Here is a 55,279-nt window from a genome sequence, read left to right on the forward strand (position 1 = left end):
GTTGTCACCGACCTTGATGATGCCGCGCTCGATACGCCCGGTCACCACGGTGCCGCGGCCGGAAATCGAAAACACGTCTTCCACCGGCATCAGGAAGTCCTTGTCGATGTCGCGCTCGGGCTCCGGAATCCAGGTGTCCAGCGCCTCCACCAGCTTCAGGATCGCCGGCACGCCGATCTCGGACTGGTCACCTTCCAGCGCCTTGAGCGCCGAACCGGTGATGATCGGGGTGTCGTCGCCCGGGAACTCGTACTTGTCCAGCAGCTCGCGGACTTCCATCTCCACCAGCTCCAGCAGCTCGGCGTCGTCCACCATGTCGGCCTTGTTCAGGAACACGACGATGTAGGGAACGCCCACCTGGCGGGCCAGCAGGATGTGCTCGCGAGTCTGCGGCATCGGGCCGTCAGCGGCCGAGCACACCAGGATCGCGCCGTCCATCTGCGCAGCACCGGTGATCATGTTCTTCACATAGTCCGCGTGACCCGGGCAGTCCACGTGGGCGTAGTGACGGGTCTCCGACTCGTACTCCACGTGCGAGGTCGAGATCGTGATGCCACGGGCCTTTTCTTCCGGAGCGCGGTCAATCGCGTCGTACGCGCTGAAATCACCGCCGAAACGTTCCGCGCCCACCTTCGTCAGCGCCGCCGTCAGCGTCGTCTTGCCGTGGTCAACGTGACCGATCGTGCCCACGTTCACGTGGGGCTTGGTGCGCTCGAACTTGTCCTTAGCCATGGTTGCGTATCTCGTCGGAACTGGAATGGATGTGGGGAACCGCGCGCACCCCCTGCCGGGGGTGCTTGTGATGTGGTGCTCACGAATGGAATCGAACCATCGACCTCCTCCTTACCAAGGAGGTGCTCTACCGACTGAGCTACGTGAGCGTATTGAACCTGGTTGTCTTGCCTGCCTGAGAATCCTGCAACCGCGGGTAGATCAATGGAGCGGGAGACGGGAATCGAACCCGCACCATCAGCTTGGAAGGCTGAGGTTCTACCGTTGAACTACTCCCGCGCCGCGTGATGCATCGTGGTGGAGGGAGGTGGATTCGAACCACCGAAGGCGTAAGCCAGCAGATTTACAGTCTGCCCCCGTTGGCCGCTTGGGTATCCCTCCGGTCGACATTTCTCGTAGCCGGTGAAACAGCCCGTAATTTTCACCATAAAGCGGGCCGTTGTCAACGCATGAAATTCATTTCCCCGAAAAACCTTGTTTCAGCACGCTGCGGAAGCCTCCGGGGGGAGGCACCATGCCTGTTCAGGCCACTGAATGCAATAGCGGCGGCTCAGACGTTGAACCGGAAGTGCAGCACGTCCCCTTCCTTCACCCGGTATTCCTTGCCCTCCAGCCGCAGCCGCCCGGCCTCGCGGGCCCCGGCCTCGCCTCGATAGCGGATGAAGTCGTCGAAAGCGATGGTTTCAGCGCGGATGAAGCCTTTTTCGAAGTCCGTATGGATCACTCCGGCGGCCTGCGGCGCAGTGGCGCCACCCTTGACCGTCCACGCGCGAACCTCCTTCACGCCGGCGGTGAAATAGGTCTGCAGGCCCAGCAGCTGATAGGCGGCGCGGATGACACGGTTCAGGCCCGGCTCCTCCAGCCCCAGGTCGGCCAGGAACTCACCCCGGTCGGCTTCGTCCAGCTGGGCCAGCTCCTCTTCGATCACCGCCGACACCGGCACCACTTCGGCGCCCTCGGCCTCGGCCCGGGCACGCACGGCGTCCACGTGGGGATTGTCGATGAATCCGTCCTCGAGCACGTTCAGCACGTACATGACCGGCTTGAGGGTCAGCAGGAACAGGTCGCGGACCAGCTCGCGTTCGTCTTCGTCCAGACCGATCGCCCGTGCCGGGGTGCCGTCCGACAGCGCCTTGTAGAGCTGATCGAGCACCGGCATGCGCGCGATGGCGTCCTTGTCGCCGCCCTTGGCCGCCCGCTCGGCGCGCTGGCGCGCCTTTTCCACCGACTCCAGGTCGGCCAGGGCCAGCTCGGTGTCGATGGTCTCGATGTCCGAGATCGGATCCACCTTGCCCGCCACGTGAACAATGTCCCCGTGCTCGAAGCAGCGCACCACGTGGGCGATCGCATCGACCTCGCGGATATGGGCCAGGAACTTGTTGCCCAGGCCCTCGCCGCTGGAGGCACCGGCCACCAGGCCGGCGATATCAACGAACTCGATCACCGTTGGCAGCACCTTCTGCGGATTGATGATCTCCGCCAGCTGCTGCAGGCGCGGGTCCGGCACCGGCACCACGCCCACGTTGGGCTCGATGGTGCAGAACGGGAAGTTGGCCGCGGCGATCCCCGCCTTGGTCAGCGCATTGAACAGGGTCGACTTGCCGACGTTCGGCAGGCCGACGATGCCGCATTTGATGCCCATGTGAGTTCTAGTCCGTGCGTGTATGGAGCCGGGTCATGGCGTCCATGAAGTTGCCCTGCGCGGCCAGTGGCAGCGCATCCAGGGCGCTGTCGATCGCCCGCGCAATCAGAATGTCGTCCTCGGCCGAGGGACGCCCGAGCACCCAGGGGGTGACCATGTCCTTGTGTCCCGGATGACCGATGCCGATGCGCAGCCGGTGGAACCGGCCGTGACCGAGCAGGCGCATGGTGTCGCGCAGCCCGTTCTGGCCGCCGTGGCCGCCATCGAACTTGAGCCGTGCAGTGCCCACGGGAAGGTCCAGCTCATCGTGCGCCAATAGCGCCTGCTCCGGATCAATTTTCCAGAACTGCAGCGCGGCAAGCACTGATTTGCCGGACAGGTTCATGAAGGTCGCCGGCCTCAGCAGCCGTACCGGCTCACCGCCCAACTGGACCTGCGCGGTCTCACCGAACAGCTTGGCGTCCAGCCGGAAGCGCTCACCGGCACGCTCGGCGAGCGTATCCAGAAAGCGGAACCCGGCGTTGTGCCGGGTCCGTGCATATTCCGGGCCGGGATTGCCCAGCCCGACGATAAGACGCAGTCCTGCCATCGTAAAAACGCAGACCTGCCGCGCCCGATGGGGACGCGGCAGGCAGTGCGCTTACTCGTCCTTCTTGTCGGCTTCGTCGGAAACCTTGGCTGCCGGCACGTCGGCGGACGGCTCCTCGCCTTCTGCCGGCTCTTCCTCGACTTCGACGCGGGCCGGACGCGCGGTCACGATCGCATCGTCGTGATCCTTGCCCAAGGCCAGCTGCGGAATCTCGACGCCCTCGGGCAGCTTGATGTCCGACAGGTAGAGGGTGTCGCCCAGAACCAGCGCCGACAGGTCCACCTCGATCGAACCAGGCAGGTTCTTCGGCAGGCACTCGACTGTGACCTCCCTGAGTTCGTGGCTGACCAGCACGTCGGCCAGCTTGCCAGCCGGGGAGACTTCCTCGTTGATGAAGTTCAGCGGCACCGAGGTGCGCAGCGTCTCGCCGGCGGTCACGCGCTGGAAGTCCAGGTGCAGGATCTGCTGCTTGTACGGATGGCGCTGCATGTCACGCAGCAGCACCGGCTGCACGTCATCGTTGAGGCTCAGGTCCAGGATCGACGAGTAGAACCACTCGTGCTCGCTGGCCAACAGCACATCGTTGTGGCTGAGCTGGATATTGACCGGCGGCAGATCGCCACCGTAGACAATTGCAGGCACCTGGCCGCTGTGGCGAAGGCGGCGGCTCGCACCCTTCCCTTCGTCCTCGCGGCGCTGGACCTTGATTACCTGTGAAATGGGCATGTTTTCTTACTACCTTGGTTGATGAGCCGCCTCACGGCAGCCTGGATGACTCTTCCGCGACCAGAAGAGCCTGGATTGGTTCAGTCCACGTAGAGCGAGCTGACCGACTCGCCGAACGCGATCCTGCGGATGGTTTCGCCCAGCAGCTCGGCGACGCTGAGCTGGCGGATGCGATCGCAGGCCTCGGCGGCCTCCGACAGCGGGATGGTATCGGTGACCACCAGCTCGTCGAGCTGGGAGTTGTTGATGTTGCTGATCGCGGCCCCGGACAGCACCGGATGGGTGCAGTAGGCCACGACTTTCCTGGCGCCGTTTTCCTTCAGCGCCGCGGCCGCGGCACACAGGGTGCCGGCGGTGTCGATGATGTCGTCCACCAGCACGCAGGTCTTGCCGCGCACGTCGCCGATGATGTTCATCACCGTGGCCACGTTGGCGCGCGGACGGCGCTTGTCGATGATTGCCAGGTCGGCGTCGTCCAGGCGCTTGGCGATCGCCCTGGCCCGCACCACGCCGCCAACATCCGGGCTGACCACCACCATGTTGTCGGTGCCGTGCGCGCGCCAGATGTCGGCCAGCAGCAGCGGCGAGGCATAGACGTTGTCCACCGGGATATCAAAAAACCCCTGGATCTGGTCGGCATGCAGGTCGATGGTCAGCACCCGGGCGGTGCCGACCGCACCGATCATCTTGGCCGCCACCTTGGCCGTGATCGGCACTCGCGACGAACGCAAGCGGCGGTCCTGGCGGGCATATCCGAAGTACGGGATCACCGCCGTCACGCTGGCGGCCGAGGCGCGGGTCAGCGCGTCCACCAGCACCAGCAGTTCAACCAGGTGCTCGGCGGCGGGCGCGCAGGTGGACTGCAGCACGAATACTTCCTGCCGGCGCACGTTCTCCTCGATCTCGACCTGCACTTCGCCGTCGGAGAACTTCGACACCAGCGCCTTGCCCTGGCGCGCGCCCAGCTGGCGACACACGGCCTGGGTCAGCGGCCGGTTGGCGTTGCCGGAGAAGATCAGGATGTTGCGATCTTCTTTCATGTGATGTGTGCGCATTGGTGATTGCCGTGACGGAAGGTGCCGGAATGGCAGGGGCGGCAGGATTCGAACCTGCGGATGCCGGGATCAAAACCCGGTGCCTTGGACCTCTTGGCGACGCCCCTGTGGAACCGTATTTTCAAGTGCCTGATACAGCGTGGACCGCGCCATGCCTTCCGCCACCCAGGCCCTGAGGCCGGCTGGCAGCGCGGCGCGCGCCGCTTCGGCGGCCTCGCAGGTTGCGAATTCGACGAAACAGCCGCTGCCCGTCCCGGTCAAGCGCGGTGAGCCGACGCGCGCCAGCTCGGCGAACACGGAATCGATGACCGGTTCGCGGCGGCGCAGCACCGGCTCGAACGCATTGCCGAGCGGAGCTCCCGAAACAAAGTCCGCTATTGTCGCGGGCTGGGCATTGCGCGTCAATTCTGGAGTCTGGAACAGCTCCGCGGTTCCCACCCGCACCCCTGGATCCACCAGCAGATACCAGGCTGGCGGCAGCTCCAGCGGCGTCAGCCGCTCGCCCACCCCCTCGGCCCAGGCACTGTGGCCGCGCACGAATACCGGCACATCCGCGCCCAGTTGCAGGCCCAAAGCCGCCAGCCCGGGCGTATCCATGCGGGTGTTCCACAGCCGGTCCAGCACCATCAGCACGGTGGCGGCGTTGGACGATCCCCCGCCAAAGCCGCCGCCCATGGGAATGCGCTTGTCCACGGCGATATCGGCGCCCTGCCCGGTGCCGCTGGCCTGCTGCAGCATCCGCGCGGCACGCAGCAGCAGGTTGGAATCATCGGAAACGCCGGCCAGCCCGGGGCCGTGCATCCGGACAAGACCGTCCGGACGCGGACGCAGAAACACCGTATCGCCCCAGTCGAGGAGCCGGAATGCGGTCTGCAGGCAGTGGTAGCCGTCCCCACGCCTGCCGGTGATGCGCAGGAAGAGATTCAGCTTGGCCGGCGCCGGCCAGCGGCTCCAGCCGTCCCCGTCAGGCCCGCCCATGCTCAGCTTCCACCGGGCGCAGGCGCGCCCAGCGACCACTCGTCAACCATCAGACGCACCCGGGCCTGGCCGCGCTCGGCGTCGATCCGGGCCGGCAATGCCGTTGCCTCTGCGCCCGGCCCCTCCGGCGGCTGCCAGCGCACATAATCAATCGTCCAGCCGCCCTGGCGGATCCGCACCAGCCGTCCTTCGGCGGAAAACTCCAGCTGCGCGGCCCCGAATGTGGCCTGATCAGCGCGGGTTCCGGCAGCCCACGCCGCCAGCGCAGCAATGGGAACCTCCATGCCAGTTGCCTCGTACAGCAGCTCCATCGGATCCGGCCCCTGCAGCGGCCCGCCGTCCAGGCCATCGATGCGGGCACCGCCAGGGCCGGCGGACAGGCTCCAGCCCTGGCGCGTGATTGGCGCCCTGAGCATGACCCGGTATTCCCGCTCCGCCTGCCACCACTCCAGCCGCCCACTGCCGCCGTCGCTGCCGTTGGAAAGCGCCACCCGTCCGCTGAAGGCCACCGGACCAGCAGCAGCCAGCAGCGCCTCACGGGCGGACACCCGAGCCTGGGCGGCGGCCAGCGCAGGCCCGGACAGCAGCGCTGAATCCGGCGCGCGTACGGGCTGGCTCACGCAGCCGGCGAGCGCGAGCGCAGCAAGCAGAGCCAGCAACCGACCCGCTGCAATCACAGCTCCACTCCCGTCAATTCCAGCGATCTCAGCAGGGCCCGGTTTTCAGGGTCAAGCTCATGCGCCTTTTCGAAGAATTCCCGCGCCTCGTCGCGCCGCCCGAGCACCCACAGCACCTGGCCCACGTGCGCGGCCACCTCGGCTTCGCGCAGCATCGACCAGGCCCGGCGCAGCTCCACCAGCGCCTCTTCGTGCCGGCCCAGCTGGTACAGGACCCAGCCGTAGCTGTCGATGATATGGGCGTTGCCCGGCTCCGCCAGGCGTGCGCGATCAATCAGGGCCAACGCCTCCTCGTAGCGCTCGGTGCGGTCGGCCAGGGTGTATCCCAGCGCGTTGAGCGCGTGCACGTTCTCCGGCTCGGCCACCAGCAGCCGGCGCAGGTCGGCCTCCGCCCGGTCGATGTCGTCGCGCCGCTCCCACGTCAGCGCGCGTGCGTAGAGCAGCGCGCCCTCGTCCGGCCAGATGGCCAGGCCGCGGGCGTAGACATCCAGCTCACCCGGCGCGTCGCCGGCCTCACGCCGCAGCTCGGCCTCCATGAGGTAGGAGTCCCGGTGCAGGTCTTCGTCGATGGAGGCGTCGGCCTGCAGCGCGCGTAGTTCGGCAAAGGCGTCCTCGCGGCGATCGAGGTCGAACAGGGCCTTGGCTGCGCGCAGCCTGGCGATATCCCTCTGCACTCCGCCGGGAACGCTGCGGTACCACTCCAGCGCCTGGCCTGGACGCTCCATGTATTCGGCCAGCTGACCGAGCAGCAGGCGCCAGCCCGGATGCGGGGCGTCGGCGCGCGCGGCCAGCTCGTCGTACAGCTCTTCCAGGCGCTCGCTGTCTTCGGCCCGCACCAGCAGGGAGGCGCGCATGGCGTAGCTGCGCTCGTCCTGCGGCCCCATGGCCATCACCCGCGCGGCGGACTCCAGTTCCTCAAGCTGCTCATACTGGGCGGCGATCGCCAGCCGCAGCTCGGGCGACTGCAGCGCCTGGGCTTCGATCCGCTCCAGCGCCTCCCGCGCGGCCTCTTCATCGCCTCCCTCCCTGGCCTGGGCTGCACGCAGCAGGGCCACGCGCGGCTCGTCCGGGAAACGCCGCACCACTTCTGTGACGATGCGACTGGACAGCTTTTCGTCGCCAAAGCGCTGGGCCAGCCCGCCAAACCCCAGCCAGGCGCGAAAATCGTCGGGCACGGCGTCGGCATCCAGCAGCCGCCCCAGGATCCGCGCCGAAGCCTGCTGGTCGCGGGTGCCCGTGCCCAAGGCGCCCACGGCATAGCCCCAGGCGCGTGGATCAGGATCTCGCAGCAGGCGCTCCAGCTCCCGGCGCGCGCGCCGGTCACGTCCGGTACGCAGCAACCAGCTGGCCTGGGCCGAGCGCATGGACAGGCTTTCCGGCGCCAGCGCCCGCCACTGCTGCAGCGCCTCGCCCAGCAGGACGTCGTCGTTCTCCACCAGTGCCACCTGCACCGCCCTCTCCACCAGGGCGGCGTCGCCCCCTGCGGCGTCGGATGCCTGGAGGAACCAGCGCACGGCTTCGTTCAGCTTCCCCGCACGCAGCGAGAACTCGGCCGCCATGGTGGCACCGACGGCATCGCCAACCTCAGCGGGAGCCGGCTCCTGTGCACTCGCAGCGACTGGCAACACCAGGGCCGCAGCCAGCAACCAGCTGCGCAAAACAGGACCGATCAGCCCCCGGCCACGGACTGGAAGGCGGTGTTTGGCATATGGAACAGGCATTGCGGGCGGGCGGGCCGTAAAATAGGGGAATCGGAAGCAAGCTTATAGCAAGCCACTGAACGGACCAGACACCAGCAACATGAGCATCATCGCCCTGGGCATCAATCACCGGAGCGCCCCCATCGCCCTGCGCGAACGGGTGGCATTCTCCGGCGATGCGCTGTCCATTGCGCTGGCCCAGATGCGCGCTCTGCCCTCGGTGCGGGAAGCCGCCCTGCTCTCCACCTGCAACCGCACCGAGCTGTATGCGGTGGCTGAAGACGGGGGCGAATCCCTGGTCGACTGGCTGGGCAGCGTGCCCGGCGGCGCCGGCGATCTGCGCGCCTACCTGTACCACCATCAGGGGAACGACGCGGTGCGGCACCTGTTCCGGGTGGCCACCGGGCTGGATTCACTGGTGCTGGGCGAGCCGCAGATCCTGGGCCAGGTGAAGGAAGCCTGGACCATCGCACGCGGCGCCAAGTCACTCGGCAGCCAGCTCGACCGCCTGTTCCAGCAGGCTTTCGTGACTGCCAAGCGGGCGCGCACCGAGACCCGGATCGGCAACAGCCCGGTATCGGTGGCTTCGGTCGCGGTGCGGCTGGCGGAAGAGTCCTTCGCCCGGCTGGATGAATCGAGCGTGCTGCTGGTGGGCGCCGGCGAGACCATCGAACTGGCAGCCCGGCACCTGTCCCAAGCCAAGGTGAAGCGGCTGATGGTGGCCAACCGCACCCTCGCCCACGCCCAGGACCTGGCCTCCCGCCACGGCGGCGTGGCGCTGCCGCTGGCCGAAATCGACCGCCACCTGGCCCAGGCCGACGTGGTGTTCTCCGCCACTGCCAGCCGCGAGCCGGTGCTGCGCCACGACCAGGTGGAAGCGGCCCTGAAGGCCCGACGGCACCGGCCGATGCTGCTGCTGGACCTGGCGGTACCGCGCGACATCGCGCCCGAAGTGGCCAACCTGAAGGACGCCTACCTCTACACGGTGGATGACCTGGAACGCTCGGTGGAGGACAACCGCCGCAACCGGCGCGAAGCGGCCGAGGCCGCAGAAGCGATCGTGGAGCTGCAGGTGGCGCGCTTTTCCGAAACGCTGGCCGTCAGCCACATGACCGGCCCGCTGCGCCGGCTGCGCGCACACGGGGAAAGGGCGCGCGAGGACGTCCTGGAACGGGCCCGTCGCCAACTGGCCGCCGGCCAGGATCCGGAGCAGGTGATCGAACGCCTCGCCCACACCCTGACCAACCGCCTGCTCCATGCGCCCACCGCCGCGGTGCGCGAGACCGCCCGCAGCGGCAACACCGAGCTGGCCCACGCCCTCGACCGAATCCTCACTTCCGAACGCACACGCGATGCTTCCGACCCTGCGCCATAAGCTGGAGGCGCTGGCCGAGCGTCGTGATGAACTCGAACGCCTGCTTGCCGATCCTGACGTGGCCGGCGACCAGGCCCGGTTCCGCGCCTATTCCCGGGAATTTTCGCAGCTGGAGCCGCTGGCGGTCGCGCTGGCCGATGAAGTGCGTGCGCGCGCCGACCTGGCCGAAGCCGAGACAATGCGTCGCGATCCCGAGCTGGGCGAGCTCGCCGAGGAGGAAATTGCCAGCGCAAGCGCCCGGCTGGAGGAGCTGAACCGCGTGCTGCTGGGCCTGCTGGTGCCGCGCGACGCGCGTGACGACGGCGACCTGTACCTGGAAATCCGCGCCGGCACCGGCGGCGACGAAGCCGCCATCTTCGCCGGCGACCTGCTGCGCATGTATACCCGCTATGCCGAAAACCGTGGCTGGCGGCTGGAAGTCGAATCAGCCAACCAGGGCGAGCACGGCGGATTCCGCGAGGTGATTGCCCGCATCGAAGGCGAAAGCGCCTACGCGAGGCTCAAGTTCGAGTCCGGCACCCACCGCGTGCAGCGCGTGCCGGAAACCGAATCCCAGGGCCGGATCCACACCTCGGCCGCCACCGTGGCCATCATCCCGGTCGAAGACGAGACCGAACCGGTTGAACTCAACCCTGCCGACCTGCGGGTGGATACCTTCCGTTCCTCCGGCGCCGGCGGCCAGCACGTGAACAAGACCGACTCGGCCATCCGCATCACCCACTTGCCCAGCGGAGTGGTGGTGGAATCGCAGACCGAGCGCTCCCAGCACGCCAACCGCGACAAGGCCATGAAGCGGCTGAAGGCGATGCTGGCCGAGGCCGAAGCCACCCGCCGTGCCGCCGCCACCGCCCACACCCGCAAGCTGCAGGTGGGCAGCGGCGACCGCAGCCAGCGCATCCGCACCTACAACTACCCGCAGGGCCGGATCACCGATCACCGGGTGGAAGGCCTGACCGTCTACGACCTGTCCAATGTGCTGGAGGGCGGCCTGGACGGGCTGATCGACCGGCTGGCCAGTGAGCACCAGGCCGAAGAGCTGGCGCAGATGGCCGCGTCCGGCGGCTGAGCATGCACAAGCCCGCCAACGATCCACGCCAGCAGGCCCGTCTTGCTGTGCAACGCGAACCCGGCAACGCAATGGCCTGGATCATGCTGTCGGATGTGGAGCTGGAGGCAGGCGATGCCCGCACCGGGACCGCAGCCGCGCAACGTGCCCTGCAGCTGGCGCCCGCTCATCCAGAGGCGCTGGCGCGGCTTGGGCGCGGCCAATGGATGCTTGGCCAACACGCCGCTGCCGCCGACAGCCTGCGCGCTGCCGCGCGACAGGCCCCACAGCATCCGGGCATTGCCGTGTGGCTGGCGCACGTACTGGAAGACACCGGTGAGGCCGAAGCAGCCAGCGAAAGTTACGCGCGAGCCCATGCGCTGCTTCCCGACCATCCGCAGATCGCCGCCTACCTGCTGGCATGGCGCCGGCGCCTGTGCGACTGGCGCGATCTGGATCGCCTTTCCCGGCAGGTGCGCGAAGCGGTAGCGGCCGGACAGGGAGCAATCGAACCCTTCGCCTTCCTCAGCGAAGACTCCACGCCCGCCGAACAGCTCTCGTGTGCACGCCTGCGGGCGCGTGAGGTGGCCGCTCGGGTCGCGCCGCTGCCGCCGGCGCCCCCACGCAGCGGCGGTCCATTGCGACTGGGCTTCCTCTCCAATGGCTTTGGCGCGCACCCGACCGGGCTGCTGACCGTTGCATTCTTTGAGGCGCTCGCCTCCCGGGGGGACTCCCATATCCACCTGTTCGCCCTCAACAGCGACGATGGCAGCGCGATTCGCCAGCGCCTGGCAGCCGCCGCCCGGGTGCACGATGTGTCCGCCCAGCCGCACGCTGCCGTTGCGGCGCAGATCCGCCAGGCCGGCATCGACGTCCTGTTCGACCTGCGTGGCTGGGGTGGCGGAGGTCGCCCGGAGGTACTGGCGATGCGCCCGGCTCCGGTCCAGGTGAACTGGCTGGCCTATCCCGGAACCTCGGGCGCTCCATGGATTGACTACGTGCTGGCTGATCCGGTGGTGCTGCCGGATGACCTGGCGCCGCATTTCTCCGAAGCGGTGGTGCGGCTGCCCCGCTGTTTCCAGCCATCCGATACGCGCAGGCAGGTCCCGCCGCCGCCCCCGCGCGATGAATGCGGGCTGCCCGCTGAAGGCACGGTGCTGTGCTGCTTCAACAACAGCTACAAGATCAATCCGGCTTCGTTCGCCCGGTTCCTGGATATTCTCCGCGGTGTGCCGGACAGCGTCCTGTGGCTGCTGTCCGGCCCCGGCGAGGCCGATGCCCGGTTGTGCAAGGCCGCGGGCAATGCAGGAATCGATCCATCCCGGCTGGTTTTCATGGCCAAGCAGCCACAGGCCCGCTACCTGGCGCGGCTGCAGCTTGCCGACCTGTTCCTGGACTGCAATCCGTACAACGCCCACACCACCGCGTCGGACGCACTCTGGGCCGGCTGTCCGGTGCTGACCCGGCCGGGCACCACCTTCGCCTCGCGGGTGGCCGCCAGCCTGAACCATCACGTGGGCATGGGACACATGAACATGGCCGACGACGACGCCTTTATCGCCCGTGCTATTGAGCTGGGGAATGACCGCCAGCAGCTGGCGTCCGTGCGTGCTGAGCTCAATGTGCTGCGTTCCCGCGCCGGCCTGTTCGACATGGATGCCTTTGCCGTGGACTTCCTCGCCGCAGCAACGCGCATGCAACAGCGGTTCCCCACCGCGCCTCCGACCGGTAGCCTTGAGCCATGAACGCAAACGATCAATCCACTCCCCTTTCCATCTGCGTGCTGACCGTTTCCGACAGCCGCACCCCTGAAACCGATACTTCCGGCGACTGGCTGGTCCAGGCCCTGCAGGCAGAAAGCCATCGCCTGGCCGACCGTGCCCTGCTGCCCGACAACCGCTACCTGCTGCGGGCCAAAGTGTCGCAGTGGATCGTCGATGAAGCGGTGGACGGCATCATCGTGACCGGCGGGACCGGCTTTACCGGGCGCGATTCCACCCCGGAGGCCCTGCTGCCGCTGCTGGACAAGGAAATGCCGGGCTTCGGCGAGCTGTTCCGCGCGCTTTCGTACGAAGAGATCGGCACCTCCGCCCTGCAGTCGCGCGCGTTCGCGGGCGTGGCCAACGGCACCTTCCTGTTCTGCCTGCCGGGCTCCACTTCCGCGTGCCGCACCGGCTGGGAAAAGATCATCCGCGACCAGCTGGATGCACGCACCGGACCCTGCAACCTGTCCACGCTCCGGCCCCGCCTGAAGGAATAGGCCATCAGGCTGGCAGCCGCCCGGGACAGCGCAACGCAGCGGCACCAGTGGTACCGACTGGCGCTGGCCTGCCTACTGCTGCTTTCCCTGTCCGGCCAACGTGCCCAGGCGCAGGAAGAGGATGGATCCCACGGCGAGGGCATCGCCGGTGCCACTCAGACTGAGCCGGAAGACCCGTCCGCCGCGGTCACCAACTTCGACACCGTCCGCGTGGTCGGCAAGCGCCCGGAGTGGGTTGATCCGTTCGCATTCCGGCCCCTGTTTGATCCGGACGCCAACACGTTTCAGCGCCACTGGAACGAGCCACCAAGCGTGGAGGATGTGTCCCTCAGCGGAGGCTACATCCTGCTGGGCATCAACTACGGCCTGCTGAAAGCCGCCGAAGCGGTGACCAGGCTTCCGGGATGGAAGCATCAGGTGCAGCCTGCAACTGCCCGACCACCGCCGCTGGATGCCGCGCAGGCGGAGCGCGCCGCGCGCCTGCGCGATGCACAGGACCCTTGATCCATGGCCCGGGTGTTGACGGTCCTGCCCCACGACGCCTGACGCGGCGGGACCTTGCGTTCCATCAGTCAGCGCCACAAGCCGGGCCAGACCCCGTAAATTGGGCCCATCTGTTACCAATTCCCGGGATCCGCCCAATGTCCACACTGTTCAAGAGCTTCGACCTGCACGGGCTGCCGCTGCGAAACCGCATCGTGATGGCGCCGATGACCCGTTCGCGCGCGCCAAGCACGGTGCCCGATGCCCTGACCGCCACCTACTACGGCCAGCGCGCGAGCGCCGGCCTGATCATCACCGAGGGCGCCCAGGTGTCCGAACAGGCCCGTGGGTATCTGTTCACGCCCGGAATGCACTCCACCGCGCAGGTGCAGGGCTGGAAGGCCGTGACCGCCGCCGTGCACGAGCGCGGCGGCGCCATCTTCGCCCAGCTCTGGCACGTGGGCCGTGTGGCGCACTGTTCGGTGCAGCCCTACGAGCGCGCGCCGGTGGCGCCAGTAGCGGTGGCGGCGAAGGATGTGAACGCTTTCGGTTACCGCGAAGACGGCACCCCGGGGCAAATGCCGGTGAGCACGCCGCGAGCGCTGCGAACCGATGAGATGCCCGGGATCATTGGCGACTTCGTGACCGCGGCACGCAACGCGATCGAGGCCGGATTCGACGGCATCGAGATCCACGGTGCCAACGGCTACCTGTTCGAACAGTTCATCAATGGCGGCCTCAACACCCGCGACGACCGCTATGGCGGCCCTGATATCGACAACCGCCTGCGCCTGTTGCTGGAGACCGTCGATGCCGTCTCCGCGGCCATCGGCGCCAACAGGACCGGCGTGCGGGTGTCTCCGTTCAACCGGATTTTCGACATGCCCGCCTTCGACGGCGAGTCGGACACCTGGATGGCGCTGGCCCGCGAGCTTGAGCAGCGCAAGCTGGCCTACGTGCACCTGAGCAACCGCGGCAGCGTGCTGGCCAATGCCGGACGCGACTTCCTGAAGGAGTTCCGCGCCGCCTGCGGGGGCACCTTCATCATCGCCGGCAACTACGACCGGGCTGGTGCCGAGGCCGACCTGCGCGACGGGTTCGGTGACATGGTCGCCTTCGGCCGTCCGTTCATCTCCAACCCGGACCTGGTCGATCGCCTGCGCAACGGCTGGCCGCTGGCCGACGCCGACGAGGGCAGTTTCTACGGCGGCGGGGCGGCGGGCTACACCGACTACCCGGCGTTCGAAGAAGAGCCGGCAACCGCGTAGCGGAAGGTTCGGGGGCCGGTTTTACCCCACCGGCTCCGAGGCCTCTCCTGCCAGCGCCGGTCCACCCGCTTCGGCGATCGCGGCCTCGATGTCACGTGCGCTGATCGGCCCCAGGAACTGCCTGGCCACGCTGCCATCGGGGGCGATCAGGTAAGTCATGGGCAGTCCCCGCGGCGTGTCGAAGTCCGACGGCGGATCGTAGACGTCGATGATCGCGATCGGATAGGTCACCGGATACTGCTCGAGAAAGCCGCGCAGCGCATCCTCCTCGATGTCCTCATAGGCCAGCCCCACCACCTCGATGTGCTCGCGCATGCTGGCCAGCGCCGAGAGCTCGGGCATTTCCTCGCGGCACGGCGCGCACCAGGTGGCCCAGAAATTCACCACCACCCACTTGCCCCGATGGTCGGCCAGGTCGTACTGCGCTCCGTCAAGGGTCTGCAGCTGCAGCGTAGGCACGGTGGGTGCCCGGCTTTCGCCCGGTTCCTCTGAAACCGTCGCCGCCGGCGACTCCGGTGTGGCGACCGGATCAGCCGGCGATGAGTCTTCACGCTGGCAGGCGGCCAACACCGCGCAGGCCAGGATCAGGGCCAGCAGGTAGCGCTTCTTCATGTGTCCTCCCTGGGAAAGTCATACAGGCTGCCGACCCTGCGCCTGAGGTGCTCGCGCAGGGGCAGGCGAAGCTCGTCCACTGCGGCTGCCGCGGCTGCGCCCAGCGCATCGTCGCGGCATGGCAGGCGTGCCTCGGAGATTGGCACGCGCAGCTGGCAGGCTTCGTAAAGTTCGGCCAGGGTCAGGTCATCCAGATCCCGCGCCAACAGCCATTCACCGGTTTCGGCGCGCATGACCAGGCCGATCTCCGTCAGCTGCCCCAGCATCTGCTGCACCAGGCTGTCGGTCAGGCACGGTTCCAGCGCCTGCAACTCGTCGCTGTGCAATCCCTTCCCGTCGCGCCGCGCTTGGGCAAAGCGGCCCAGCAGACGCAACAGTCCGTACATTTCATAGCCTTCCGGCAGGCGCATGGCCGCCGGCTGGTAGCGGAATGCCGAAACCGAGGCGGCAAACGAAGCGCCCAGCAGCACCGACACCCACGCCATGTAGATCCACAGCAGCAGGATCGGGAAGAACGCCACCTGGCCGTAGATGCGCTCGTAGGCATCGAAACTGCCCAGATAAAACGCCATCAGGCGCTTGAGGACCTCCAGCAGCAGCGCGGCCAGCAGCGCGCCGGCGAAGGCATGGCGCCATTTGACCGTGCGGTGCGGCACCACCCGGTAGATGGTGGCAAACGCCAGCAGCTCGATGACGAACGGCGCCAGCCCCACCAGATTGCGCTGCAGCCACGCGCCCGACACGGTGCGGAAGATGTCCAAAGCGAACACGCTGGTCACCACCGCGATCGACGCGCTGGCCACCAGCGCGCCCAAGGTCAGCACCGTCCAGTACACCAGGAAGCGGGAGATCTGCGGGCGTGCCGCCTTCACCCGCCAGATCCGGTTGAAGCTGGTTTCCACGCCCTGCAGGGTGATCAGCACCGTCACTACCAGGGTGATGACGCCGACCGCGGTGAGCTGGCCGGTATTGGCCGAGAACTGCAGCAGGTAGGATTCCACCGCCTGCGCTGCGCTGGGAACGAAGTTGGTGAAGATGAAGTCCTGCAGCACCGCGCTCCACTGCTCGAACACCGGAAACGCCGACAGCACGCCGAAGATGACGATCGAAAGCGGCACCAGGGCCAATACCGTGGTGAACGACAGCGCGCCGGCGGCTTCAAGCAGCCGGTCGTCGAAGAACCGCCGCCCCAGGAAACGCACGAAGGAACGCGCGCGTGCGCGGTCAGCCAGGCGGTCCTTCCAGTGGTACGTCGATGCTCCCATCGCAGCGAGATTACCCGAAGACAGCGCGACATCCGGTGGCGGCGTACCGGCGGCCGGGCGGGGATGATCTATCCTTGCCGCTTTCAAAGGGCGGGAAGATGACCGAAATTCTGGTGCTCTACTACAGCCGCAACGGCGCGGTGGCGCGGCTGGCGCGACAGATCGCGCGCGGGGTCGAGGAAGTGGACGGCTGTCGCGCACGGTTGCGCACGGTTCCGCCGGTGGCAGCCGTCACCACCACCGCCGAGCCGCCCGTGCCCGCCGAAGGCGCACCCTTCGTGGAAGCCGCGGATTTCGATGAGTGCCACGGCCTGCTGCTTGGCAGTCCCACCCGTTTCGGCAACATGGCCGCCCCCCTCAAGCACTGCATCGATGGGCTCGGCGCGCAGTGGGCCAGCGGCACCCTGGTGGACAAGCCCGCTGCGGTGTTCACCTCGTCCTCCACCATGCACGGCGGGCAGGAGTCCACCCTGCTGTCGATGATGATCCCGCTGCTGCACCACGGCTGCGTGATCGTGGGCATCCCGTTCACCGAGCCGGCGCTCAGCACCACGCGCAGCGGCGGCACGCCGTATGGGGCCAGCCACGTGGCTGGCACGGGTGACGATGCGCGCCCCACTGATGATGAAGCCACCCTCGCCCGGGCCCTGGGGCGACGCGTGGCAAAGCTTGCGGCCAAGGTGGCGTCATGAATCCCCGCACGCTGCGCATCGTCCACGCCGCCACGCTGATTGCCCTGGCCGGCCTGTTCGCCCTGTGGTATCTGGGTCGCGGCCACATGGCCACGGCGCTGGTGGTCTTCATCGGCCCGCCGCTGTTGCTGGGCGTCGGCGTGCTCGCCGGAAGCCGGCTGGCGACGTTCTGGTCCGGGGTGGGCGGGCTGCTGTGGTTCAGCCACGGAGTGATGGAAGCCTGGAGCACGCCGCAGGACCGCTGGCTGGCAATCATCGAAATCCTGCTGGCATTGGCGATCATCCTGCTGGCCAGCTGGCCGGGCCTGGCCGCCCGCCGCAGGAAACGCGCAGGCTGAACCCGCCGGCCGATGCTCCGGCCCCGTCGCCGGGCGGATAGAATGCACGCTCTGTCCGCTGCCTGATTGCCTGAACGCCCTATGGAAGAACTGCTGATCGTCACCACCGGCGGCACCATCGACAAGGTGTATTTCGACGACAAGTCCGACTTCCAGGTGGGCGAACCCCAGATCGGCCAGATCCTGCAGGAACTGGGCGTCGCGTTCCGCTTCCGGGTGATCCCGATCCTGCGCAAGGACTCGCTGCACATCGACGATGCCGACCGCGAGTTGATCCGCGCCACCATCGCCGCCCAGGCGTGCCGGCACGTGCTGATCACCCATGGCACCGACTCGATGGTGGAAACAGCGCAGACGCTGGAAAGCCTGGCCGACAAGACCATCGTGCTCACCGGCGCGCTCAACCCGGCGCGGTTCCGCGGCTCGGACGCCGAATTCAATATCGGCACCGCCGTGGGCGCCGTGCAGTCGCTCTCGCCGGGCGTCTACATCGCCATGAACGGCCGCGTCTGGAATCCACGCAGCGTGCGCAAGAACGTGGCTGCGAACCGTTTCGAAGCCGCGGGCTGAATCGACCCTTCAGAACGGGCGCTGCGGCCGGGCCGGCAACGCATGCATCATCGTCTCGGCTTCCACGTACTGCACTTCCGGGTCCTGGGCCAAGGCCTCCAGCAGCCGCTGTGCATCGCTCCGGTCCAGCGGCTGGCCGGTCATGAACAGGTCCGCCCCCACGCCCAACCGGCGCTGCCACTGCAGCCGCGGGACTGACCGGTCAACGTCTCCATCAGCGCTGGCGGGGTAATCCGGACTTTCGAGCCTGGCCCGGGCCTTCTCCGGGTCCTGCCCGGGCGCGCTGTCCGGCCGGTACTTGATGATGAATCGCTGCCACGGCCCGTCGCCGTCCAGCCCGTACGTTGCCTGCACACCACCCTCCCGCGTTGCCATGCCGAAAGAAGCCACGGCCAGCAGGATGCACGCAATTGTTGCAACCGCAAACCACCGGATCATCGCTGCCCTCCTCATGGGTGTCCTCCTCATCAGAGCGGAAGGGCACCCTGGTGCGCGCCAGGGTGCCCGTTGGTTCCAGCCGCGCCGGGGGATCGGCTCCCTCAGTCGTGGCTGCCCGTCAACGTGAGGCCGGAGTATGCGCGGTATCCCCGCACCAGCACGTGATAGGTGCCACCAGCAGCGGTGCTGGAGGTACACGCTTCACTGTTGCCCGCCCGATAGGGACGGCAATCGTAGGTCGACGTGGTCGGCGGCGCGTTGCGGCGGACGTACAGGTCGGCATCGCCGCTGCCGCCGCTGATGCCGATCACCAGGTTCGGGGCGCCGGCCGGCACGGTAAAGGTGTACCTGCGCTCACTGCTGGCCGCGCCGGACAGCCCGGTGACCGGCACGCCGTTCTGCAGCTGGTTGCCGTCACCGCCACCGCTGGACTGGTAGCTGCCGGTGAGGGTGACTCCGGAGAACGCGGAATACCCGCGCAGCATGACGTGCCAGGTGCCCGCCTGCGGCGCCGCGACGCTGCAGGTCTCGTTGTTGCCGGAGAGGTACGGACGGCAGTCCCAGCTTGACGTGGTCGGCTGCGATCCCCGCCGGACGTAGAGGTCGACATCGCCGCTGCCCCCTGCGGTGCCGATCTGCAGGTTGGTGGCGCCTGCCGGCACGCTGATGGTCCAGTACTGGGTGCTTCCCGACCCGCCCGACACGCCGCTGACCGGGGTGCCGTTCTGCAGCTCGCCAGGCCCCGGCCCCGGATTCCCACCTCCCCCGCCCATGGCCGCCTCCACCGCCGCGCGGGCATCCACGATCCCGGCCCCACATCCGCCGGAGCAGGACCCCGGCAGCGGTCGGGCGGTGGTCTTGAGGATCGACTCCACCTGGGCCGGGGTCAGCGGGGTTGATGCCGCCGACTGCATCAGCGCCACCACGCCGGCCACATGTGGGGCCGCCATCGAGGTGCCGTTGTAGGAGGCATAGCTTTCGCTGCCGGGCGTGGTGCTGCCGCTGTTGAGGGTGGACATGATGCCTACGCCCGGCGCCGACACGTCGATGCCGGTGCCATAGTTGGAGAAGCTGGCGCGCGAGCCGTTCTGGTCGGTAGCCGCCACGGCAATCACGTTGCCGCAGTTGGCCGGCGTGAAGCCGGATACGTTCCTGTTGCTGTTGCCTGCGGCCACCACCACGGTGGTACCCCTCGATACAGCGCCGTTGATGGCGTTCTGGGTGGTGTTGCCGCAGCTGCCCTGACCGCCCAGGCTGAGGTTGATGACTTCGGCCGGATTCTGGTTGGCCGGAACGCCCGGGACGGAACCGCCGGAAGCCCAGATGATGCCGTCGGCGATGTCCGAGGTGTAACCGCCACCCCGGCCCAGCACCCGCACGTGGGACACCTTGGAATTGAACGCGGTGCCGGCCACCCCAACGCCGTTGTTGGTGAGCGCAGCCACGGTGCCGGCCACGTGGGTGCCGTGCCAGCTGGAAGCGTCGCCGCCGTAGAAATCACCCGGATCAGCCGGGTTTGAATCACGCCCGTTGCCATCCCCGCCCACCGTGGCGTCGCTGATCATGTCGTAGCCGGCGATGGTATTGCCGTTGAGGTCGCTGTGACTGGTGCTTCCGGTATCCAGCACCGCCACCACCACGCCCGCCCCCGTGCTCAGGTCCCAGGCCTGGTTGGCGCGAATCCCGGCGTTAGCGTTGAAGTAGCCCCATTGCTGGTTGTAACGGGGATCGTTGGGGGTCAGCGCGTGTTGCAGGATCTGGTCCACCTCCACGTACTCGACACTGGGATCGGTGGCGATCTGCCGCATCAGGATCTCCGCCTCCACCCGGTCCAGTTTGCGCGGCGTGCGGATCACATCGGCGCCGGTGGCCATGCGGCGCAGGTGCTCGACCTTCAACTGGCCGCCGTTGCGCGCGGCGGCGGCCGCGGACTCCAACGAGTTTCGCAGTGCTGCCTGATCGGCAAACTGGCGGCTGTCATCGCGGTATTTGACGATGAATCGGTCGTGCCCTTCGGCGGACTGCAACCCGCTGAGCTCGACCCGCTCGGCGGCGGCCGCTCCGGCGAGCGGAGACAGGATGATCGCGACCATGGCGGCGAGCGCACGCGGACGCAGGCGGTGCAGGGAAGTCTTGGACATGTGTGGGTACCCCGGTTGCTGGACTGTGACGTCTGGAGACGGACACGGAGCGAAGCGCGGGTGGGGGTACAGCGGACTTCCTTGACCGCGCAGCGTCCCGACGGGAAGCGGGCCGAGGGCTGCGCCCGCTGACTGACGCTAGGCCAGCCCTGCATGGGTCACAAGAGGAAAACAGTTGGCCAGCGCAGTCCGACCATGACTTTTGTCACAGATCAGCAATCCGGAATGGAAGAGCCCGGTTTCCGGGTCAGAACATGCCGGTCTGCAGGCGCGCGGCCTCGGACATCATGCTGGCATTCCACGGCGGGTCGAACACCAGTTCCACATCGGCCTCGGCCACGGTGGGGATCATTTCCAGCCGGTGACGCACATCGTCCACGATGACGTCGCCCATTCCGCAGCCCGGCGCGGTCAGGGTCATCTTGATCCCGACCGAACGCTTGCCATCCTCGGCCGGCTCAACTGTCGCCTCGTACACCAGGCCCAGGTCGACGATGTTGATCGGAATTTCCGGATCGAAACAGGTGCGCAGCTGCTGCCACACCAGCTTTTCCACCTCGGTCTCGCCGGCACCTTCGGGCAGTTCGATCGGCGGAGGGACCTCCTTGCCGATCGCCTCCGCGTCGCTACCGGCGATGCGGAACAGGTTGCCTTCGACAAACACGGTGTAGCTGCCACCCAGGGCCTGGGTGATATAGCCAACGCTGCCGGCGGGCAGGATGACGGAATCGCCCTGGGGCACAAGGACGGCGGGGCAGTCACGCTCTAGGCGTACGGGTTCACTGGTTCGGGAATACATAGGCTGATCAATGGGGGCAGTGCGGCGCACTCACAAGCTGCATTGTATCGCCGCTGCCCCGGGGCTGTATGCTGTCGCGCCCCCGGACCCCATGCGCCCATGACCTTCAGGCCCGCCGCGACCCCACCCTGGTTCACCCTGCTGCTGTTGCTGCTGGGCATCGCCGGCTGCGCGGCCCTGTGGGTGTTGGTGTCGATGGCCACCGGCGCCACGGTCAGCTGGATGGCGGTGGTCGCCGCCCTGGATGCCGCCCTGCTGCTGCGCCTGGCGCGGGTCCGCCCCGGCCTGTCGCGCGCCCTGTGGGGCGTGCTGGCCACCAGCGTGTGCATTGTGCTCTCTGTCTGGGTGGTCGTGGCCGGGCTGCTGGGACGGATGCTGGGGCTCACGCCCTGGGAAGCCGCGCTCAAACTGGGGCCCCAGCATGCCTGGGTGCTGACCCAGACGACCCACGGCGCAGCCGATATGGCCTGGCTGGCCGCGGGCCTGGTGATCGCCGCCGTGCTCTCGCGGTAAGCGGCGACAATGGCGCGGCGGGCGGTCAGTGCCCGCCGTCGAGCGCCTTGAGCTCGCTGACCAGGGCGCTGGCCATGTCCGCGCCATCGCCGTAGAGCATGCGGGTGTTGTCGGCGTAGAACAGCGCATTCTCGATCCCGGCAAAGCCGGTGCCCTTGCCGCGCTTGATGACGATGGTGTTCTTCGAATCAACCACGTCCAGGATCGGCATGCCGTAGATCGGGCTGGCCGGGTCAGTTTTGGCCACCGGGTTGACCACGTCATTGGCGCCAATCACCAGGCTCACGTCGGTATTCCTGAATTCGGGATTGATGTCGTCCATATCCACGATCAGGTCGTACGGCACCCCGGCCTCGGCCAGCAGCACGTTCATGTGCCCCGGCATGCGCCCGGCCACCGGGTGGATGGCGAATTTCACCTTTACCCCGCGCTCGATCAGGCGCTGGCTCAGCTCCCAGATCTTGTGCTGGGCCTGGGCCACGGCCATGCCGTAGCCGGGTACGATCACCACGCGCTCCGCATAGGCCATCATCGCCGCCACGTCACCGGCCTCGATCGGCTTCTGGCTGCCGGCGATCTCCTGCTGCTCGCCGCCGCCACCGCCGAAGTTGGAGAACAGCACGCTCTTGATCGAGCGGTTCATGGCCTTGGCCATGAGCCGGGTCAGCAGGATGCCCGCCGCACCCACCATCATGCCGGCGATGATCAGCGCCTCGTTGCCCAGCACGTAGCCCTCGAACGCCACCGCCAGGCCGGTGAGCGCGTTGTAGAGCGAGATCACCACCGGCATGTCGGCGCCGCCGATCGGCAGGGTCATCAGCACGCCCAGCGCCAGCGCCACCAGGAAGAAGGCGATGATCCACGGCACGCCCAGGGTCCACATCGCCAGCCCGCCCAGCACGATCGCGGCGACGAACACGCCGGCATTGAAGACCTGCATGCCGGGGAAGGCGTAGCGCTTGTCCATGCGCCCATCCAGCTTGGCCCAGGCGATCAACGAGCCGGACAGCGCCACGGCGCCGATCAGCGCACCGGTCACCGCCAGCAGCGGCACCACCACGCCCGGCGTGGTCCCGGCATCGGACCAGCGCAGCAATTCCACCGCACCGATGGCTGCCGCAGAGCCGCCGCCCAGTCCGTTGTACATGGCCACCATCTGCGGCATGTCGGTGATTGCCACCTTTTTGCCCGAATACCAGGCCAGCGCACCGCCTACCGCGATCGCCACCAGGATCAGGGCGATGTTTTCCAGCCCGGGCAGCAGGAACGTGGCCACGGTTGCGATCAGCATGCCCAGCCCGGCCCACTGAATACCGCTGCGGGCGGTGCGCGGGGAAGCCATCCGCTGCAGGCCCAGCAGGAACAGCGTGGCGGCCGCCAGGTAGCTGATCCTGACCACCAGCGACAGCACTTCCGGCCCGGTCCAGCTCATGACCCGCCCCCCTTGGCGCCGGCACCGGGCTTGTTGCCGGTCTTGAACATCTCCAGCATCCGCTCGGTGACCACATAGCCGCCGGCAGCGTTGCCGGCACCCATCACCACCGCCACGAAACCGATGATTTTCTCCACCGTCGTATCCGCGTGCCCCAGCACCACCATCGCGCCGATCAACACAGCCCCATGGATGAAATTGGAGCCGGACATCAGCGGCGTATGCAGGATCACCGGCACCCGGGAAATGATCACATGACCGGCGATTGCCGCCAGCATGAAGATGTACAGCGCCACAAATCCATCGCCCATGCCCTACTCCCTGCCGGAAACCTGAGTTGAACCGCATCATAACCACACACGAACGTCATGCCGGCCGGTCAACCGCAGCCGCATCCACGCGTTGTCAGTGGCAGACCCCGATAACCAAGGTGCACGGTCAACCGGATGGACGGCAATCTTGCCAGGCGATATGACGACACCAGCGTGGCCGCGGCGCAGTCGACCCTGCGCCCGAGCGGTAAGCTGGGCCTGGTGAGCAAACCAGCCCCCAGCACCGATCCGCGCGCGCCTGTCCGGGCACAGGAAGAAACCCTGGATGCGTTCTTTGCCGGCGTACGTGCCCGCGCTTTCCGCTTTGCCGAGATCGGCCTGCGCAGCCGCGATGACGCCCTGGACGCGGTGCAGGACGCCATGACCCGGATGCTGGGTTATCGCGAACGTCCATCCGGGGAGTGGCCGACCCTGTTCTGGACCATTCTGCGCAGCCGGATCATCGACATCCAGCGCCGGCGCACATTCCGCCTCGGCTGGATGACCAGCTCCGAAGACCGGGAAATGGAGGGCCCGGAATGGGCCGACGATGCTCCGGATCCCTCCCGGGCCCACGACAGCCGCGAGGCCTGGGCACGACTGGTCGAGGCCCTGCGCGAACTGCCGCGCCGGCAGCGCGAAGCCTTCACCCTGCGCGTGCTGGAGGAGCTGGACGTGGCCACCACCGCGCGGGTGATGGGCTGCAGCGAGGGCTCGGTAAAAACGCACCTGTCGCGCGCGCGCGGCGCACTGCAAAAAAAACTGGAGGAGTTCCAATGACCGGCGACACCCACAATCCGCAGCATGTTGACCACGTTGCCCGGGCGCTCCACGCCAGGGCCGTGGCCCACGTACCGGCACAGACCCTGGCCCGGCTGCGCCCGCGGCCGGAACCGGCACCCACCCGTCCCACCTGGCTGGCCCGGCCCACTGGCTGGGGACTGGCAACCGCCTGCGCGGCGGTGTTCGTATTCGCGGCAGGCATGTACGTGCTGGTGTCCCCGGATGCCCTTGATCCCCAGCCGTTCCCGGTTGAAACCATGGCCGATTCCGCCGCGTCCGTCCCGGCACCCGCCTTCGACCCCTACGACGATCCCCTGAGCACGTTCGAAGAGGATCCCGACCTGTTTGTCTGGCTGGCCTCCGATGCCCAGCCGGTCGCGATGGAGTAAGCACATGCGAATCCCCACACTTGCCGTGGCGCTCGCCCTGGGGCTGGCCGGCCTGGCCGGACCCGCGCTGGCGCAGGCCCCGCAGGACCTTCCCGAATGGGACCAGCTGACCAGCCAGCAGCGCGAAGCACTCATCGCCACCGTGCGCGACCGCTGGAACGACGCCCCCGGGCAGCGCGCGCGCATGCTCCGTCATGCCGAGCGCTGGCAGCAGATGTCGCCCGAAGAGCGCCAGCGCGCCCACCACGGCATGAAGCGCTGGCGTGACATGAGTCCGGAAAGTCGCGAAGAAGCACGCGCGCTGTACCAGCGGATGCGCAGCCTTCCCGCCAGCGAGCGCGAAGCCTTGCGTGAACGCTGGAAGGAAATGACGCCCGCTGAACGCCGCGACTGGCTGCAACAGAATCCGGTGGAGCGCTGACGCCCGATCCGGCAGGTCCGGGCGGCATCGCTCCGGAGCGCGGCCTCACCCGTCCGCGGCAGCCTTCTCGCGCTCCGGCCAGACCGTCTTCGCCAGCAGCTCGTCTTCCCAGTCGAACGCAAGCGCGCCGTCCGCGATCAGCAGCTGGACGAAATTGAAAACGTTGCGCGCGTACATTTCGCTGGCGTGCTGTGCGCCTTCGCTGGCGAGGTTCAGCGGGCCGGAAATCGTCACCCCGTCCTGGACGAACGTTTCACCCGGGCGGGTCAGTTCGCAGTTGCCACCGGACTCGGCGGCCAGGTCCATGACCACCGTGCCCGGCTTCATGCCCTGGACCATCTGCGCGGTGATGATCTTCGGCGCCGGCCGTCCCGGCACCGCCGCCGTGCTCACGATCACGTCGATGTTCTTCAGGTGCTCGCCCAGGCGCCGCTGCTGCTCCGCGCCCTCCTCCTCGGTGAGCTGGCGCGCGTAGCCGCCTTCGCCCGCGGCGCTTACGCCCAGGTCGAGGAATCGCCCGCCAAGTGATTCGATCTGCTCGCGGGTTTCCGGCCGCACGTCGAAGCCTTCCACCTGTGCCCCCAGCCGGCGGGCGGTAGCGATGGCCTGCAGCCCAGCCACGCCGGCGCCGATCACCAGCACCTTCGACGGCCGGATGGTGCCGGCGGCGGTGGTCAGCATCGGGAAGAACCGGGGCGCCAGCCAGGCAGCGGCCAGCACCGCCTTGTAGCCGGCCATGCCGGCCTGCGAGCTGAGCACATCCATGGCCTGGGCCCGCGTTGTACGCGGCAGGCGCTCCAGCGGGAAAGCAAGGATTCCACGCGCGACCAGCGCCTCGCCACGCGCTGGATCGGCCTGCGGCTGCAGGATGCCTACCAGCACCGCTTCCTGCTTCAGGCCCGCGATCGCCTCCGCCGCAGGGGGCTGCACGCACAGCACCAGGTCGGCATCAGTCACCGCATCCCGGGTTGAATCCACCAGGGTGGCCCCCGCATCGGCGTATGCCTGGTCGGGAAAGTGGGCGCCTGCACCGGCGCCCCGCTCCACCAGCAGCCGCGCACCCGTGGTGGCGAGCTTGCGGCAGGTTTCCGGGGTGAGTGCGACGCGTCGCTCCCCCTGTGCGGTTTCACGCGCGACACCAATGGTCAGCGTCATCATTCGCCTCCGTTTCCCTGATCGGACATCCTAGCGCGAATCATTCCGCCGCCGGGCAGCCCAGAGTCCTCTCGATGCGGCGCAGCGCAGCCTCCACCGCTCCTTCGACAGGACGCGGCAACAGCCGTCCATCGGCGAGCATGCCGGCCAGCTCCTCCGGTGACAGCAGCAGTTCGCGGGTGCCCTGCGCTCCCACCAGCAGGCTGTCACCGCTAAGCGGGCTGCACCAGGCAATTCGGAGTGTACGAACCGGCTCGCCCGCCTCCATCTGCACCAGGATCCGGCCCGGATCCAGCCCTTCCAGCCCGTCAGCCACCGCGGCGGGGCCATCCGTCCCGGCCGTCTGCGCAAGCGGCTTGAAGCCGTGCACCCGGCGTGCCGCATCCGGGTTGGCGAGTTCCCCTACCAGCGTGGCCACCTGCGACCCGACCCCTGTGGACTCCAGGCCCAACGCGGCATAGCAGTCGTGCAGCCGTGGCTGCAGATCGATCAGGCGTGCGGCCACCTGTGCGCCCTGCACCTTTTCTGCGTCTGCATCCAGTCGCACGAGCGCATCACCCAGCTCCCGCGCGGCGGCATAGCGCTCCGATTCCGGCCCGGCACGCAGCCAGGCCTGCACCAGCGACTGGCGCCAGTACTCTTCCAGGAACACCGTCACGGCTGGCAACAATGGCCGTTCGTGCAGGCGTGACGCCAGCTCACGGTCGGCCTCACGGCGCGCCGCCTCCAACCGCTCCCCGCCCTCGATCGCCTGCCAGGCCCTGCGTTCGCTGACGGCAGCCCGTCGGCGCAGGGGCTCCAGCGCACTTTCGAGCCGTGCCAACGCCCGGGCGAACGCGGTGTCATCACCGTGATACCCGTCGACCACTTCCCGCGCCGCTTCGTCGGCCAGGTCGTGCAGCCCGGCGTCATGCGGGCCTATACGGCGATTGCCGTCCCACAGCTCCACCAGCAGCGAAAGCAGTCGCGTCGCAGCCGGCTGCGGGGCATGTTCGAACAATCCCGGTTCAGCCAGTGCCAGGCGCAGGTAAGGCAGCGACAACCGGGGCAGCCACTCGCGCCCGCCGGATGACAGCTGATGGTGCGCGGCCAACTGATCGAACAGCATCCCGATCAGGTCCAGCGCGTCCTCCTGCTCGACCGACGGCCGTGCGCTGGCACTGTCAATTCCCAGGCTGCCGGCCACGCGGTCCAGGCCGTTGCGCATCAGCCGTCCGTACCCGCTGTGCGGATCCACTGGCGACACCAGCTCGCCCTGCAACAGGGAAAGCACCGCCAAAAACTCCTCCGGCCGCAGACTGCGCACGCCCGGCGCACGCCCGCCGCGCGCTTCCCGCCGGGAGCGGACGCGGTGCCGCAGGACGTTGCCCCGCACTGCGTCGCTGCGGTTGTGCGAAGTCGCGGCGGGCTCTCCACGCCGGCCTGCGTCAGCCGGGACGAGCGCGTTGTCCTCGCCCCAGCCCCGCGCCGCATCGCCCCTGCGCGCGCTGACCATGGTGGCGGCGAGGGTGGCGTAATCGCTGACCCCGGCCAGCGCGCATCCCGCATCGGCCAGCTGGCGATTGCACCAGCCATAGACCCCCACCAGGCTTTCGCCTGCCAGGCGTTCAAAGTGGCGCAACAGCGCAGCGCGCAGGCGCGGACCGCAATCGGCCGGGGTAAAAGTGTAGAGAAAACTGTCAACGAGGTGTTGCGGCGAAAACGGGTTGGCAGGGCGCACCTTGCCCCCCAATTCCACCGCCAGCGACCACAGCCTCCTGTCGATGGTGTCGAGAACATCGGCGTGGCGCCGCTCCAGGGCCTCGATCGTCGGCTGCCCGATCAGCTGCGCCTGCAGCTCATCATCCGACACCAGACTGAATGCTTCGTGCACCTCCACCCGGGGCGGGTCCGGCCATCTCGCGAAGGCACGATGGAAGTGGATCTTCCAGCGCCGCTCGTAGGTGATGATCTGGCCCGCGATGATGTTCAAGTTGGCAATGTCTTCTGCGCCGTCGTGCGGCGGCGCCTCAGCGCGCATCTGCCGGAGCAGTGCAGCCTTCTCCGCCTCGATACAGCTGGTAAGCAACGGCAACAACTGCGCCGCCACGCCGGCCTCGAGCGCCACCACCAGCGCGGCGTCCGGGATGCCGGCGCCGCCATCTCGCCTGTCCTGGCCCGGCTGCCCCTTCACCATGGCGTCCCTTTCCACGAACCCACTCCCCTGACCGCTCACCGAACATACCAGTCCGTGACAGAGGTCGCAGTTTACGCGTTCGCCGCGCAAAGCCGGAAGCCGACCGCCAAGTGCTGAAGGCGCCTGGAACGTGGGGAAAGAAGAGTGCGGGACGCGATCAGTCGTCGTTGACAGCGCGCAGCGGCGGGGCCGGCGGCTGGTTCAGCCGCTGCCAGAGTTGTTTCATCGCCTCGTCGAAGGGTGCATCCACCGAGCGCACCACGACCCGGCCGTTGGCCACCAGCACGGCGAGCTCTTCCGGCGAGACGACCATCTGCCTGACACCGCGCCGGTTGACGATCAGAAAGCGCGATGTGAGTGGACTGATCCAGGCGATCCGGGCCGCCGACTCACGGCCATGCCGATCCACCAGCCGCAGGCCCTGGCCCACCCGCAGGCGGCGCATGCGCGCGGCGATGGCGGGATCGTGCTCAAGACTGTCCAGGCCACCGGCCAGGCGTAATGGAATGCCCGCCTCCTCTTCACCGGTTTCGTCCAGTGCGTCACCGTGCGGCTCGTGTACGGAACGCGGGGTGTCGGGCATGGCCAAGGCGGAAATGATCCGCGCCACGGCATCGCGCGCAGCGTTGGCATCAAGGCCGCAGCTGGTGTAGCACTCGCCCAGCGGCGCCTGCAGGGCCAGCAGCTGCGCGGCGACGGCCGAACCGCGCACCTGCGCCGCGTCGGCATCCACCTGCACCATCGCATCGCCCAGGCCGATCGCACGGCGATGGCGCTCTGAATCCGCGCCGTCGCGCAGCCAGGTCTGGGTGAGGTAATGGCGCCAGTGTTCGTCGATGAAGTGGGCAATGGGCTGGGTCAGCGGCCGCCTGGCCAGGCGCGACGCCACCAGGCTGTCGGCATTGCTCCGCGCCGCCTGCAGCCGTTCGCGGCCGTGGATGGCCTCGGCCACGCGCTTTTCCGCCACTCCCGAGCGGCGACGCTGCTGATCCAGCTGGTCGCGCAGCTCGCTGGCGGCCAGTTCAAAGATCGCCTGGTCGTCGCGGTATTCCTCCACCACCCGGTCCACCGCATGCTCCGCCCGGTCCAGCGTTTCCCGGTCCTGCGGGCTTTGCCCGGTGTTGCCGTCACAGGCCTCGGTCAACGCATCAAGCAGGCGCCTGGCAGGATGGCTGCGGCGGTTGAACATGGAATCATCGGTCAGCGCGACCTTCACGTACGGAACCACCAGCCGGCCGTACATCGACTGGGCACGGCGCAGCAGGTCGTTGGCCTCGCACAGCGACTGGAACAGGATGCCGACCAGGTCGATCGCATCTTCCTCGTCGGCGGCAAAGCGGGTGGTGGAAGGGTCGAGCCCCAGCTGGCGCACGCCGCCCAGGATTTCCGCGCGGATCACGTCGGCCAGCGCGCGCTTGTCCTCACCGGCCAGCACCCGGGCGTAGGGCGCGGGATCTTCCCCCTGCAGCAGCGAGGCGACGCTGAGCATGTCTTCGGCATCCAGCACCTGGCCCGCGGCTTCGGCAGCGGCCTCGGCCACCGCCCCGGCTTCCTCGGCCACACTGCCGCCGTCATCGGCCGGCACCGCATGCACGCCGCCGCTGGCACGCCAGGCGCGCAGCTGTTCACGGACAATATCGCGGTAGCGCAGCGGCTGGCCCTCACCCGGAACACCCCCGGGCGACCTTGACGCCGCACCGCCGGAAAAAGTACCGGCGCTGGCTCCGGCCTGCCCTGCTCCGGCCTGCCCTGCTCCAGCCTGCCCGCCTCCAGCCTGCCGCACTCCAACCTGCCCACTGCCGCCCTGCCCGGCAATGGGCTCCACCATGCCGCCGTCTGGAACCCAGGACTCAGCGGCCTCGGCAACCCGGGGCGAAGACCCGGCATCTCGCCCGCGGCCGGCGGGATAGTTCCGCCGCGCCGATCCCGCGCCCTGACCGCCGTACTCGGCTTCAGCCAGGGTGCGGTTGGCCATGACGTAGACCTCGCCAAGGACCTTGGGCAGTCGCTTGTCGAACTGCTGGAACACCATCGTGCGCAGGCCCGGGGTCAGATCGTCTTCGTCGAACAGGGCGACGAAAGACGACACGGCCACTTCCGGGCGCAGCGGATTGCGCGGCTGCCCTTCGATGCCGATGCTGGCGGCCAGCGCCTCCAGCCTTTCATCCAACTGGGCCAGCGGATGAAGGAACTGGTGTTCGAGCAGTTCGACGATCTGCTGTCCGGCCAGGTAGGTCTCCAGCTCGCCCTCGGACATCAGCTCCAGGTCTTCGGGCCGCTCGGGCTCGACGGAGGGCTCACGCCAGAATTCGAACGACTCCTCGATCGACTCGCGGTAACGGTTGGCGAGTTCCAGCGCGCGGTGACTGAGCGCGAGCACCGCCACGCGATCTTCCTGTGCAGCGCTGAAGTTGTGCCCGGCCAGCGCCGCCAGCCGCGCCTGCTCTTCGATCGCGCTCCAGAATCCGGACAGCACGCCGACCAGTTCGGTCACTGCCTCGCGCTTCAGACGCTCAAGGATCCGCTCGGCATCCCGGCTTCCGGAAGATGCCGCACGAGGGGACGGTCTGTCGACGATGTCGTCTCTTGACGGCATTCGGGTCACAATCAGGGGGAAAGGCACGGTCTGCGTGCCACACTTGTATACCATCCTGAATGAACAATCACGAGTCTGTGAACCCGGTCACAAATGGCGTCGATCAAGGGCGCTTCCTGCTTGAAAACCGCCGATCGACCCCCGCCCGCCAGCTTGCCGCGCCAGGGCCGGATCCGGCCAGCCTGCTGAGGATGCTCGGCGCCGCAGTGCGCGTCCCCGACCACGGCAGGCGGGAGCCTTTCCGGTTCATCACCATTGAAGGCGCAGCCCGCGCGGCACTGGGCGATGAGCTGGCCAGGATCACCCTGACGGCCGATCCCGACGCAGCCCCGGCCGCAGTTGAAAAGGACCGGCAGCGTTTCACCCATGCGCCGCTGGTGGTGGCCGTGGTCGCGGTGCTCGACGAGGAAGACACCCGCATTCCGGAACAGGAGCGCCTGCTCACTGCCGGGTGCGTGTGCTTCTCGCTATTGCTGGCAGCCCAGGCGGAAGGTTTCGGTGCACAGTGGCTGACCGGCTGGCCCGCATATGACGCGAACGTGGCCAACCGGCTGGGGCTATCGGCGCAGGAGCGGATCGCCGGCTTCATCCATATTGGCACTCCCACCCACGAAGCTCCTGAGCGCGAACGGCCCGACCCGACCGCCCTGCTCACCACCTGGCAACCGTGACGGCGGACCTCAAGACCCGACCGCCACTGCACCTGGTGGATGCCAGCCTGTACGTGTTCCGGGCCTGGCATTCAATGCCGGACGAATTCCAGGACGCCGACGGCTGGCCCACGAACGCCGTCCACGGATTCGCCCGCTTCCTGCTGGAACTGCTCGAGCGCGAGCGTCCACGGCACATCGTGATCGCGTTCGACGATGCCGTGGACGGCTGCTTCCGCAATACGCTCTATCCGCCCTACAAGGCCAACCGGCCGCCGACGCCGGACACGCTCAAGCGCCAGTTCGCCTACTGCCGGGCGCTGTGCATGGTGCTGGGCCTGAACGTGGTGGGCCACGGCGAATACGAGGCCGACGATCTGATCGGCAGTGCCCTGCATCAGGCCCGGGGCATCGGCCATCGTGGCGTGATCGTGTCGGCCGACAAGGACCTGTCCCAGCTGCTGCAGCCGGGTGACCAGCAGTGGGATTTTGCCCGCGGGATGCGCTGGGGACCCGACGGCGTACATGCCCGCCACGGCGTTCACCCCGGGCAGATCACCGATTACCTGGCGCTGTGCGGCGACAGCGTTGACAACATCCCGGGCGTGCCCGGCGTGGGAGCGCGCACGGCAGCGGCCCTGCTCGCCCACTTCGGCAGCCTGGATGCGGTGTTGGAGCGGACCGATGAGGTGCCGTTCCTGCGCCTGCGCGGCGCGGCGCGCGTGGCCGCCTCGCTGCGCGCGCACCGCGAAGAAGTCCTGCTGTACCGGCAGCTGACCACCATTGCCTGCGATGTACCGCTGGGCGAGAGCGCTGCCCCGTTCCCGCGTGGACAGGCCGAGCCCGACGCGCTCTGGGCACTGTGCGAGGCCATGGATTTCGGCCCGCTCACCCGGCGCCGCCTGCACGAGGCTGCCAACCTGCCATTCACCCCTGCCCCGGACGCATATCGATGAGCCATCCCCCCGCTGAAGACACCGAACTGCTCCACGAAGGAAAGTGGCTGCGCCTGGTCAAGCGCGGCCGCTGGGAATGGTGCGAACGCACCCACAGCGCCCGAGGCCTGGCCGTGCAGGTCATCGCCGTCACCCCGGACGACCGGATCCTGTTTGTGGAGCAGTACCGCGAAGCCATCGGCGCCCGCGCGGTCGAGATGCCGGCAGGCCTGGTCGGCGATGACGATGACAACGACACCATCGAAGCGGCGGCCCGGCGCGAACTGATCGAGGAAACCGGCTGGGAGCCGGGCCACGTCGAGGTGCTGGTGGGCGGCCCCACCACCGCCGGCATGAGCAGCGAGCGCATCGTCATGGTGCGTGCGCGGGATCTGCGCCAGATCGGCCCTGGCGGCGGCGTGGCTGGCGAGGACATCATCGTGCACGCCATTGCACGCGCCGACGCCCCTGCCTGGCTGATGCACAAGCATGCCGAAGGCTACGAGCTGGATCTCAAGCTCTGGGCCGGCCTGTGGATGATCGACCGCAACCCGGATGGCAGCCCTGCCTGAGCGGCGGCCTATTCCGCGAAGCGGTCGGTAGCCTGCACCAGCGCATCGGTGTTTTCCGGCTCGAATGCCGAATGTCCGGACGCCGGGGTGACCATCAGCTCGGCCTTCGGCCATGCCTTGTGCAGGTCCCAGGCGTTGTTGACCGGACACACCACGTCGTAGCGCCCGTGCACGATGATCCCGGGTATATCCACCATCCGGTACACATCGCGCAGGATCTGACCGTCCACTTCGAAAAATCCGCGGTTGTAGAAGTAGTGGTTCTCGATCCGGGCAAAGGCCAGCGCGAAGGCAGGGTCTCCATGCCCGCTGACGAAATCCGGATCCTGGTGGAGGAATGAGGTCGAGGCCTCCCACACGCTCCAGGCCTGCGCTGCGGCGAGCCGGGTGGCTTCATCGTCGCTGGTCAGGCGGCGGTTGTAGGCGGCGATGAAGTCGTCACGCTCGTCTTCGGGGATTGCGGCCTGGTACTGTTCCCACGCTTCCGGGAACAGGCGCGAAGCGCCCTGCTGATAGAACCACTCCACCTCCCAGCGACGCAGCATGAAGATGCCGCGCAGCACCAGCTCGCGCACCCGGCGCGGATGCTGCTGGGCATAGGCCAGCGCCAGGGTTGAACCCCATGAGCCGCCGAACACCTGCCAGGTATCAATCCCCAGGTGCTCGCGCAGTTTTTCAATATCGTCCACCAGGTGCCAGGTGGTGTTGTCGATCAGTTCCGCGTTGGGCGTGGAGCGACCCGCACCGCGCTGGTCGAACAGCACGATCCGATACCTCGCTGGATCATGGAAGCGGCGCATCCTGGCGCCGGCCCCGCTGCCCGGTCCGCCATGCAGCAGCACCACCGGTTTGCCCTTGGGATTGCCACACTGTTCGTAGTAAAGGGTGTGGCGCCCGTCCACCTGCAGCATGCCGCTGTCATAGGGCTCGATCTCCGGATACAGCGTGCGCATTCGGCGCCTCTCCAAGGTCTTTTCCAGCAATGAAGTCTAACAGCGGCTCAAGGCCCTTCCGCCGTTCCCGGCCGTTGGCCCAGGGTCACCCGGTCCCGGGCTTCCAGATCGCGCACGGTCTCCACCGCTTCCAGCCCTGCATCTGTGAACAGCCCGCGCACCGCCTCGCCCTGCTCCAGGCCGTGCTCAACAAGCAGCCATCCTCCGGGCCTCAGGTGCCCGGGCGCTCCGGCAACGATGATCCGCAGTGCATCCAGCCCGTCACGGCCCGAAGCCAGGGCCGCAGGCGGTTCAAAACGCAGGTCGCCGCGACCCAGGTGGGCATCGTCAGCGGCGATATAGGGCGGATTGGAGGCAATCAGGTCGAAGCGCTGGCCGGACACGGGCACGAACCAGTTGCCCTGGACGAAAGCGACGTTGGCCAACTGGTGTTCCCGCGCATTCGCCTTCGCCACCATCAGTGCGTCGGTGCTGCGGTCGGTGGCCACTACCTGCGCCTGCGGCCGTTCGCTGGCCAGGGCCAGGGCAATCGCGCCGCTGCCGGTGCCCAGATCGAGCACTCGCGGCGCCGGGCCCATCGGTAACCGTTCAAGCGCCAGCTCCACCAGACGCTCGGTTTCCGGGCGCGGGATCAGGGTGTCGGGGCTGACGGCCAGGTCCAGGGTCCAGAAACCCCGCCGACCGGTCAGGTAAGCCACGGGTTCGCCCGCTTCGCGCCGCTCCACCAGCGCCTGGAAACCCGCGACATCTCCGTCGCCCACGGGTTGGTCCCCGTACGCGTACAGCCATGACACCGATCGCCGCAGTACGTGGGCCAGGAGAAGCATGGCGTCCTCCGGCGCAATACGCGCGCGCGCCCAGCGCAGCAATTCATCCGGACGCGTGGGGTTCACTTCATTCATTGGCCGATCCTATGGTGGCGGCTGGAAAGCGTCCATCCATCACTACGAGTGGTCGCCCCGCAGGTCTTTGGCGAGGGAATAGGAGCGCAGTCAAAGCCGCGTCCCACCCTCCTTGCTGGACTCCTTTGCCAGGCGAATTGATAGGCTAGGCCTATTGGATATATCATATCTATCGATTTGCCATATCGATTCACTGTACCTATCATTACCCCTGTCGCCGGCACTGCCCGGCCGCTCTCCCCCTCTCTCAACCGTAGAAACGAGGAATCCATGTCCCTGATCAACACCGAAGTCCAGCCGTTCAAGACCACCGCCTACCGCAACGGCGAGTTCATCGAAGTCACCGATGCTGACCTGAAGGGTCAGTGGTCGGTCCTGATCTTCATGCCGGCCGCGTTCACCTTCAACTGCCCGACCGAGATCGAGGACGCAGCCGAGAACTACGCCGAGTTCCAGAAGGCCGGCGCCGAGGTCTACATCGTCACCACCGACACGCATTTCTCGCACAAGATCTGGCACGAGACCTCCGATGCGGTGGGCAAGGCCCAGTTCCCGCTGGTCGGCGACCCGACCCACCAGCTGACCCGCGCTTTCGGCGTGCATATCGAGGAAGAAGGCCTGGCCCTGCGCGGCACCTTCGTCATCAACCCGGAAGGCGTGATCAAGACGCAGGAAATCCACGACAACGCCATTGCGCGTGACGTCACCGAGACCCTGCGCAAGCTCAAGGCCGCCCAGTACGTCGCCGCCAACCCGAACGAGGTCTGCCCGGCCAAGTGGAAGGAAGGCGAGAAGACCCTGAAGCCGTCGCTGGACCTGGTTGGCAAGATCTAAGTCCTGCTTCATCCAGGCTTGACCTGTCCCACTTCACTCCCGTCCCCGCATCCGCGGGGGCGGGAGTGAACCGGAGCCCGTGCCCGCTGCCTGCCCGCAGCCGCCAGCCCCGCCGCGGATTCGCGCGAGCTCCGGTTCACTCCCTCCCCCCTCCCCCCTCCCTCCCCCACGTCCGATGCCGCCCCACGGCGCGTCGCGACCCCCGCTATCGCCTGCAGGAGATTTTGCATGTTGGATGCCGACCTGAAAGCCCAGTTGAAGGCTTACCTGGAGCGCGTGACGCGCCCGATCCAGATCACCGCGTCGGTCGACGACGGTGAAAAATCCGCCGAGATGCTGGCCCTGCTGGAAGACCTGAAGTCGGCCAGCGACAGCATCAGCGTCGAGGTCGTGCGCGATGACAATGAGCGCAAGCCTTCGTTCGCCCTGACCACCCCGGGCCAGGACATCCACCTGCGTTTCGCCGGCCTGCCCATGGGCCACGAGTTCACCTCGCTGGTGCTGGCCCTGCTGCAGGTGGGCGGCCACCCCTCCAAGGCAGCCCAGGAGACGCTGGAGCAGATCCGCGGCCTGGAAGGCGAGTTCCTGTTTGAAACCTACTACTCGCTCAGCTGCCAGAACTGCCCCGACGTGGTGCAGGCGCTGAACCTGATGGCAGCCCTGAACCCGAACATCCGCCACGTGGCAATCGACGGCGCCCTGTTCCAGGAAGAGGTCGAAGCACGCGAGGTGATGGCCGTGCCGACCGTGTTTCTCAACGGCGAGGTGTTCGACCAGGGCCGGATGAGCCTGGAACAGATCGTGGCCAAGATCGACACCGGCGCCGAAGCGCGTGAGGCCGAGAAGATCGCCGCCAAGGAGCCCTTCGAGGTGCTCGTGGTCGGTGGCGGCCCGGCGGGCGCTGCAGCCGCCATCTATTCCGCGCGCAAGGGCATCCGCACCGGCGTGGCCGCCGAGCGCTTTGGCGGGCAGGTGCTGGACACCCTGTCGATCGAGAACTTCATCTCGGTGCCGCACACCGAAGGCCCGAAGCTGGCCGCTGCGCTTGAGCAGCACGTGCGTGAATACGAGGTGGACATCATGGACCTGCAGCGCGCGGAGGCCCTGACCGCGGCGGGCGAAGACGGCCTGCACGAAATCAAGCTGGCCAACGGCGCCTCGCTGCACGCGAAAACGGTGGTGCTGTCCACCGGCGCACGCTGGCGGCAGATGAACGTGCCCGGCGAGAACGAATACCGCAACAAGGGCGTGGCCTACTGCCCGCACTGCGATGGCCCGCTGTTCAAGGGCAAGCACGTGTCGGTGATCGGCGGCGGCAACTCCGGCGTCGAGGCCGCGATCGACCTGGCCGGCATCGTCGCCCACGTGACCCTGTTCGAGTTCGACACCAAGCTGCGCGCCGACGAAGTGCTGCAGCGCAAGCTGCGCAGCCTGCCCAACGTGACCATCCTCACCAATGCCCAGACCACCCGGGTGCTGGGTGACGGCAAGCGCGTGAGCGGCCTGGTCTACACCGATCGCGCCAGCGGCGACAGCCACGAGGTGAAGCTGGACGGCATCTTCGTGCAGATCGGACTGCTGCCCAATACCGAATGGCTCAAGGGCACGGTGGAACTGTCCGACCGCGGCGAGATCGTCACCGACGGCCATGGCCGCACCAGCGTGCCGGGAGTGTTTGCCGCGGGTGACTGCACCACCACGCCGTACAAGCAGATCGTGATCGCGATGGGCGAAGGCTCGCGTGCGGCGCTGTCCGCGTTCGACCACCTGATCCGCACCAGCGCCCCCAAGGTCGCCACGGCGGCGGGCGAGGCGGCGTGATCGCGCGCGCGGGCCAGGCGGCACGGCCGTGAACCTGCGCGACATCTACTACCTGGTCGCGCTGGCCGACCACAAGCATTTCGGCCGCGCCGCGGCCGCCTGCTTCGTCAGCCAGCCGACCCTGTCCACCCAGATCCGCAAGCTTGAAGAGGAGCTGGGCGTGGCCCTCGTGGAGCGCACGCCGCGCCGGGTGATGCTGACCCCGGCCGGGCTTGACGCGGTCGAACGCGCCCGGCGCATCGTGGCCGAGGTTGAGCAGATGAAGGAGGCCGCCCGCAGGGAACAGGACCCCGAGTCCGGCACGGTCCGGCTCGGCATCTTCCCCACCCTGGGGCCCTATCTGCTGCCCCACGTGGTGCCGCAGATCCGCACCCGGTTCCCGCAGCTGGAGCTGCTGCTGGTCGAGGAAAAGAGCGACGTCCTGCTGGCCAGGCTGCGCGATGGCCGTCTGGACGCGGCGATCCTGGCCCTGCCGGTGCCCGACGACCAGCTGCACAGCGAGCTGCTGTTTGAAGAACCCTTTGTGCTGGCGGTCCCCGAGGCCCATCCACTGGCCACGCGCGGCCCGCTGCGCATGCAGGACCTGGACAACGAACGACTGCTGCTGCTCGAAGATGGCCACTGCCTGCGCGAGCAGGCGCTGGAAGTCTGCCACCTGGCCGGCGCCCATGAGCGGGGCGAGTTCCGCGCTACCAGCCTGGAGACCCTGCGCCAGATGGTGGCCGCCAACGTGGGCCTGACCCTGCTGCCTGTCCTGGCCGTACAGCCGCCGGTTGCGCAATCGCCTGACATCCGCCTGCTGCCGTTCCAGGATCCCCCGCCCAGCCGCAGGATCGCGATGGTATGGCGCCGCAGCTCGGCCCAGGACGGGTTCCTGCGCAACCTGGCCGAAATATTCAGGCTGCTCCCGCCGGGGTTGTTCGCCTATGATCCGGATTTCCAATCCGGCTCCGCCGGGGCGGGGCCAGCGCCAGACGCTTGAATGCGGCTGCAACCGGGGCTACGTTAGGAACAGACCGACTGCGGGCGGCGCACGATGCGTCGCCCGTTTTTGCTTATGAGCCAATGCCCGACCGGGCCCTTCCAGGAACCAGACCCATGACCGACAGCCGGCACAGCACTCCGCCCCCAGGGCTGATCGTCTCCAGCATCGACGCCGCCCGCCTGGAGGCGCTGCTCGAGTCCCCGCGCTGGCGCGACCTGCCCGCGGCCGAGGCACTGCAGGATGAGCTGCTGCGGGCCGAAGTGCGCCCCGTGGGTGAAATGCCCGCCGGCGTGGTGGGCATGCACTCGCGGGTGGAGTGCGAAGACGCGGAATCCGGCAAGCATTACCACCTGACGCTGGTCTATCCACATGAGGCCGACGTTGCCACCGGCCGGGTATCGGTGCTGGCGCCGATGGGCAGTGCACTGATCGGCCTTTCGGCTGGCCAGCACATTGACTGGCCCAACCCCGACGGGCGCGCGCTGCACCTGAAAGTCATTGCCGTCCAGCCGCCTGAAGCGGTTGGCTCTGCCTGAGCGGCGACCCCAGTCCGGTTTACGCCCCGACGCCGACCGGGCAGGACACCCCGGTACCGGCAATGCCGCAGTAGCCGCCGGGGTTTTTTGAAAGATACTGCTGGTGCTCGTCCTCCGCATAGTAGAAGCGCGGCGGAGGACGGGCGATTTCAGTGCTGATCCCACCCAGCCCCGCTGCCTGCAGGCGTTCAGCGTAAGCATCCCTGCCTGCCAGCGCGATGCGCTGCTGTTCGGGCGTTTCGCAGTGGACAACCGAGCGGTACTGGCTGCCGATATCGTTGCCCTGGCGCATGCCCTGGGTGGGGTCATGGCCTTCCCAGAAGATGCGCATGAGCTCGTCGAACGGCAGCTGCTGTGGGTCATAGACCACCAGCACCACTTCGGCGTGTCCGGTCTGCCCGCTGCACACTTCCCGGTAGGTGGGGTTGGGCGTATGGCCCCCGGCATAGCCCACCGCCGTGGTCAGCACGCCCGGCACGCTCCAGAAAATGCGCTCCGCCCCCCAGAAACAGCCCATGCCGAAATGCACCCGCCGGGCGCCTTCAAACCCTCCGCTCAGTGGGCGTCCGTGCACGTGGTGTTCGTTATGCAGGGGCAAGGGTGTATCCCGCCCCCGCAGCGCTTCGGCCGCCGATGGCAGCCGCTGTTTCCATGCACCGATGCCTGGCATGACCCGTTCTCCCGGTTGATCCATGACCCATGATGCAGCTGTTGCCCGCTGCACCCAAGCCACGGCCGACGCAGCGTTCAGGCCGCCTGCGCAGGCAGTCTGGAACGACCCCTGAGGCTGGCCAGGAAAATTCCGGCCAGGGTCAGCGCCAGGCCCAGCCAGGCGCGCGGTTCAACCTGCAAATCCAGCACCACCAGGTCCAGCAGAAAGGCCACGATCGGCTGCAGGAGCAATAACAGGCCGATCACCGCCACGCTCAAATGCGCCATCGCCCGCGAGATCAGCACCCAGCTCAGACAGTGGCCCAGTCCGGCCAGCACCAGCAGCCAGCCCAACGACTGCCACGACGGGATCACAAACGAGCTGCCCTCGGCCAGCCCGGCCATGCCCAGCAGCAGCGCGCACATCAGCGCAATCAGCGCCAGCACCTGGACGATCGGCGCCCGCTGATGGCCGGCAGCGGTACCGGCTGCATGCGCCTCGCCCTGGGCACGCCGGAGCGCCAGGTTGTAGAGCGCATAGCACAGTCCGGTGGCCAGCCCGGCCAGCACGCCCCAGCGATAACCCGCCGGCAGCGTGTCCCAGTCGCCACCCAGCATCAGGTACAGGCCGAAAAACGCCAGGCCAATCCCGGCCATGAAGCGCGGTCCCACCCGTTCGTGGAACAGCACCACCCCGGCCAGCGCCATGAAGAACACCTGTCCGTTGGCAAGCAGCGTCGCCAGTCCAGGGCCGACCAGCAGAATGCTGCGATGCCACAGCCACAGGTCGGCGGCAAAGGCTGTGGCGGCCGCGACCGACCACCACCACACCTGGCGCGGCACTGGCCGCCATCCGCGCTGCAACAGGATCACCGCCAGCAGCATGAGGCCGGCGAAAAGCATCCGGTAGAAGGCCGAGATCGTTGGCGGGGTATCGGCAAAGCGCACCATCAGCCCGTTGCTGCCGATCAGCGCCGCGCCGGAAAGCATCCACAGCAGCGCCCTGCTCTGCCCATCACCCTGCTGCTGCATCTCACACCGCACCTGCATCAACGAGCCCGGAAGCTTAGCAGCGGCCTGCTTCCCTGATCAGCTGGCCCGCCCGATCAGGTAAAGACCGCGGGCGCCACGTGCACGCAGTTGCGCCCGGCACGCTTGGCTGCATAGAGCGCCTTGTCGGCGCGCTCGATGGTGGCCTGGGGGCTGCGCTCACCCTCGCGACGGGTGGCCACGCCTACGCTGACGGTCAGCTTGACCGGCTGGCCTTCCCAGTCGATCACCTGTCGCTCCACTGCTGCGCGCAGGTGTTCACCCACCTGCCGGGCTGCTGCGCCGGTGCATCCCGGCAGGATGACCACGAACTCCTCGCCACCGTAGCGGCCGAAGATGTCCCTTTCTTCCAGCGCTCCGGCCAGGGCGCCGGCCACCGCCCGCAGGCACTGGTCACCCGCCGCGTGCCCGTAGCGGTCGTTGATGAGTTTGAAGCGGTCCAGATCAACGAACAGCACCGACAGCGGCAGGCCGTCGCGGTCGGCCTCGGCAAAACAGCGCCCCAGCCACTGATCCACCGAGCGCCGGTTGAGGCTGCCGGTCAGGGCATCAAGTTCCGCCGACTGGCGCAGCTGGATGGCCGCGATGGCCTGGTCCACCTGCATCTGGGTGGTACGGCAGAACTCGCTGGCCAGCGCCATCTCATCAGGTGCCAGCCCTTCCCCCCCGGCCCGGCGCAGCAGCAGTGCCCCCCACGCTGGCGCCCTGAGCCTGAGCGGGATCACTGCTTCGGTGAATGCCCCTGCAGCAACCGTCAGGGGCTGCTGCAGCGCAAGCCCTGCGGCCGCCTGCCTGCGCAGGACCAGGGCACGCTCGCTCAGGCCTGCCACCACCGCGTCGTGCGAGTCGCTCGGCTCCACCAGCAGCAGGCTGCGTCCGTGATAGCCCTCGGCCAGCACCGCCAGCCCGGAAACGGGCAGCAATGGCAGCAGATGGGTGGCCATGATCTGGAATCCGCTCCAGGCGACCTCCGCCTGCCCCACCTGGCGCAGCCTTGATTGCAGCGCATTGACCAGCTCGGTACGCGCTGCTTCACGCAGCATCCTCCGCTCGCTTTCAATACGCGCTTTCTGGTCACGATCGCGCTGCTCACGGTATTCGCTGATCCGGTGCACCAGGCCAATCGCACACAGGGTCAGGAACAGCACCAGGGCGCCCTGGTAAAGAAACCGGGTAAGCAGCGGACCTAGCAGGTGCATGTCCGCCAGCAGCTCCAGCGACAGCGCCACCGCGATCAGAATCAGCAACAGCAAGATCAGCGGCCAGGCCATGGCCACCCGCCGGCGCACCGCATCGCCAAACAGGAGCAAGCTGCCGCCGCCCACGGCCAGCCAGCAGACGAATGCGACCTGACGCCACGGGAGCGTTGGCAGCCCCACGCCCACCAGGCACAGCGCGGCCAGGCCGAGCATTGTCCAGAACGCGACATCCATGGTCCGCGCCACCCTCTCCGCTCCGGGCGACTGGCCCACGTACTGCTGGATCAGCCGGACCCAGGTTGCCAGGAACAGGAAAACCAGAGCCCACAGCCCCGAAGTCCGCCAATGGGCCATCACCCGCAAACCAGGCAAGCCGTACAGATGTCCGTTGACCGCCGCCAACATCAGTACCAGCGCACTGGCACAGACGAACAGCGTGAGAAACACCCGGTCACGCGCCGCCGCATAAAGTGACAGCGACAGCATGGCCAGCATCAGCAGGCTGGCATAGATCACTGCGCTGCCTACTGCAGCCGCCTGCTCCAGCCGCGCTGCTTCGATGACCGGCATGACCCGCGGCTGCAGGCTGGCACCCGGGCCCGGATGTGCGTGCAGGGTGGCCACTATCGGCCCTTCCCAACGCTGCGGCAGCATGAAGACATAGCCACCAGGCAGCACCCCTTCGACCGGGTCGGGAGCGAAAAAGTCGCGCTCCGCGCTGCTCCAGCCATGGGTTTCCAGCCAGATCGCATGCCGCGACACGCGCGGCACCCATATCACCCACGGCGAAGCCCGCGACTCTTTCGCAGGAAGGTTGAACCGGAGTTGCAATGTGCCGGGGGCGGCTCCGCCATCGGGCGTGATGATTTCCACGGCGACGGGAGAGGTGCGGGCGCTTTCAGTGGTCGCCAACCCGCTTCCCACCAGGACCAGCAGGACCAGCAGCCCGACGACATGCCACACGTCGCCACGCCGCGGCTGCCCGCCAGCCCGGGACCTCAACATGGCGCGGTTCCATCCTTGTGTACCTGCTGCAGCACCTGATCCCCCCTGACCGGTTCAACTGCGCCTGTGTCGCCTTTTAAGCAAAGGATATGCCATAAAAGCGTTATCCACATCACATTTGCAACCAATAGAGGTGGGGGATTCTGTCCAATGGAACGGATGGAGCTTCGATGCCACCCCCCGCGGCTCCGCAATCCGGGCCGTCAAGGCCTACACTAGGCGCCCGTTTTCGCATTGTTCCGCATGACCAGCTCTGACGCCCCAGCAAGCCTCCCCGCCCGCCCGCAGACCATTACCGACCGCAAGCCGGACCCGGCTCCGGTCGAGCGCCAGGACTTCGTCCGCCAGATCGTCCGTGACGACCTGGCCAGCGGCAAGCACAGCTTCATCCGCACCCGGTTCCCGCCCGAGCCCAACGGCTACCTGCATATCGGCCACGCCAAGGCAATCTGCCTGGACTTCGGTATTGCCGAGGAATTCAGCGGCGTGTGCAACCTGCGCTTCGATGACACCAACCCGGAGAAGGAGCACCCCGAGTTCGTGCGCGCGATCCAGGATGACGTGCGCTGGCTCGGTTTTGAATGGGCCAGCCTGCGCCACGCGTCGGACTACTTCGGCGTGTTCTACCTGGCCGCCGAGAAGCTGATCAGGCAGGGCGAAGCCTATGTGTGCGACCTGAGCGCGGAAGAAGTGCGCGAGTATCGCGGCACCCTGACCGAGCCGGGACGCAATTCCCCCTGGCGCGAGCGCTCGGCGGAGGAGAGCCTGGACCTGTTCCGGCGGATGCGCGCCGGCGAATTCCCGGACGGTGCCCGCACCCTGCGCGCCAAGATCGACATGGCCAGCGGCAACATCAACATGCGCGACCCGGCCCTGTACCGGATCAAGCACGTGCCGCACCAGAACACCGGCGACGAGTGGGTGATCTATCCCATGTACGACATCGCCCATGCGTTGGGGGACGCCGTGGAAGGCATCACCCACTCGCTGTGCACGCTGGAGTTCGAAGACCACCGTCCGCTGTACGACTGGTGCGTGGACAAGGTGGATCTGGCCGGCAATCCGGAACTGCTGGAGCCTCTGAAGGAGAAGGGCCTGCCGATCGAGGCCGCCAAGCCGCGCCAGATCGAGTTCTCGCGCCTCAACATCAACTACACGGTGATGAGCAAGCGCAAGCTCACCCAGCTGGTGGCCGATGGGCTGGTGGACGGCTGGGACGACCCGCGCATGTACTCGCTGCAGGGCCTGCGCCGGCGCGGCTACACCCCGTCGGCACTGCGCCTGTTCGTGGATCGGATCGGGGTCAGCAAACAGAACTCGATGATCGATTTTTCGGTGCTGGAAGGCGCGCTGCGTGACGACCTGGACGCGGTGGCGCCGCGGCGCATGGCGGTGATCGAACCGCTGAAACTGGTCATCACCAATCTGCCCGAAGGCCACGAAGAACAGCTCACCTTCGCCAATCATCCCAAGGACGAATCGTTTGGCAGTCGCCAGGTGCCGTTCTCGAGCGAGCTCTGGATCGAACAGGGCGATTTCGCCGAGGTGCCGCCCAAGGGCTGGCGCCGCCTGGTTCCCGGGGGCGAAGTGCGCCTGCGCGGCGCCGGGATCGTGCGCTGCGACGAAGTGATCAAGGACGATAGCGGCCAGGTGATCGAACTGCGCGCCACCCTGGACCCTGAATCACGGCCCGGCATGGAAGGCGCCAACCGCAAGGTCAAGGGCACCGTCCATTGGGTCTGCGCGGCACGGGCCGTGGCGGCTGAAATCCGCCTGTATGACCGCCTGTTTCTGGTGCCGGATCCGGATGACGAATCCGAAGGCAAGACCTACCGCGACCATCTCAATCCGGACTCGCGCCGCAGCGTGCAGGGCTGGATCGAGCCGGCCGCGGCGGTGGCCGAGCCGGAGGACAGCCTCCAGTTCGAACGCCAGGGCTATTTTGTTGCAGACCGCCAGGACCACCGCGCTGATACCCCGGTGTTCAACCGCAGCGTCACCCTGCGCGACACCTGGGCCGCCAAGGCCTGATAGGGAGGAAGCATGCGCCACCGCCTGTTGCTGCTGCTGTCCGCCACCCTGTTGGCACTGATGCTTGGCGCCTGTGCGGCGCCGACGACCGACGCTGGTGCCCCGGCGAATGGTGCACCGGAGGGCGTGGATCCCACGCCACAAGCCATCAGCGGCCTGCCCGACCTGGACTACAGCTGCCAGGTCGACAGCGACTGCGAGGTCAAGAACGTCGGCAACTGCTGCGGCTACTTTCCGGCCTGCGTGAATGCGGCCGCCGAGCCGGATCCGGATGCCGTCATGGCGCAGTGCGCCGAAAGCGGCATGGCGTCGGTGTGCGGGTTTCGCGAGATCCAGGCCTGCACCTGCGTCAGCAACCGCTGCGAGGCGGTGAACCGGTTCGCGGTGCCGTTGGAGCAGAAATGATGTTTGCAGCCTTGCCCGGGCGGGTCGAACTTGTCCTGCCCGATTGGATCGAGGAGGTCGTGGCAGGCGTTGACGCGGTCGCCGGCGATGAAGCCAAGGTGGCGCTGGCCATCGAGCTGTCGCGCCGCAACTTGGAAGCCGGGACAGGCGGCCCGTTTGGCGCGGTGGTTTTCGGGCCGGATGACCGGGTGGTCGCCGCTGCGGTCAACCGGGTCATACCGCAGGGGTGCTCGGTGGCCCACGCCGAAATCATGGCCTACATGCTGGCCCAGCAGCGTGTCGGCCGGGCGCGCCTGAACCGCGACGAGAACGACCAGCCGCTCGGCTCCTATGTATTGGCAACCTCGGCGCAGCCCTGCTGCCAGTGTTACGGCGCGACCGTATGGGCCGGCGTTGACCGGCTGCTGATCGGCGCCCGCTCGACGGACGTGGAAGAATTGACCGAATTCGATGAAGGGCCGCTGCCCGCCGACTGGGTCGGCGAGCTTGAGCGCCGCGGCATCGCCGTGGTCCGCGACCTGCTGCGCCAGGATGCCCGCACCGTGCTGGCTGCCTATGGCGGCGGCGACGGCGTGCGGTACTGATCATGGCCGGAACCCTGCTGTGCTACTGCCGCGCCGGTTTCGAACCCGAGCTGGCGGCCGAACTGGGCGAGCGCGCTGCGTTGGCCGGATTCCCCGGCTACGCCCGGGCCACGCGCGGGGATGGCTATGTCCTCTTCCATGCCGGCGAAGAAGGCCCCGGCCTGTCACAGGCCCTGCCCTGGCAACGGCTGGTGTTCGCCAGGCAGAAGCTGGACCTGATCGCGGAGCTGCCGCAGATCGACGCCAGCGACCGGATCACCCCGGTCATGCAGGCGCTTGAAGGCCTGGGCCGCTACGGCGACCTGTGGGTGGAGCATCCTGATTCGGACGCGGGCCGGCCGCTTTCGGCCCTGGCCCGGAGCTTTGGCAACGCCCTGCGTCCGGCGTTGCGCAAGCGCGGCTTCCTCAGCGAACGCGACGAGCCCCGCCTGCCGCGGCTGCACGTGTTCCTGCTGGCCGGCGACCATATCCTGCTCGCCCGGGCAGACCGCGCTGACAGCGCGCCCTGGCCATTGGGCATCCCGCGCCTGCGCCTGCACTCCGATGCGCCGTCGCGCTCGGCGCTGAAGCTGGAAGAAGCCCTGATGGCCCTGCTTGACGAGCGCGAACGCGAGAAGTGGATCAAGCCCGGCATGCGCGCCGCCGACCTGGGCGCCGCACCCGGCGGCTGGGCCTGGGTATTGACCCGCCACCACGTCCACGTCACCGCGATCGACAACGGACCGCTGCAGCCGGCGCTTCTGGACACCGGCCTGGTCAGGCACCTGCGTGAAGACGGCTTCCACTGGAGCCCCGACCGCCCGATGGACTGGCTGGTCTGCGACATGGTTGACCAGCCGCGGCGCGTCGCCGCCCGTATGGGCGACTGGTTCCGCAATGAGTGGTGCCGCCACGCGATATTCAATCTCAAGTTGCCGATGAAAAAGCGCTGGCAGGAAGTCCAGCTGAGCCTGGATCTGTTCCAGCAGACGGCAGAGCGTCCCGTGCACATCCGCGCGCGCCAGCTCTACCATGACCGCGAGGAAATCACGGTTTTCGCGACTGTCCGCTGAACGCCGACGGGATTTATCCGCAATTTCAAGCGGATTTCATCGCTGCACCTCCAGCATGGGCATACCGGCGTCATATGCGCTGTATCGGCGTCGGCCATCCCTATTGGAGAAATCCCGTGAAGCCCAGCCAAGACATCCGCAGCCTCCGGATTGCAATCCTGGCGGCGTTGGCCATCCCGTTCGCCGCGCTCGCACAGCCGGCCCCGACCGAACCCCCGGTGGATCCAATCACCCCGGTCGACACCACGCCCCCTGAAGCGGTGCCGCCCACCGACCCGGTCGAGGCCGCCCCGCCGTGGACGGATGAAACCCAGCCTCCGCCGGCCACGCCGCCCGCACAATCAGACACCACCAGCCATGTGCTCGGGAACGAGCAGGGTCGTGACGTGACGCTGCACGAGCATCCGCCGAGCTCGGTCGTGGGCGACTACAGCGTTGATTTCGACACCCTTGATACCGACAGCGACGGGCACATCAGCCGCAGCGAAGCGCAGGCCAACCCCACCCTGTCCGCCGAATTCGACGGCGTGGACCGGGATGGTGACGGTCTGCTGAGCCGTGAGGAACTTGCGGGCTGGAATCGCTGAAGCGCCTGCATTGTCCGTCTGCCCCGCTAGAGCCCGGCGGCCCGACGCCATAGCAGGTGTGCGACCGGCCCGATCCGCGAGGCCGCGCCAAACAGCTGCCCACGCAGCAGCGTGGGCAGCAGCGCGTCGTTGGAGAACACCCGGTCGATGCCGTCGAACGTGCACGCGGCGACGGCATTCTCGCTTTTGCGCCGCCGCGCCCAGCGCCGCAGCCGATGCGGGGAGTCCCAACCTTCGCCCGCGCGACGCACCAGCTCGCGTAACCCGTTCACGTCGCGCAAGCCCATGTTCACTCCCTGGCCGGCCAGCGGATGAACGACGTGGGCAGCATCGCCGAGCAGCAGCAGACGGCCCTGTTGGGCGGTGTCTGCCAGACGTAACCGCAGGGGGAATGCCGCACGGGGCGAACGCGGGCGCACTGTCCCCAGACGGCCGCCGAACGCCCGGGTGAGCGCATCACCGAACGCGGCATCATCCAGCGCCAATACGCGCGTCGCCTCCGCGTCGGGCAGCGACCAGACGATCGAACAGCTGCCATCAGCGCAGGGCAGGAAGGCCAGCGGTCCGCCCGGCAGGAACCGCTGCCACGCGGTGTCCTCATGCCCGAGCTCCGTATCCACGTAGCCCACCACGCCGCGCTGGCCGTAGTCGCGGCCGCGGGTACCGATACCGGCCATGCGGCGCAGGCTGGATTCCGCCCCATCGGCGGCCACCACCACCCGCGTCGCCAGTCGGCGACCGTCGTCGAGCTCCAGCCGTGCGCCGTCGTCGTCCTGTTCGAACGATTGCACCCGGGCCGGACAATGCACATCCACTCCAACCGCGGGCAATGCCGCACGCAGCCGATCCACCAGCAGGCCGTTCTCAACGATCCAGCCCAGCGCATCGCGTGCATAGGCATCGCCGTCAAACAGCAGCTCGTCTCCGCCCGCCGCATCCCAGACCCGCATCCGCCGGTAGGGGTGGGCGCGCGCCAGGCGGATCGCATCCCAGGCGCCAATTGATTGCAGCAGCGCAATGTTGTCCGGAGCCAGGGCGAACACCCGCAGGTCCGGCTGCTCCCGGCTCCAGGGTCGGGCGGGCGCGGCTTCCACCAGCTCAACCCGCAATCCTTCGCCGGCCAGCGCCAGCGCGCAGGTCGCGCCGACCACGCCGCCGCCAACCACCACCGCGTCGCTGCGCATCCGGCGGCTCATGCCTGCGGCCTCCGGCACAGCGCGGGCACCTGGCCGCGATAGCCCATGGCCCCGCCCGCCAGTCGCGCCTGCAGGGCAGGCAGGCGGTCCACCGCCAGCAGCCCGAAGGCGCGCAGCGGCCGCAGCAGCGGCGCATCATTGGCGGTCACCCGGGCCAGGCCATCGGAAAATTCCAGGGTCTGCTCCCTGTCCTCACGGCGCCGCTCCTCGTAGCTGCGAAGCATCTGTGCGCTGCCGGGATCGTCGCGGTGCGCGGCGAGCAGCTCGGCCAGCGTCAGCGCATCGCGCAGGCCGAGGTTGAAGCCCTGGGCACCCACCGGGTGCATGCTCTGGGCGGCGTTGCCCACCAGGACCGCTCTGCCAGCCACGGTGCGCCGCGCGACCACCCTGACCATGGGATAGGCGCTGCGCGGACCGGCAGCCAGGAACCGTCCGGCGCGCCAGCCAAAAGCGGCCTGGATACGCGCAAGGTAGGTCGCCTCGTCCCAGTCCATCGCGGCTTCGGCCTGCCCGCGGGCCACGCCGTGGACCACGCCGTAATGGCGGTCGCCGCGCGGCAGCACTGCGGTGGGTCCGTGGGCGGTGAAGCGCTCCCAGGCGGTCCCATCGGGGGAGCTGGAGGCGCGCACCCGCGCCACCAGCAGGGTCTGATCGTAGTCGCGATGGTCGGCCTCGATCCCCAATGCAGCGCGCACGCCGCTGGCACTGCCGTCGGCGCCGACCAACAGGCGTGCATGCACGGTGCGTTCGCCCTGGTCCTGTGCAATCCGCACCCGGCACAGGTCGCCCTCCACGCTGCAGCCCACAAAGCGCGCCGGACGATAGCGGGTCAGGCCGTGCAGCTGCGCCAGCCGTGTTTCCAGCGCCTGGCCAAAATCACTGGCCACAACCACCTGGCCAAACGCCTCGCGACCGTAGTCGGCCGCTTCCATGCAGACCCGGCCGAAGTCACCCGCCCGGCTGACGTGGATGCGCCGGATGAGCCCCGGCGGCATGCGCAGTTCCTGCATCACACCAAGCGCGGTGAGCGCATTGACCGTGGCGTCGGCAAAGCTCAGGTTGCGCTGATCGAACACCGGCGGCAGGGAGCCTGCGGGCGATGCCTCGACCTGGGCGACATCCATCCCCAACTGGTCAAGCGCGATCGCCAAGCTGGCTCCAACAAGGCCGCCGCCGACGATCAGCACATCGTGGCAGGGAGGGCTGGAGTGGGAGCTGGGCTGCGGCATTGCGCTATGCTATCGCCTTCCACTCCAAAGCTCCGCGACCAGCCGATGAACAGTTCTGACCAAGCCCCCAGCCTCGCCCTCGGTCCCCTGCTGCTGACGGGCCTGATCGTCGCCGCCGCACTGACCCGTCTGCTGCCGCAGCCACCGAACTTTTCGCCGGTGATCGCCATCGCGCTGTTTGCCGGGGCCTACTTCGCGGGCCGCCGCTGGGCGATGCTGGTGCCGCTGGCCGCCATGCTGGTGTCGGACCTGGCCCTGGCTGCGACCAATGGCGGCATCTACCTGCAGCACATGACCAGCCCGGTCGCGCTGTCGGTCTACGCCTGCATCCTGCTGTCCACCCTGGTCGGCTTCGGCCTGCGCGGCAAGGTCAGCAGCGTGCGCGTGCTGGGCGGGTCGGTCGCCGGCTCGGTACTGTTCTTCGCGGTGACCAACTTCATGGTCTGGACCACGGCCACCACGGTTCCCGGCCACGCCCACTGCGTCGCGGGCCTGGCACCCTGCTACGCGGCAGCTATCCCGTTCTTCCACTGGACCCTGCTGGGCACGCTGTTCTGGTCGGCGGTGCTGTTTGGCGGGTTCGAACTGCTGCGCCGCCGCGTTCCGGCGCTGCGCGCCCAGACCGTCTGACGGCCGCCGCCGGTGGGCAATCGGCTCTCGAAGATCTACACCCGCACCGGGGACGATGGCACCACCGGCCTGGGTGACGGAAGCCGGGTGCCCAAGGATTCCGCGCGGGTCACCGCCTACGGCACGGTGGACGAGGCCAACTCCACCATCGGCCTGATCCAGGCCTGCAAGCTGCCCGACGAAGTGCGCGACGTGCTGACCCGGGTGCAGCACCAGATGTTCGACCTTGGCGGGGAGCTGTGCATTCCCGGCCACGCGGCGATCCAGGATGCCGATATCGAACATCTGGAAGCCAGGCTTGACCATTTCAACCAGCAGCTGCCACCGCTCAAGGAATTCATCCTTCCCGGTGGAGGCGAAGCCGCTGCACGCTGCCACGTGGCCCGTACCGTGGTGCGCCGTGCCGAGCGCGAGGCGGTCACGCTGGCCCGCCACGAACCGGTCAGGGCCCAGGCGATCCACTACCTCAACCGTCTGTCCGACCTGCTGTTCGTGCTGTCACGGGTGCTGGCCCGCGTCGACGGGCACGGCGAAGTCCTCTGGGATCACGACCGGCGCAAGCCGTGAGCCTGCGGGTTTATACCCACCCCGCCTGCATCGCCCACGACACCGGAGAAGGCCACCCCGAGCGCCCGGAACGCCTGGGCGTGATCATCCAAGCCCTGCGTGACGGCATGCCCGACATCGACTGGCACGAAGCCCCGGCCGCCAGCCGTGGCCAGCTGCTGCGGGTGCATTCGGAATCGCTGCTGCAGACAGTGCTTGAGACCGAGGTGACCGGGATCGTTCGTCTGGACCCGGACACCATGCTGTCCCCTGCCTCGGCCGAGGCTGCCCTGCGCGCCGCGGGCTCGGGCATTGCTGCGGTGGACGCGGTGATGGCCGGCGAGGTGCCGGTGGCGTTCTGCGCCGTGCGCCCGCCCGGGCACCACGCCACCGGCGGCGAGGCAATGGGCTTCTGCCTGTTCAACAACGTTGCCGTTGCCGCTGCTCACGCACTCGATCGGCATGGCCTGACCCGGGTGGCGATCATTGATTTCGACGTCCACCACGGCAACGGCACCCAGGCCATCTTCGAGTCAGAGCCGCGGGTGATGTATCTCAGCTCGCACCAGGAATCGCTGTACCCGGATACCGGGCAGCGCCGCGAACGCGGTGTTGGCAATTTGGTGAACGTGCCGCTGGCCGCCGGCACCGGCAGTCGCGCCTTCCGCGAGGCGTGGAGCGAGCGGCTGCTGCCGGAGCTGGACGGTTTCAAGCCCCAGCTGCTGCTGGTTTCAGCGGGCTTCGACGCCCACTGGCGCGACCCGCTCGCCCAGCTGCAGCTGGACGGCGAGGATTTCGGCTGGCTGACCGGCGAGCTGCGAACGATCGCTGTACACCACGCCGCAGGTCGCATGGTGTCAACCCTTGAAGGCGGCTATGACCTGCGTGCGCTGCAGGAAAGCTGCTTGGCCCACGCGCGGGCATTGCTGGGCAGTCCGGATGCGCACCGGGACTGAGGCACCTGCCGCTCAGTCGCCTTCCGGCGTGGCCTTGAAGTCCAGTGCGGCGGAATTGAGGCAGTAGCGCAGCCCGGTCGGCGCTGGGCCATCCGGAAACACGTGCCCCAGGTGGGACTCGCAGCGCGCGCACTTCACTTCAACCCGGCGCATGCCGTGGCTGAGGTCCTCATGCTCGCTGACCGAATCAATGGCGATCGGCGCGTGGAAGCTGGGCCAGCCACTGCCGGAGTCGTATTTCGCGCCGGACCCGAACAATGCACTGCTGCAGGCAACACAGAGGTAGGTGCCCGTCTCCTTGTGGTCCCAGTACTTGCCTGTGAAAGGCGGTTCAGTGGCGGAACAGCGGCACACCGCATACTGCTCATCGCTCAACACCTCGCGCCATTCAGCCTCGGTTCGGTCGTTTGGCTTGTTGCTCATCGTTTTCTCCATGGTCCCGATGATGCCTTACATGGCATTGCATTGCCGCTTTACAAGGGATGCGGCATGCTGGCGACCGCTTTTGGACTGACCGGAAAACCCTGCGTGCGCCGAGCCCTCCGCCTGCTGCCATTGCCGCTGTGCATTGCCTTTTCCCTGACCGCGCTCGCCGATGAGCGCCCGGGAATGTGGCGCCTGTGCCCGTTGGAAGATGCTGTCCCCGAGTTTCCCGATGCCCCGCCGCCCTCGGGCACGGCAGCGGACCGGGACCAGTACCCCACCGACATCGAAGGCGATGCGCTCAGCGGCGTCTACGACCAGGTGATGAACTACGACGGCAACGTGTCGTTGCGCCGCGGCGATCAGTTCCTCAGCGCCGACAACCTGATGTTCGACGCCCAGACCGGCACCTACACTGCGGAAGGCAGCGTCCGCTACCAGGATTCGGGCATGCGCATCGTGGCCGAGCGGCTGCAGGGCGATCAGCAGCAGGACTCGCACAGCATCGGCGGCGTGCGTTACCAGCTGATTGAACAGCGCGGCAGCGGCGGCGCGGATCGCGCGGAACTCGCCGGCGACTACGGCTCGCTGTACGGGTCAACCTATTCCACCTGTCCGCCCAGCGAGCGCATGTGGGAGCTGCGCGCGCGGCAGATCGACATCGACATGGAAGACGGCTTTGGCACCGCCCGTGGCGCCACGCTGCGCCTGGGATCGGTGCCGGTGCTGTACGTGCCGTGGTTCAAGTTCCCGATCGACGATCGCCGCAAGACCGGCCTGCTGTACCCGGCAATCGGCTACAACAGCCGCAACGGCTTCGACTACCGCCAGCCGATCTACCTCAACCTGGCGCCCAATTACGACATGACCCTGGAGCCGCGGCTGATGAGCCGCCGCGGCCTGCTGCTGGGCACCGAGTTCCGGTACCTGACCAACTCCGGTCGCGGCACGTTTGAAGTTGAGTACCTGCCCTCGGACGACCTGGCTCCCAACGAACGCCAGCGCGAGATCGACGAAGGAATCCACCCGGAGAACTGGCGCAAGGAAGACCGCGGGATGTTCCATTTCAACGGCCGGCACAACATCAACCGGACCTGGCAGGCCCGTGCCAACCTCAATTGGATCAGCGACCCCCGCTACTTGGAGGACCTGAGCAGCAGCCTCGCCGAGTCCTCGCCCAGCACGCTTACCAGCACCATGGGCGTCTACGGAAGGGGCCGCTATTGGGATGCGGCGGTGACGGCCGATTACCGGGTGCTGTCCGATTACACCCTGCGCGAGCGCAACCTGCCCTACTACCGCCTGCCGCGGCTGTATGCGAACTGGGAGCAGCCTCTGCGGCCCTGGCTGGTGGCCGGCATGCAGACCGACCTGACCCGGTTCGCCCATGTCGACAGCGGGTTCAAGCCGGGCGGAAGCCGCATCGACCTCAAGCCCTACGTCTCGCTGCCGATTGAAGGGGCCTCATGGTACGTGCGTCCAAGCATGGCCTGGCGCTATACCACCTATCAGCTGGACGACGCCCTGGCCCGCAGCATCAACTCCGCGGCGCCGGATACCTCGCCCAGCCGCAGCCTGCCCATCACCAGCGTGGATGCAGGCCTGTTCTTCGACCGCGACACCCGGTTCCGCGGCGAGAACTACCTGCACACACTCGAGCCGCGGCTGTTCTATCTGAACGTCCCCTACCGCTACCAGGACGACCTGCCCCGGTTCGACACCCGCAACCTGACCTTCAGCTGGGGCCAGCTCTTCCGCGACAACCGCTACTCCGGCGCCGACCGCCAGGCCGACGCCAACCAGCTCACCCTGGCCTTGAGCACCCGCATGCTGCGGGAATCCGATGGCCAGGAGAAGCTGGCGCTGAGCGTGGGCCAGATCCGCTACTTCGAGGATTCACGGGTGGGGCTGACTCCCACATCCGGCCAGATCGAAGACGGCAAATCTTCCTGGGTCGCCGAAGGCAGCTACGCGGTCAACGACCGCTGGACCTTCAACGCCGGCTACCAGTGGGACCCCAAGGACCGGCGCGACGACCTGGTCGCCCTGCGCACCCGCTACCTGCTCGGCGACGACGGCATCGTCAACCTCGGCTACCGCTATCGCCGCAGCCAGCTGGAGCAGGTGGATTTCTCCTTCCTGTACCCGATCAATGCCACCTGGAGCCTGGTAGGCCGGTACTACTATTCGCTCCGCGACCAGCAGGTGCTCGAGGGCATCGCCGGTATCCAGTGGGACAGCTGCTGCCTGGCTGTGCGTCTGGTGGGCCGCCACTATGTGCGCAACCGGCTGGGCGAGACCAACGATTCCATCCAGCTGGAAGTTGAACTGAAGGGCATGGGCTCGGCCGGACCCGGCATGGAAGACCGCCTGCGCCGTGCTATTC

55 protein-coding genes, 4 tRNA genes and 1 pseudogene (1 of these 60 cut by a window edge) are annotated in these 55,279 nt (G+C 67.7%); 29 read left to right on the plus strand and 31 right to left on the minus strand.

The window, feature by feature from the left end:
• From ACW7G2_RS04925 to ACW7G2_RS04980, 12 genes are all read right to left on the minus strand, one after another.
• On the minus strand, positions 1–732 hold a 732-nt coding region (locus ACW7G2_RS04925), incomplete at its 3' end, for an elongation factor Tu (RefSeq protein ID WP_456973337.1).
• A 73-nt stretch (positions 733–805) separates the two neighbouring features.
• Positions 806–881, minus strand: a tRNA-Thr gene (locus ACW7G2_RS04930).
• Positions 882–937: 56 nt separating this feature from the next.
• Positions 938–1,011, minus strand: a tRNA-Gly gene (locus ACW7G2_RS04935).
• Positions 1,012–1,027: 16 nt separating this feature from the next.
• Positions 1,028–1,113: transfer RNA gene (locus tag ACW7G2_RS04940), tRNA-Tyr, on the minus strand.
• A 169-nt stretch (positions 1,114–1,282) separates the two neighbouring features.
• Positions 1,283–2,374, minus strand: coding sequence for a redox-regulated ATPase YchF (gene ychF / locus ACW7G2_RS04945; protein ID WP_456973339.1), 1,092 nt, complete (start codon positions 2,372–2,374; stop codon positions 1,283–1,285).
• Between the two features lie 7 nt (positions 2,375–2,381).
• Entirely contained in the window at positions 2,382–2,963 is a 582-nt protein-coding gene (gene pth, locus ACW7G2_RS04950) for an aminoacyl-tRNA hydrolase (protein WP_456973341.1), read from the minus strand.
• Between the two features lie 51 nt (positions 2,964–3,014).
• The gene (locus ACW7G2_RS04955; protein WP_456973343.1) at positions 3,015–3,689 is read right to left on the minus strand and encodes a 50S ribosomal protein L25/general stress protein Ctc; all 675 of its coding nucleotides are present in this window, start codon (positions 3,687–3,689) and stop codon (positions 3,015–3,017) included.
• Between the two features lie 80 nt (positions 3,690–3,769).
• Complete coding sequence (locus ACW7G2_RS04960; protein WP_456973345.1) at positions 3,770–4,729, minus strand: ribose-phosphate diphosphokinase; 960 nt, start codon at positions 4,727–4,729, stop codon at positions 3,770–3,772.
• Positions 4,730–4,774: 45 nt separating this feature from the next.
• Positions 4,775–4,851, minus strand: a tRNA-Gln gene (locus ACW7G2_RS04965).
• Positions 4,814–5,722, minus strand: coding sequence for a 4-(cytidine 5'-diphospho)-2-C-methyl-D-erythritol kinase (ispE, locus tag ACW7G2_RS04970; protein ID WP_456973347.1), 909 nt, complete (start codon positions 5,720–5,722; stop codon positions 4,814–4,816). The genes ACW7G2_RS04965 and ispE overlap by 38 nt, the downstream gene beginning before the upstream one ends.
• 2 nt (positions 5,723–5,724) lie before the next feature.
• Positions 5,725–6,399, minus strand: a complete 675-nt coding sequence (gene lolB, locus ACW7G2_RS04975) for a lipoprotein insertase outer membrane protein LolB (RefSeq protein WP_456973349.1) — start codon at positions 6,397–6,399, stop codon at positions 5,725–5,727.
• Positions 6,396–8,120, minus strand: a complete 1,725-nt coding sequence (locus ACW7G2_RS04980) for a tetratricopeptide repeat protein (protein WP_456973351.1) — start codon at positions 8,118–8,120, stop codon at positions 6,396–6,398. The genes lolB and ACW7G2_RS04980 overlap by 4 nt, the downstream gene beginning before the upstream one ends.
• Before the next feature lie 79 nt (positions 8,121–8,199).
• On the opposite strand from ACW7G2_RS04980, the gene hemA reads away from it, so the two are divergent.
• From hemA to ACW7G2_RS05010, 6 genes are all read left to right on the plus strand, one after another.
• Positions 8,200–9,474: a glutamyl-tRNA reductase gene (gene hemA, locus ACW7G2_RS04985; protein ID WP_456973353.1), complete on the plus strand. Its 1,275-nt coding sequence runs from the start codon at positions 8,200–8,202 to the stop codon at positions 9,472–9,474.
• Positions 9,452–10,540, plus strand: a complete 1,089-nt coding sequence (gene prfA, locus ACW7G2_RS04990; protein WP_456973355.1) for a peptide chain release factor 1 — start codon at positions 9,452–9,454, stop codon at positions 10,538–10,540. Before hemA ends, prfA begins: the two co-directional genes overlap by 23 nt.
• 2 nt (positions 10,541–10,542) lie before the next feature.
• Positions 10,543–12,264, plus strand: a complete 1,722-nt coding sequence (locus ACW7G2_RS04995; protein ID WP_456973357.1) for an O-linked N-acetylglucosamine transferase, SPINDLY family protein — start codon at positions 10,543–10,545, stop codon at positions 12,262–12,264.
• Positions 12,261–12,779, plus strand: coding sequence for a molybdenum cofactor biosynthesis protein B (gene moaB / locus ACW7G2_RS05000; protein ID WP_456973359.1), 519 nt, complete (start codon positions 12,261–12,263; stop codon positions 12,777–12,779). The genes ACW7G2_RS04995 and moaB overlap by 4 nt, the downstream gene beginning before the upstream one ends.
• A 210-nt stretch (positions 12,780–12,989) precedes the next feature.
• Positions 12,990–13,283 (plus strand): hypothetical protein, encoded by a 294-nt coding sequence (locus ACW7G2_RS05005; protein WP_456973361.1) that lies wholly within the window; start codon positions 12,990–12,992, stop codon positions 13,281–13,283.
• A 137-nt stretch (positions 13,284–13,420) separates the two neighbouring features.
• A complete protein-coding gene (locus tag ACW7G2_RS05010; protein WP_456973363.1) occupies positions 13,421–14,530 on the plus strand; it encodes an alkene reductase in 1,110 nt (369 codons plus the stop codon).
• Positions 14,531–14,551: 21 nt separating this feature from the next.
• On the opposite strand, the gene ACW7G2_RS05015 is transcribed toward ACW7G2_RS05010, so the two are convergent.
• Positions 14,552–15,142 (minus strand): redoxin domain-containing protein, encoded by a 591-nt coding sequence (locus ACW7G2_RS05015; protein WP_456973365.1) that lies wholly within the window; start codon positions 15,140–15,142, stop codon positions 14,552–14,554.
• A complete protein-coding gene (locus tag ACW7G2_RS05020) occupies positions 15,139–16,407 on the minus strand; it encodes a YihY family inner membrane protein (protein WP_456973367.1) in 1,269 nt (422 codons plus the stop codon). The genes ACW7G2_RS05015 and ACW7G2_RS05020 overlap by 4 nt, the downstream gene beginning before the upstream one ends.
• Before the next feature lie 98 nt (positions 16,408–16,505).
• On the opposite strand from ACW7G2_RS05020, the gene wrbA reads away from it, so the two are divergent.
• From wrbA to ACW7G2_RS05035, 3 genes are all read left to right on the plus strand, one after another.
• On the plus strand, positions 16,506–17,099 hold the full coding sequence (gene wrbA, locus ACW7G2_RS05025; RefSeq protein WP_456973369.1) for an NAD(P)H:quinone oxidoreductase: 594 nt from the start codon (positions 16,506–16,508) through the stop codon (positions 17,097–17,099).
• Positions 17,096–17,437, plus strand: a complete 342-nt coding sequence (locus ACW7G2_RS05030; RefSeq protein ID WP_456973371.1) for a DUF2069 domain-containing protein — start codon at positions 17,096–17,098, stop codon at positions 17,435–17,437. Before wrbA ends, ACW7G2_RS05030 begins: the two co-directional genes overlap by 4 nt.
• A gap of 81 nt (positions 17,438–17,518) precedes the next feature.
• A complete protein-coding gene (locus ACW7G2_RS05035; protein ID WP_456973373.1) occupies positions 17,519–18,007 on the plus strand; it encodes an asparaginase domain-containing protein in 489 nt (162 codons plus the stop codon).
• A 9-nt stretch (positions 18,008–18,016) separates the two neighbouring features.
• On the opposite strand, the gene ACW7G2_RS05040 is transcribed toward ACW7G2_RS05035, so the two are convergent.
• The 4 genes and pseudogenes from ACW7G2_RS05040 to sufT all read right to left on the minus strand — a co-directional run bounded on the left by ACW7G2_RS05040 (position 18,017) and on the right by sufT (position 21,385).
• Entirely contained in the window at positions 18,017–18,445 is a 429-nt protein-coding gene (locus ACW7G2_RS05040) for a hypothetical protein (protein ID WP_456973375.1), read from the minus strand.
• Between the two features lie 101 nt (positions 18,446–18,546).
• A complete protein-coding gene (locus tag ACW7G2_RS05045) occupies positions 18,547–18,837 on the minus strand; it encodes a PPC domain-containing protein (RefSeq protein WP_456973729.1) in 291 nt (96 codons plus the stop codon).
• A 42-nt stretch (positions 18,838–18,879) separates the two neighbouring features.
• Positions 18,880–20,586: pseudogene (locus tag ACW7G2_RS05050) on the minus strand (S8 family peptidase); the annotation flags it as partial.
• Positions 20,587–20,833: 247 nt separating this feature from the next.
• Positions 20,834–21,385, minus strand: a complete 552-nt coding sequence (gene sufT, locus ACW7G2_RS05055) for a putative Fe-S cluster assembly protein SufT (protein ID WP_456973377.1) — start codon at positions 21,383–21,385, stop codon at positions 20,834–20,836.
• 99 nt (positions 21,386–21,484) lie between these two features.
• On the opposite strand from sufT, the gene ACW7G2_RS05060 reads away from it, so the two are divergent.
• Positions 21,485–21,898: a hypothetical protein gene (locus ACW7G2_RS05060; protein ID WP_456973379.1), complete on the plus strand. Its 414-nt coding sequence runs from the start codon at positions 21,485–21,487 to the stop codon at positions 21,896–21,898.
• 25 nt (positions 21,899–21,923) lie between these two features.
• On the opposite strand, the gene ACW7G2_RS05065 is transcribed toward ACW7G2_RS05060, so the two are convergent.
• The gene (locus ACW7G2_RS05065; protein ID WP_456973381.1) at positions 21,924–23,330 is read right to left on the minus strand and encodes an NAD(P)(+) transhydrogenase (Re/Si-specific) subunit beta; all 1,407 of its coding nucleotides are present in this window, start codon (positions 23,328–23,330) and stop codon (positions 21,924–21,926) included.
• The gene (locus ACW7G2_RS05070; RefSeq protein ID WP_456973383.1) at positions 23,327–23,641 is read right to left on the minus strand and encodes an NAD(P) transhydrogenase subunit alpha; all 315 of its coding nucleotides are present in this window, start codon (positions 23,639–23,641) and stop codon (positions 23,327–23,329) included. The genes ACW7G2_RS05065 and ACW7G2_RS05070 overlap by 4 nt, the downstream gene beginning before the upstream one ends.
• A 135-nt stretch (positions 23,642–23,776) precedes the next feature.
• Here ACW7G2_RS05070 and ACW7G2_RS05075 point away from each other — a divergent pair, with 135 nt between their 5' ends.
• From ACW7G2_RS05075 to ACW7G2_RS05085, 3 genes are read left to right on the plus strand one after another with little or no spacing between them, the layout of a single operon-like run.
• Positions 23,777–24,421: an RNA polymerase sigma factor gene (locus tag ACW7G2_RS05075; protein ID WP_456973385.1), complete on the plus strand. Its 645-nt coding sequence runs from the start codon at positions 23,777–23,779 to the stop codon at positions 24,419–24,421.
• On the plus strand, positions 24,418–24,813 hold the full coding sequence (locus tag ACW7G2_RS05080) for a hypothetical protein (RefSeq protein WP_456973387.1): 396 nt from the start codon (positions 24,418–24,420) through the stop codon (positions 24,811–24,813). The genes ACW7G2_RS05075 and ACW7G2_RS05080 overlap by 4 nt, the downstream gene beginning before the upstream one ends.
• A 4-nt stretch (positions 24,814–24,817) precedes the next feature.
• Positions 24,818–25,234, plus strand: a complete 417-nt coding sequence (locus ACW7G2_RS05085; protein WP_456973389.1) for a DUF3106 domain-containing protein — start codon at positions 24,818–24,820, stop codon at positions 25,232–25,234.
• Positions 25,235–25,279: 45 nt separating this feature from the next.
• On the opposite strand, the gene ACW7G2_RS05090 is transcribed toward ACW7G2_RS05085, so the two are convergent.
• From ACW7G2_RS05090 to ACW7G2_RS05100, 3 genes are all read right to left on the minus strand, one after another.
• Positions 25,280–26,389 (minus strand): NAD(P) transhydrogenase subunit alpha, encoded by a 1,110-nt coding sequence (locus ACW7G2_RS05090; RefSeq protein ID WP_456973391.1) that lies wholly within the window; start codon positions 26,387–26,389, stop codon positions 25,280–25,282.
• A gap of 40 nt (positions 26,390–26,429) precedes the next feature.
• Positions 26,430–28,565: a DUF1631 family protein gene (locus ACW7G2_RS05095; protein ID WP_456973393.1), complete on the minus strand. Its 2,136-nt coding sequence runs from the start codon at positions 28,563–28,565 to the stop codon at positions 26,430–26,432.
• 157 nt (positions 28,566–28,722) lie between these two features.
• Positions 28,723–31,161, minus strand: a complete 2,439-nt coding sequence (locus ACW7G2_RS05100; RefSeq protein WP_456973395.1) for a DUF1631 family protein — start codon at positions 31,159–31,161, stop codon at positions 28,723–28,725.
• 59 nt (positions 31,162–31,220) lie between these two features.
• On the opposite strand from ACW7G2_RS05100, the gene ACW7G2_RS05105 reads away from it, so the two are divergent.
• From ACW7G2_RS05105 to ACW7G2_RS05115, 3 genes are read left to right on the plus strand one after another with little or no spacing between them, the layout of a single operon-like run.
• Complete coding sequence (locus ACW7G2_RS05105; protein ID WP_456973397.1) at positions 31,221–31,832, plus strand: nitroreductase family protein; 612 nt, start codon at positions 31,221–31,223, stop codon at positions 31,830–31,832.
• Positions 31,820–32,767 (plus strand): 5'-3' exonuclease, encoded by a 948-nt coding sequence (locus tag ACW7G2_RS05110; protein WP_456973731.1) that lies wholly within the window; start codon positions 31,820–31,822, stop codon positions 32,765–32,767. The genes ACW7G2_RS05105 and ACW7G2_RS05110 overlap by 13 nt, the downstream gene beginning before the upstream one ends.
• Positions 32,764–33,318 carry an NUDIX hydrolase gene (locus ACW7G2_RS05115; protein ID WP_456973399.1) on the plus strand — a complete coding sequence of 185 codons (555 nt, stop codon included), beginning with the start codon at positions 32,764–32,766 and terminating at the stop codon, positions 33,316–33,318. The genes ACW7G2_RS05110 and ACW7G2_RS05115 overlap by 4 nt, the downstream gene beginning before the upstream one ends.
• A gap of 8 nt (positions 33,319–33,326) precedes the next feature.
• On the opposite strand, the gene pip is transcribed toward ACW7G2_RS05115, so the two are convergent.
• Together pip and prmC are read right to left on the minus strand one after the other, a co-directional pair.
• Positions 33,327–34,271, minus strand: a complete 945-nt coding sequence (pip, locus tag ACW7G2_RS05120) for a prolyl aminopeptidase (protein ID WP_456973401.1) — start codon at positions 34,269–34,271, stop codon at positions 33,327–33,329.
• A gap of 47 nt (positions 34,272–34,318) precedes the next feature.
• On the minus strand, positions 34,319–35,173 hold the full coding sequence (gene prmC, locus ACW7G2_RS05125; RefSeq protein ID WP_456973403.1) for a peptide chain release factor N(5)-glutamine methyltransferase: 855 nt from the start codon (positions 35,171–35,173) through the stop codon (positions 34,319–34,321).
• A gap of 270 nt (positions 35,174–35,443) precedes the next feature.
• On the opposite strand from prmC, the gene ahpC reads away from it, so the two are divergent.
• From ahpC to rnk, 4 genes are all read left to right on the plus strand, one after another.
• A complete protein-coding gene (gene ahpC, locus ACW7G2_RS05130) occupies positions 35,444–36,007 on the plus strand; it encodes an alkyl hydroperoxide reductase subunit C (protein WP_456973405.1) in 564 nt (187 codons plus the stop codon).
• 228 nt (positions 36,008–36,235) lie between these two features.
• Positions 36,236–37,828, plus strand: coding sequence for an alkyl hydroperoxide reductase subunit F (ahpF, locus tag ACW7G2_RS05135; RefSeq protein WP_456973407.1), 1,593 nt, complete (start codon positions 36,236–36,238; stop codon positions 37,826–37,828).
• A gap of 28 nt (positions 37,829–37,856) precedes the next feature.
• Positions 37,857–38,810, plus strand: a complete 954-nt coding sequence (oxyR, locus tag ACW7G2_RS05140) for a DNA-binding transcriptional regulator OxyR (RefSeq protein WP_456973409.1) — start codon at positions 37,857–37,859, stop codon at positions 38,808–38,810.
• A 116-nt stretch (positions 38,811–38,926) separates the two neighbouring features.
• Positions 38,927–39,349, plus strand: a complete 423-nt coding sequence (gene rnk / locus ACW7G2_RS05145; protein WP_456973411.1) for a nucleoside diphosphate kinase regulator — start codon at positions 38,927–38,929, stop codon at positions 39,347–39,349.
• 19 nt (positions 39,350–39,368) lie between these two features.
• On the opposite strand, the gene msrA is transcribed toward rnk, so the two are convergent.
• The 3 genes from msrA to ACW7G2_RS05160 all read right to left on the minus strand — a co-directional run bounded on the left by msrA (position 39,369) and on the right by ACW7G2_RS05160 (position 43,254).
• Positions 39,369–40,019 carry a peptide-methionine (S)-S-oxide reductase MsrA gene (msrA, locus tag ACW7G2_RS05150; protein ID WP_456973413.1) on the minus strand — a complete coding sequence of 217 codons (651 nt, stop codon included), beginning with the start codon at positions 40,017–40,019 and terminating at the stop codon, positions 39,369–39,371.
• Positions 40,020–40,096: 77 nt separating this feature from the next.
• Positions 40,097–41,032: a DMT family transporter gene (locus ACW7G2_RS05155; RefSeq protein WP_456973416.1), complete on the minus strand. Its 936-nt coding sequence runs from the start codon at positions 41,030–41,032 to the stop codon at positions 40,097–40,099.
• Between the two features lie 74 nt (positions 41,033–41,106).
• The gene (locus ACW7G2_RS05160) at positions 41,107–43,254 is read right to left on the minus strand and encodes a GGDEF domain-containing protein (protein ID WP_456973418.1); all 2,148 of its coding nucleotides are present in this window, start codon (positions 43,252–43,254) and stop codon (positions 41,107–41,109) included.
• 243 nt (positions 43,255–43,497) lie between these two features.
• On the opposite strand from ACW7G2_RS05160, the gene ACW7G2_RS05165 reads away from it, so the two are divergent.
• The 5 genes from ACW7G2_RS05165 to ACW7G2_RS05185 all read left to right on the plus strand — a co-directional run bounded on the left by ACW7G2_RS05165 (position 43,498) and on the right by ACW7G2_RS05185 (position 47,913).
• On the plus strand, positions 43,498–45,285 hold the full coding sequence (locus ACW7G2_RS05165; RefSeq protein ID WP_456973420.1) for a glutamine--tRNA ligase/YqeY domain fusion protein: 1,788 nt from the start codon (positions 43,498–43,500) through the stop codon (positions 45,283–45,285).
• Positions 45,286–45,297: 12 nt separating this feature from the next.
• Entirely contained in the window at positions 45,298–45,690 is a 393-nt protein-coding gene (locus ACW7G2_RS05170) for a hypothetical protein (RefSeq protein ID WP_456973422.1), read from the plus strand.
• Entirely contained in the window at positions 45,690–46,274 is a 585-nt protein-coding gene (locus ACW7G2_RS05175; protein WP_456973424.1) for a nucleoside deaminase, read from the plus strand. Before ACW7G2_RS05170 ends, ACW7G2_RS05175 begins: the two co-directional genes overlap by 1 nt.
• Positions 46,275–46,276: 2 nt before the next feature.
• On the plus strand, positions 46,277–47,326 hold the full coding sequence (gene rlmM, locus ACW7G2_RS05180) for a 23S rRNA (cytidine(2498)-2'-O)-methyltransferase RlmM (RefSeq protein ID WP_456973426.1): 1,050 nt from the start codon (positions 46,277–46,279) through the stop codon (positions 47,324–47,326).
• Between the two features lie 116 nt (positions 47,327–47,442).
• Positions 47,443–47,913: a hypothetical protein gene (locus tag ACW7G2_RS05185; protein WP_456973428.1), complete on the plus strand. Its 471-nt coding sequence runs from the start codon at positions 47,443–47,445 to the stop codon at positions 47,911–47,913.
• 26 nt (positions 47,914–47,939) lie between these two features.
• Here the strand turns inward: ACW7G2_RS05185 and ACW7G2_RS05190 are convergent, their stop codons facing one another.
• On the minus strand, positions 47,940–49,109 hold the full coding sequence (locus ACW7G2_RS05190) for an FAD-dependent oxidoreductase (protein ID WP_456973430.1): 1,170 nt from the start codon (positions 49,107–49,109) through the stop codon (positions 47,940–47,942).
• Positions 49,106–50,338 (minus strand): 2-octaprenyl-6-methoxyphenyl hydroxylase, encoded by a 1,233-nt coding sequence (ubiH, locus tag ACW7G2_RS05195; protein ID WP_456973432.1) that lies wholly within the window; start codon positions 50,336–50,338, stop codon positions 49,106–49,108. Before ubiH ends, ACW7G2_RS05190 begins: the two co-directional genes overlap by 4 nt.
• 45 nt (positions 50,339–50,383) lie before the next feature.
• Here ubiH and ACW7G2_RS05200 point away from each other — a divergent pair, with 45 nt between their 5' ends.
• From ACW7G2_RS05200 to ACW7G2_RS05210, 3 genes are read left to right on the plus strand one after another with little or no spacing between them, the layout of a single operon-like run.
• Positions 50,384–50,968, plus strand: coding sequence for a DUF6580 family putative transport protein (locus ACW7G2_RS05200; RefSeq protein ID WP_456973434.1), 585 nt, complete (start codon positions 50,384–50,386; stop codon positions 50,966–50,968).
• Between the two features lie 12 nt (positions 50,969–50,980).
• Positions 50,981–51,535, plus strand: a complete 555-nt coding sequence (locus tag ACW7G2_RS05205) for a cob(I)yrinic acid a,c-diamide adenosyltransferase (protein ID WP_456973436.1) — start codon at positions 50,981–50,983, stop codon at positions 51,533–51,535.
• A gap of 2 nt (positions 51,536–51,537) precedes the next feature.
• Complete coding sequence (locus ACW7G2_RS05210) at positions 51,538–52,470, plus strand: histone deacetylase family protein (protein WP_456973733.1); 933 nt, start codon at positions 51,538–51,540, stop codon at positions 52,468–52,470.
• A gap of 12 nt (positions 52,471–52,482) precedes the next feature.
• Here the strand turns inward: ACW7G2_RS05210 and msrB are convergent, their stop codons facing one another.
• The gene (gene msrB, locus ACW7G2_RS05215) at positions 52,483–52,893 is read right to left on the minus strand and encodes a peptide-methionine (R)-S-oxide reductase MsrB (RefSeq protein WP_456973438.1); all 411 of its coding nucleotides are present in this window, start codon (positions 52,891–52,893) and stop codon (positions 52,483–52,485) included.
• Positions 52,894–52,998: 105 nt separating this feature from the next.
• Here msrB and lptD point away from each other — a divergent pair, with 105 nt between their 5' ends.
• Positions 52,999–55,279: the 5' portion of an LPS assembly protein LptD gene (gene lptD / locus ACW7G2_RS05220; protein ID WP_456973440.1), read on the plus strand. The gene runs 98 nt beyond the window's last position; only the first 2,281 of its 2,379 coding nucleotides appear in the window; its start codon is at positions 52,999–53,001; its stop codon lies beyond the right edge, outside the window.

The sequence above is a fragment of the Luteimonas sp. A277 genome (assembly GCF_054052045.1).

Excerpts from the sequence above, each read along its gene's own strand:
- ACW7G2_RS05115 (WP_456973399.1), top strand. The coding sequence starts at position 32,764 with ATGAGCCATCCCCCCGCTGAAGACACCGAACTGCTCCACGAAGGAAAG.
- ACW7G2_RS04995 (WP_456973357.1), top strand. The coding sequence starts at position 10,543 with ATGCACAAGCCCGCCAACGATCCACGCCAGCAGGCCCGTCTTGCTGTG.
- ACW7G2_RS04980 (WP_456973351.1), bottom strand. The coding sequence starts at position 8,120 with ATGCCTGTTCCATATGCCAAACACCGCCTTCCAGTCCGTGGCCGGGGG.
- sufT (WP_456973377.1), bottom strand. The coding sequence starts at position 21,385 with ATGTATTCCCGAACCAGTGAACCCGTACGCCTAGAGCGTGACTGCCCC.
- ACW7G2_RS05040 (WP_456973375.1), bottom strand. The coding sequence starts at position 18,445 with ATGATCCGGTGGTTTGCGGTTGCAACAATTGCGTGCATCCTGCTGGCC.
- ACW7G2_RS05080 (WP_456973387.1), top strand. The coding sequence starts at position 24,418 with ATGACCGGCGACACCCACAATCCGCAGCATGTTGACCACGTTGCCCGG.
- ACW7G2_RS05160 (WP_456973418.1), bottom strand. The coding sequence starts at position 43,254 with ATGTTGAGGTCCCGGGCTGGCGGGCAGCCGCGGCGTGGCGACGTGTGG.
- ACW7G2_RS05100 (WP_456973395.1), bottom strand. The coding sequence starts at position 31,161 with ATGCCGTCAAGAGACGACATCGTCGACAGACCGTCCCCTCGTGCGGCA.
- ACW7G2_RS04955 (WP_456973343.1), bottom strand. The coding sequence starts at position 3,689 with ATGCCCATTTCACAGGTAATCAAGGTCCAGCGCCGCGAGGACGAAGGG.
- ACW7G2_RS05190 (WP_456973430.1), bottom strand. The coding sequence starts at position 49,109 with ATGAGCCGCCGGATGCGCAGCGACGCGGTGGTGGTTGGCGGCGGCGTG.
- ACW7G2_RS05075 (WP_456973385.1), top strand. The coding sequence starts at position 23,777 with ATGGACGGCAATCTTGCCAGGCGATATGACGACACCAGCGTGGCCGCG.
- ispE (WP_456973347.1), bottom strand. The coding sequence starts at position 5,722 with ATGGGCGGGCCTGACGGGGACGGCTGGAGCCGCTGGCCGGCGCCGGCC.
- hemA (WP_456973353.1), top strand. The coding sequence starts at position 8,200 with ATGAGCATCATCGCCCTGGGCATCAATCACCGGAGCGCCCCCATCGCC.
- ACW7G2_RS05155 (WP_456973416.1), bottom strand. The coding sequence starts at position 41,032 with ATGCAGCAGCAGGGTGATGGGCAGAGCAGGGCGCTGCTGTGGATGCTT.
- msrB (WP_456973438.1), bottom strand. The coding sequence starts at position 52,893 with ATGAGCAACAAGCCAAACGACCGAACCGAGGCTGAATGGCGCGAGGTG.
- pip (WP_456973401.1), bottom strand. The coding sequence starts at position 34,271 with ATGCGCACGCTGTATCCGGAGATCGAGCCCTATGACAGCGGCATGCTG.
- ahpF (WP_456973407.1), top strand. The coding sequence starts at position 36,236 with ATGTTGGATGCCGACCTGAAAGCCCAGTTGAAGGCTTACCTGGAGCGC.
- msrA (WP_456973413.1), bottom strand. The coding sequence starts at position 40,019 with ATGCCAGGCATCGGTGCATGGAAACAGCGGCTGCCATCGGCGGCCGAA.
- ACW7G2_RS05105 (WP_456973397.1), top strand. The coding sequence starts at position 31,221 with ATGAACAATCACGAGTCTGTGAACCCGGTCACAAATGGCGTCGATCAA.
- prfA (WP_456973355.1), top strand. The coding sequence starts at position 9,452 with ATGCTTCCGACCCTGCGCCATAAGCTGGAGGCGCTGGCCGAGCGTCGT.
- ACW7G2_RS05200 (WP_456973434.1), top strand. The coding sequence starts at position 50,384 with ATGAACAGTTCTGACCAAGCCCCCAGCCTCGCCCTCGGTCCCCTGCTG.
- ACW7G2_RS05035 (WP_456973373.1), top strand. The coding sequence starts at position 17,519 with ATGGAAGAACTGCTGATCGTCACCACCGGCGGCACCATCGACAAGGTG.
- moaB (WP_456973359.1), top strand. The coding sequence starts at position 12,261 with ATGAACGCAAACGATCAATCCACTCCCCTTTCCATCTGCGTGCTGACC.
- ACW7G2_RS05065 (WP_456973381.1), bottom strand. The coding sequence starts at position 23,330 with ATGAGCTGGACCGGGCCGGAAGTGCTGTCGCTGGTGGTCAGGATCAGC.
- ACW7G2_RS05020 (WP_456973367.1), bottom strand. The coding sequence starts at position 16,407 with ATGGGAGCATCGACGTACCACTGGAAGGACCGCCTGGCTGACCGCGCA.
- ACW7G2_RS05095 (WP_456973393.1), bottom strand. The coding sequence starts at position 28,565 with ATGGTGAAGGGGCAGCCGGGCCAGGACAGGCGAGATGGCGGCGCCGGC.
- ACW7G2_RS05175 (WP_456973424.1), top strand. The coding sequence starts at position 45,690 with ATGTTTGCAGCCTTGCCCGGGCGGGTCGAACTTGTCCTGCCCGATTGG.
- ACW7G2_RS05085 (WP_456973389.1), top strand. The coding sequence starts at position 24,818 with ATGCGAATCCCCACACTTGCCGTGGCGCTCGCCCTGGGGCTGGCCGGC.
- ACW7G2_RS05165 (WP_456973420.1), top strand. The coding sequence starts at position 43,498 with ATGACCAGCTCTGACGCCCCAGCAAGCCTCCCCGCCCGCCCGCAGACC.
- wrbA (WP_456973369.1), top strand. The coding sequence starts at position 16,506 with ATGACCGAAATTCTGGTGCTCTACTACAGCCGCAACGGCGCGGTGGCG.
- ACW7G2_RS04960 (WP_456973345.1), bottom strand. The coding sequence starts at position 4,729 with ATGAAAGAAGATCGCAACATCCTGATCTTCTCCGGCAACGCCAACCGG.
- rlmM (WP_456973426.1), top strand. The coding sequence starts at position 46,277 with ATGGCCGGAACCCTGCTGTGCTACTGCCGCGCCGGTTTCGAACCCGAG.
- ACW7G2_RS05170 (WP_456973422.1), top strand. The coding sequence starts at position 45,298 with ATGCGCCACCGCCTGTTGCTGCTGCTGTCCGCCACCCTGTTGGCACTG.
- ubiH (WP_456973432.1), bottom strand. The coding sequence starts at position 50,338 with ATGCCGCAGCCCAGCTCCCACTCCAGCCCTCCCTGCCACGATGTGCTG.
- pth (WP_456973341.1), bottom strand. The coding sequence starts at position 2,963 with ATGGCAGGACTGCGTCTTATCGTCGGGCTGGGCAATCCCGGCCCGGAA.
- ACW7G2_RS05060 (WP_456973379.1), top strand. The coding sequence starts at position 21,485 with ATGACCTTCAGGCCCGCCGCGACCCCACCCTGGTTCACCCTGCTGCTG.
- ahpC (WP_456973405.1), top strand. The coding sequence starts at position 35,444 with ATGTCCCTGATCAACACCGAAGTCCAGCCGTTCAAGACCACCGCCTAC.
- ACW7G2_RS05070 (WP_456973383.1), bottom strand. The coding sequence starts at position 23,641 with ATGGGCGATGGATTTGTGGCGCTGTACATCTTCATGCTGGCGGCAATC.
- rnk (WP_456973411.1), top strand. The coding sequence starts at position 38,927 with ATGACCGACAGCCGGCACAGCACTCCGCCCCCAGGGCTGATCGTCTCC.
- prmC (WP_456973403.1), bottom strand. The coding sequence starts at position 35,173 with ATGAATGAAGTGAACCCCACGCGTCCGGATGAATTGCTGCGCTGGGCG.
- ychF (WP_456973339.1), bottom strand. The coding sequence starts at position 2,374 with ATGGGCATCAAATGCGGCATCGTCGGCCTGCCGAACGTCGGCAAGTCG.
- ACW7G2_RS05090 (WP_456973391.1), bottom strand. The coding sequence starts at position 26,389 with ATGACGCTGACCATTGGTGTCGCGCGTGAAACCGCACAGGGGGAGCGA.
- ACW7G2_RS05030 (WP_456973371.1), top strand. The coding sequence starts at position 17,096 with ATGAATCCCCGCACGCTGCGCATCGTCCACGCCGCCACGCTGATTGCC.
- ACW7G2_RS05010 (WP_456973363.1), top strand. The coding sequence starts at position 13,421 with ATGTCCACACTGTTCAAGAGCTTCGACCTGCACGGGCTGCCGCTGCGA.
- ACW7G2_RS05015 (WP_456973365.1), bottom strand. The coding sequence starts at position 15,142 with ATGAAGAAGCGCTACCTGCTGGCCCTGATCCTGGCCTGCGCGGTGTTG.